Annotated in this window: 46 protein-coding genes, 3 tRNA genes and 1 pseudogene; 23 read left to right on the top strand and 27 right to left on the bottom strand. The window is 73.5% G+C overall.

Going from position 1 to position 56,511, the window contains the following annotated elements; genetic code table 11:
- Positions 1-296: 296 nt before the first annotated feature.
- The 3 genes from ACIBCA_RS27935 (at position 297) to ACIBCA_RS27925 (ending at position 3,030) form a co-directional block, all read left to right on the top strand.
- Entirely contained in the window at positions 297-776 is a 480-nt protein-coding gene (locus tag ACIBCA_RS27935; RefSeq protein ID WP_396285772.1) for a hypothetical protein, read from the top strand.
- Positions 777-1,137: 361 nt separating this feature from the next.
- Positions 1,138-2,148, top strand: coding sequence for a quinone oxidoreductase family protein (locus ACIBCA_RS27930; protein ID WP_396285771.1), 1,011 nt, complete (start codon positions 1,138-1,140; stop codon positions 2,146-2,148).
- 198 nt (positions 2,149-2,346) lie between these two features.
- Positions 2,347-3,030: a DUF6215 domain-containing protein gene (locus tag ACIBCA_RS27925; protein ID WP_396285770.1), complete on the top strand. Its 684-nt coding sequence runs from the start codon at positions 2,347-2,349 to the stop codon at positions 3,028-3,030.
- Positions 3,031-3,171: 141 nt separating this feature from the next.
- On the opposite strand, the gene ACIBCA_RS27920 is transcribed toward ACIBCA_RS27925, so the two are convergent.
- Genes ACIBCA_RS27920 through ACIBCA_RS27910 form a run of 3 tightly spaced genes read right to left on the bottom strand, consistent with a single transcriptional unit; the run spans position 3,172 to position 4,428 of the window.
- On the bottom strand, positions 3,172-3,384 hold the full coding sequence (locus tag ACIBCA_RS27920; RefSeq protein ID WP_396285769.1) for a DUF397 domain-containing protein: 213 nt from the start codon (positions 3,382-3,384) through the stop codon (positions 3,172-3,174).
- Positions 3,385-3,400: 16 nt separating this feature from the next.
- The gene (locus ACIBCA_RS27915) at positions 3,401-3,604 is read right to left on the bottom strand and encodes a DUF397 domain-containing protein (RefSeq protein WP_396285768.1); all 204 of its coding nucleotides are present in this window, start codon (positions 3,602-3,604) and stop codon (positions 3,401-3,403) included.
- Positions 3,601-4,428 carry a Scr1 family TA system antitoxin-like transcriptional regulator gene (locus ACIBCA_RS27910; RefSeq protein ID WP_396285767.1) on the bottom strand — a complete coding sequence of 276 codons (828 nt, stop codon included), beginning with the start codon at positions 4,426-4,428 and terminating at the stop codon, positions 3,601-3,603. Before ACIBCA_RS27910 ends, ACIBCA_RS27915 begins: the two co-directional genes overlap by 4 nt.
- A gap of 109 nt (positions 4,429-4,537) precedes the next feature.
- Here ACIBCA_RS27910 and ACIBCA_RS27905 point away from each other — a divergent pair, with 109 nt between their 5' ends.
- From ACIBCA_RS27905 to ACIBCA_RS27895, 3 genes are all read left to right on the top strand, one after another.
- Entirely contained in the window at positions 4,538-4,783 is a 246-nt protein-coding gene (locus tag ACIBCA_RS27905) for a hypothetical protein (protein WP_396285766.1), read from the top strand.
- A 396-nt stretch (positions 4,784-5,179) separates the two neighbouring features.
- Positions 5,180-5,386 (top strand): hypothetical protein, encoded by a 207-nt coding sequence (locus ACIBCA_RS27900; RefSeq protein ID WP_396285765.1) that lies wholly within the window; start codon positions 5,180-5,182, stop codon positions 5,384-5,386.
- Positions 5,387-5,798: 412 nt separating this feature from the next.
- Positions 5,799-6,002: a hypothetical protein gene (locus tag ACIBCA_RS27895; RefSeq protein WP_396285764.1), complete on the top strand. Its 204-nt coding sequence runs from the start codon at positions 5,799-5,801 to the stop codon at positions 6,000-6,002.
- Positions 6,003-6,017: 15 nt separating this feature from the next.
- Here the strand turns inward: ACIBCA_RS27895 and ACIBCA_RS27890 are convergent, their stop codons facing one another.
- Positions 6,018-9,227 carry a S41 family peptidase gene (locus tag ACIBCA_RS27890; protein WP_396285763.1) on the bottom strand — a complete coding sequence of 1,070 codons (3,210 nt, stop codon included), beginning with the start codon at positions 9,225-9,227 and terminating at the stop codon, positions 6,018-6,020.
- A 222-nt stretch (positions 9,228-9,449) separates the two neighbouring features.
- On the opposite strand from ACIBCA_RS27890, the gene ACIBCA_RS27885 reads away from it, so the two are divergent.
- Positions 9,450-11,153 (top strand): chitinase, encoded by a 1,704-nt coding sequence (locus ACIBCA_RS27885; RefSeq protein ID WP_396285762.1) that lies wholly within the window; start codon positions 9,450-9,452, stop codon positions 11,151-11,153.
- Positions 11,154-11,220: 67 nt separating this feature from the next.
- Here ACIBCA_RS27885 and ACIBCA_RS27880 read toward each other — a convergent pair whose 3' ends face one another.
- The 4 genes from ACIBCA_RS27880 to ACIBCA_RS27865 all read right to left on the bottom strand — a co-directional run bounded on the left by ACIBCA_RS27880 (position 11,221) and on the right by ACIBCA_RS27865 (position 14,057).
- Positions 11,221-11,856 carry a DJ-1/PfpI family protein gene (locus ACIBCA_RS27880; protein WP_396285761.1) on the bottom strand — a complete coding sequence of 212 codons (636 nt, stop codon included), beginning with the start codon at positions 11,854-11,856 and terminating at the stop codon, positions 11,221-11,223.
- Positions 11,856-12,839 carry a GlxA family transcriptional regulator gene (locus tag ACIBCA_RS27875; protein ID WP_396285760.1) on the bottom strand — a complete coding sequence of 328 codons (984 nt, stop codon included), beginning with the start codon at positions 12,837-12,839 and terminating at the stop codon, positions 11,856-11,858. Before ACIBCA_RS27875 ends, ACIBCA_RS27880 begins: the two co-directional genes overlap by 1 nt.
- Positions 12,840-12,979: 140 nt before the next feature.
- Positions 12,980-13,053: transfer RNA gene (locus tag ACIBCA_RS27870), tRNA-Lys, on the bottom strand.
- A gap of 95 nt (positions 13,054-13,148) precedes the next feature.
- Positions 13,149-14,057, bottom strand: coding sequence for an NADP-dependent oxidoreductase (locus ACIBCA_RS27865; protein ID WP_396285759.1), 909 nt, complete (start codon positions 14,055-14,057; stop codon positions 13,149-13,151).
- Between the two features lie 180 nt (positions 14,058-14,237).
- Between ACIBCA_RS27865 and ACIBCA_RS27860 the strand changes: the two genes are divergently transcribed.
- The gene (locus ACIBCA_RS27860) at positions 14,238-15,821 is read left to right on the top strand and encodes a Na+/H+ antiporter (RefSeq protein ID WP_396285758.1); all 1,584 of its coding nucleotides are present in this window, start codon (positions 14,238-14,240) and stop codon (positions 15,819-15,821) included.
- Between the two features lie 200 nt (positions 15,822-16,021).
- A complete protein-coding gene (gene pgi, locus ACIBCA_RS27855) occupies positions 16,022-17,683 on the top strand; it encodes a glucose-6-phosphate isomerase (RefSeq protein WP_396285757.1) in 1,662 nt (553 codons plus the stop codon).
- A gap of 112 nt (positions 17,684-17,795) precedes the next feature.
- On the opposite strand, the gene ACIBCA_RS27850 is transcribed toward pgi, so the two are convergent.
- From ACIBCA_RS27850 to ACIBCA_RS27840, 3 genes are all read right to left on the bottom strand, one after another.
- Positions 17,796-17,869 (bottom strand) — tRNA-Lys (locus ACIBCA_RS27850).
- Between the two features lie 68 nt (positions 17,870-17,937).
- Positions 17,938-18,519 carry a bifunctional DNA primase/polymerase gene (locus ACIBCA_RS27845; protein WP_396285940.1) on the bottom strand — a complete coding sequence of 194 codons (582 nt, stop codon included), beginning with the start codon at positions 18,517-18,519 and terminating at the stop codon, positions 17,938-17,940.
- A 132-nt stretch (positions 18,520-18,651) separates the two neighbouring features.
- On the bottom strand, positions 18,652-19,008 hold the full coding sequence (locus ACIBCA_RS27840) for a hypothetical protein (protein WP_396285756.1): 357 nt from the start codon (positions 19,006-19,008) through the stop codon (positions 18,652-18,654).
- Positions 19,009-19,244: 236 nt separating this feature from the next.
- Between ACIBCA_RS27840 and ACIBCA_RS27835 the strand changes: the two genes are divergently transcribed.
- Positions 19,245-19,550 (top strand): hypothetical protein, encoded by a 306-nt coding sequence (locus ACIBCA_RS27835; RefSeq protein ID WP_396285755.1) that lies wholly within the window; start codon positions 19,245-19,247, stop codon positions 19,548-19,550.
- 16 nt (positions 19,551-19,566) lie between these two features.
- On the opposite strand, the gene ACIBCA_RS27830 is transcribed toward ACIBCA_RS27835, so the two are convergent.
- From ACIBCA_RS27830 to ACIBCA_RS27820, 3 genes are read right to left on the bottom strand one after another with little or no spacing between them, the layout of a single operon-like run.
- Positions 19,567-20,919 carry an AAA domain-containing protein gene (locus ACIBCA_RS27830; RefSeq protein ID WP_396285754.1) on the bottom strand — a complete coding sequence of 451 codons (1,353 nt, stop codon included), beginning with the start codon at positions 20,917-20,919 and terminating at the stop codon, positions 19,567-19,569.
- Entirely contained in the window at positions 20,916-22,571 is a 1,656-nt protein-coding gene (locus ACIBCA_RS27825) for a hypothetical protein (protein ID WP_396285753.1), read from the bottom strand. The genes ACIBCA_RS27830 and ACIBCA_RS27825 overlap by 4 nt, the downstream gene beginning before the upstream one ends.
- Before the next feature lie 34 nt (positions 22,572-22,605).
- On the bottom strand, positions 22,606-23,787 hold the full coding sequence (locus ACIBCA_RS27820) for a hypothetical protein (protein ID WP_396285752.1): 1,182 nt from the start codon (positions 23,785-23,787) through the stop codon (positions 22,606-22,608).
- 196 nt (positions 23,788-23,983) lie between these two features.
- Between ACIBCA_RS27820 and ACIBCA_RS27815 the strand changes: the two genes are divergently transcribed.
- Complete coding sequence (locus tag ACIBCA_RS27815) at positions 23,984-24,640, top strand: histidine phosphatase family protein (protein WP_396285751.1); 657 nt, start codon at positions 23,984-23,986, stop codon at positions 24,638-24,640.
- 28 nt (positions 24,641-24,668) lie between these two features.
- Here ACIBCA_RS27815 and ACIBCA_RS27810 read toward each other — a convergent pair whose 3' ends face one another.
- Positions 24,669-26,360, bottom strand: a complete 1,692-nt coding sequence (locus ACIBCA_RS27810) for a tetratricopeptide repeat protein (protein WP_396285750.1) — start codon at positions 26,358-26,360, stop codon at positions 24,669-24,671.
- A 271-nt stretch (positions 26,361-26,631) separates the two neighbouring features.
- Between ACIBCA_RS27810 and ACIBCA_RS27805 the strand changes: the two genes are divergently transcribed.
- The 3 genes from ACIBCA_RS27805 (at position 26,632) to ACIBCA_RS27795 (ending at position 28,582) form a co-directional block, all read left to right on the top strand.
- Positions 26,632-27,108: a hypothetical protein gene (locus tag ACIBCA_RS27805; protein WP_396285749.1), complete on the top strand. Its 477-nt coding sequence runs from the start codon at positions 26,632-26,634 to the stop codon at positions 27,106-27,108.
- A 38-nt stretch (positions 27,109-27,146) separates the two neighbouring features.
- A complete protein-coding gene (locus ACIBCA_RS27800) occupies positions 27,147-28,052 on the top strand; it encodes a spermidine synthase (RefSeq protein WP_396285748.1) in 906 nt (301 codons plus the stop codon).
- Positions 28,053-28,123: 71 nt separating this feature from the next.
- Entirely contained in the window at positions 28,124-28,582 is a 459-nt protein-coding gene (locus ACIBCA_RS27795) for a GNAT family N-acetyltransferase (RefSeq protein WP_396285747.1), read from the top strand.
- On the opposite strand, the gene ACIBCA_RS27790 is transcribed toward ACIBCA_RS27795, so the two are convergent.
- The 5 genes and pseudogenes from ACIBCA_RS27790 to ACIBCA_RS27770 form a co-directional block, all read right to left on the bottom strand.
- Entirely contained in the window at positions 28,579-29,346 is a 768-nt protein-coding gene (locus ACIBCA_RS27790; protein ID WP_396285746.1) for a hypothetical protein, read from the bottom strand. The two genes, ACIBCA_RS27795 and ACIBCA_RS27790, sit on opposite strands and share 4 nt — an antisense overlap.
- 123 nt (positions 29,347-29,469) lie before the next feature.
- Entirely contained in the window at positions 29,470-29,916 is a 447-nt protein-coding gene (locus ACIBCA_RS27785; RefSeq protein WP_396285745.1) for a DUF4442 domain-containing protein, read from the bottom strand.
- A 162-nt stretch (positions 29,917-30,078) separates the two neighbouring features.
- Positions 30,079-30,154, bottom strand: a tRNA-His gene (locus tag ACIBCA_RS27780).
- Between the two features lie 114 nt (positions 30,155-30,268).
- Positions 30,269-30,871, bottom strand: coding sequence for an oligoribonuclease (orn, locus tag ACIBCA_RS27775; protein ID WP_031069842.1), 603 nt, complete (start codon positions 30,869-30,871; stop codon positions 30,269-30,271).
- 933 nt (positions 30,872-31,804) lie between these two features.
- Positions 31,805-32,804 (bottom strand): annotated as a pseudogene (locus ACIBCA_RS27770) (helix-turn-helix domain-containing protein); the annotation flags it as partial.
- A 973-nt stretch (positions 32,805-33,777) separates the two neighbouring features.
- Here ACIBCA_RS27770 and ACIBCA_RS27765 point away from each other — a divergent pair.
- Complete coding sequence (locus ACIBCA_RS27765; RefSeq protein ID WP_396285744.1) at positions 33,778-34,617, top strand: GNAT family N-acetyltransferase; 840 nt, start codon at positions 33,778-33,780, stop codon at positions 34,615-34,617.
- Positions 34,618-34,666: 49 nt separating this feature from the next.
- On the opposite strand, the gene ACIBCA_RS27760 is transcribed toward ACIBCA_RS27765, so the two are convergent.
- Positions 34,667-35,674: an HAD family hydrolase gene (locus tag ACIBCA_RS27760; protein WP_396285743.1), complete on the bottom strand. Its 1,008-nt coding sequence runs from the start codon at positions 35,672-35,674 to the stop codon at positions 34,667-34,669.
- 842 nt (positions 35,675-36,516) lie between these two features.
- On the opposite strand from ACIBCA_RS27760, the gene ACIBCA_RS27755 reads away from it, so the two are divergent.
- Positions 36,517-36,969, top strand: a complete 453-nt coding sequence (locus tag ACIBCA_RS27755) for a universal stress protein (RefSeq protein WP_396285939.1) — start codon at positions 36,517-36,519, stop codon at positions 36,967-36,969.
- A 33-nt stretch (positions 36,970-37,002) separates the two neighbouring features.
- On the opposite strand, the gene ACIBCA_RS27750 is transcribed toward ACIBCA_RS27755, so the two are convergent.
- The 4 genes from ACIBCA_RS27750 to ACIBCA_RS27735 all read right to left on the bottom strand — a co-directional run bounded on the left by ACIBCA_RS27750 (position 37,003) and on the right by ACIBCA_RS27735 (position 43,459).
- Positions 37,003-38,193: an acyl-CoA dehydrogenase family protein gene (locus tag ACIBCA_RS27750; protein WP_396285742.1), complete on the bottom strand. Its 1,191-nt coding sequence runs from the start codon at positions 38,191-38,193 to the stop codon at positions 37,003-37,005.
- A gap of 148 nt (positions 38,194-38,341) precedes the next feature.
- Positions 38,342-39,328: a hydroxymethylglutaryl-CoA lyase gene (locus ACIBCA_RS27745; RefSeq protein WP_396285741.1), complete on the bottom strand. Its 987-nt coding sequence runs from the start codon at positions 39,326-39,328 to the stop codon at positions 38,342-38,344.
- Positions 39,325-41,634 carry an acetyl/propionyl/methylcrotonyl-CoA carboxylase subunit alpha gene (locus ACIBCA_RS27740; protein WP_396285740.1) on the bottom strand — a complete coding sequence of 770 codons (2,310 nt, stop codon included), beginning with the start codon at positions 41,632-41,634 and terminating at the stop codon, positions 39,325-39,327. Before ACIBCA_RS27740 ends, ACIBCA_RS27745 begins: the two co-directional genes overlap by 4 nt.
- A 112-nt stretch (positions 41,635-41,746) precedes the next feature.
- A complete protein-coding gene (locus tag ACIBCA_RS27735; RefSeq protein WP_396285739.1) occupies positions 41,747-43,459 on the bottom strand; it encodes a carboxyl transferase domain-containing protein in 1,713 nt (570 codons plus the stop codon).
- Positions 43,460-43,591: 132 nt separating this feature from the next.
- On the opposite strand from ACIBCA_RS27735, the gene ACIBCA_RS27730 reads away from it, so the two are divergent.
- Both ACIBCA_RS27730 and ACIBCA_RS27725 read left to right on the top strand, forming a co-directional pair.
- Positions 43,592-44,272 carry a TetR/AcrR family transcriptional regulator gene (locus ACIBCA_RS27730; RefSeq protein WP_396285738.1) on the top strand — a complete coding sequence of 227 codons (681 nt, stop codon included), beginning with the start codon at positions 43,592-43,594 and terminating at the stop codon, positions 44,270-44,272.
- A 465-nt stretch (positions 44,273-44,737) separates the two neighbouring features.
- Positions 44,738-48,520 (top strand): ABC transporter ATP-binding protein, encoded by a 3,783-nt coding sequence (locus ACIBCA_RS27725; RefSeq protein ID WP_396285938.1) that lies wholly within the window; start codon positions 44,738-44,740, stop codon positions 48,518-48,520.
- A 73-nt stretch (positions 48,521-48,593) separates the two neighbouring features.
- Here ACIBCA_RS27725 and ACIBCA_RS27720 read toward each other — a convergent pair whose 3' ends face one another.
- Positions 48,594-49,601 carry an ATP-grasp domain-containing protein gene (locus ACIBCA_RS27720; RefSeq protein WP_396285737.1) on the bottom strand — a complete coding sequence of 336 codons (1,008 nt, stop codon included), beginning with the start codon at positions 49,599-49,601 and terminating at the stop codon, positions 48,594-48,596.
- 110 nt (positions 49,602-49,711) lie between these two features.
- Between ACIBCA_RS27720 and ACIBCA_RS27715 the strand changes: the two genes are divergently transcribed.
- A complete protein-coding gene (locus ACIBCA_RS27715) occupies positions 49,712-50,236 on the top strand; it encodes an NUDIX hydrolase (RefSeq protein WP_396285736.1) in 525 nt (174 codons plus the stop codon).
- A gap of 112 nt (positions 50,237-50,348) precedes the next feature.
- Here the strand turns inward: ACIBCA_RS27715 and ACIBCA_RS27710 are convergent, their stop codons facing one another.
- Complete coding sequence (locus ACIBCA_RS27710) at positions 50,349-51,092, bottom strand: hypothetical protein (RefSeq protein ID WP_396285735.1); 744 nt, start codon at positions 51,090-51,092, stop codon at positions 50,349-50,351.
- Between the two features lie 568 nt (positions 51,093-51,660).
- Here ACIBCA_RS27710 and ACIBCA_RS27705 point away from each other — a divergent pair.
- The 4 genes from ACIBCA_RS27705 to ACIBCA_RS27690 all read left to right on the top strand — a co-directional run bounded on the left by ACIBCA_RS27705 (position 51,661) and on the right by ACIBCA_RS27690 (position 56,163).
- Positions 51,661-53,139: an APC family permease gene (locus tag ACIBCA_RS27705; protein WP_396285937.1), complete on the top strand. Its 1,479-nt coding sequence runs from the start codon at positions 51,661-51,663 to the stop codon at positions 53,137-53,139.
- A gap of 188 nt (positions 53,140-53,327) precedes the next feature.
- Positions 53,328-54,344, top strand: a complete 1,017-nt coding sequence (gene trpS / locus ACIBCA_RS27700; RefSeq protein ID WP_396285734.1) for a tryptophan--tRNA ligase — start codon at positions 53,328-53,330, stop codon at positions 54,342-54,344.
- 169 nt (positions 54,345-54,513) lie between these two features.
- Complete coding sequence (locus ACIBCA_RS27695) at positions 54,514-55,467, top strand: LD-carboxypeptidase (protein WP_396285733.1); 954 nt, start codon at positions 54,514-54,516, stop codon at positions 55,465-55,467.
- Positions 55,468-55,488: 21 nt separating this feature from the next.
- Positions 55,489-56,163, top strand: coding sequence for a nucleoside/nucleotide kinase family protein (locus ACIBCA_RS27690; protein ID WP_396285732.1), 675 nt, complete (start codon positions 55,489-55,491; stop codon positions 56,161-56,163).
- Positions 56,164-56,511: the final 348 nt, after the last annotated feature.

The following is a 56,511-nucleotide window of genomic DNA, read 5'->3' as shown; positions in this document are numbered from 1 at the left end:
GGCTGCCAAGGGCACAGTTGCTGGACGCCACCAGGAGAGGTGTCCGTTCTGGTGCGCCGTTGACCTCGCGATGGTTGCGGGGCGAAGGTCGGAGGCGACCAACGGCCGGCTCGTCGGGCGGGCGAACCATCCTTCGACGGCGTCCCGCACACTGCTCGGCGTGTGCGGCGCGGCCATGGGGCTCTACAGTCAGCACGGAGCTCGCTCGAACGGACCATCCACCATGCGGGGGAACTGATTTGGCTGTCCCATGGGACCTTCTGATATCCACCGCAGGTGGCGTCGCGGCCACCGTCGTGGGCGTCATCGCAGGCGGGATCGTCGGGCGACGCGGCCAGAACCGTCAGTGGCTGCAAGGGACACAGACCGCCGCCTACGAGAGGTTTCTGCAGGCGTTCGGCGCTGTGGAAGCCGAGCTCCGCGGCGCGTTCCTTGAGGAGCGCCAGCCTGCCTCTGACATCTGGGGGCCGTTCAATGCCGGAGTGCAGTCGTTGAGCTTGGTGGCAACTCGTGAGGCCGCCGCCGCGGCTGTGGAGCTCTGCGAGGTCGTGGAGGACTTCACCATCCTGTTCCATGGTCGCCGGCCCACCGACCTTGAGGAGCTTCGGCCGATCCACAGCGCGCTGGAGGAGGCACACCTGAAGTTCGTCAACGCGGCCCGACGCTCGCTCGACCCGTCACAAGAGCACCTTGACCGAACGCTGGGCGGCCCATCGCCGTGGCGCGGCGTCGTCTCCTTCTACGCCCAAGGAGCTGTCCCCGACAGGGCCGAGTAGAAGCACGCTTGTCGGCATCACGCGTCACCCAGCGTGCTCTGTGCTGAGGTCGGCGCTGGTCCACCGGTGAGAGTGGTGAGCGGGATGACCGCCGTCCGTGCGCCGAGCTTGCTTGGCGTCGGGCGGGGTCAACCCCGAAGGACTTCCGGAGCCGACCACTTGGCAACGCGTCCGAGAGGGAACCTCCGAATCGGAGTTGGCCACCGACGCCCGTGTCTCGGTGGCGCCTTGTGTCTCGCAAGGGGCCGCCGGGGTGTAAGCGGGCGTCTCAGCTCTCGGCGGGGGCGGCGGGCTGGTCTGCTTGCCGGGAATCGGATCGCCATCAACGGGGTTGGCGGGGGAAACCGTTATCGGAGGGCCAGTGCGAGCGATTCAGGTGTACGAAGTGGGCGGTCCCGAGGTGCTGCGGGAGGCGGAGGTGGACCAGCCGCGGCCGGGGCCGGGCGAGGCGGTCGTGGAGGTCGCCGCGTCCGGGGTCAACTTCCTCGACGTCTACTACCGTGAAGGCCGGTACAGCCTCCCGCTGCCCTTCACCCCGGGCTCTGAGGGCGCCGGCACGGTCGTCGAGGTCGGACCCGGCGTCGCTGACGTCGCAGTCGGGGACCGGGTCGGTTGGGTGGAGACTCCCGGGTCGTATGCCGAGCGGGCCGTCGTGGACTCCTCCCGGCTGGTGCCGCTTCCCGACGACATCGACTTCGAGACGGCCGCCGCCGTGCTCCTCCAAGGCATGACCGCGCACTATCTCGTCAAGGACGCCTACCCGGTTCAGGCGGGCGACACGGTGCTCGTGCATGCGGCTGCCGGTGGCATGGGGCTGCTTCTGACCCAGCTCATCACCCATCTCGGCGGCAGGGTGATCGGCACGACGTCGACCACGGCGAAGGCCGAGCTGGCGAAGCGTGCCGGGGCCGCCGAGGTGATCCTCTCCTCCGCGGTCGACGATCTCGCAGCCGAGGTGAGGCGGCTCAACGGCGGTCAGGGACTGCCGGTTGTCTTCGACGGCGTCGGCGCGCACACCTTCGATGCGAGCCTCGCCAGCCTGCGAACCCGCGGCCATCTTGTGCTCTTCGGCGCGGCAAGTGGTGCCGTGCCTCCGTTCGATCCGATCCGGCTCGCCCAGGGCGGTTCGCTGACCCTGATCCGGCCCAGCCTCGGGGACTACATCGCCGATCGGTTCGAACTGCTCCGACGGGCCGCCGACGTGTTCGAGTGGGTGCGCTCCAAGGCGCTCGAGGTCTCCGTAACGGGCCGCTACGCATTGTCCGAGGCCGCCCGGGCCCACAGTGATCTGGAGGCTCGGCGTACCACCGGCAAGCTGCTCCTGATACCCGGTGCGGCCGCTGTCGGACGCCGCGAGGAGACGCAGAGCTGATCGCGGGTGACGAGGTCGGGGATCTTGAAGACCGAGATGTCGAGGGCATGGCCGACCGCCATCGCCAAGATCCCCGACAGCGTCAGGCACGGGCTCCCCATGGGTGCTGACCTGAGATGCGGCGGCCGAGAAACCCGCAGGCCATAGGCCCAGTACGGACGCTAGGATCAAAGTCGCGTTTCGTAGTGGGGGGCAGACGTGGAAGCCGAGAACGTCGTCGAGCAGGACAACGAGCAGGGCACCGACCCGGTCAAGGACCGAGCAGGAGTCAAGGTTGCGGTCGCAGCGGCGCTGCTCTGTGCCATCCTGGCCGGGCTGTGGGGGACGGGACAGTTCGACAGCCCGTCTGATCAGGCCGAGACGGCCAAGCCGGTTGCCTGCGAAGCGCCCCGGCCGACCGACGCCCAGGGGTACGCGGGCGTCTGCGCCGCGCTGAACCGGCCCGACCTGCCCGCGCTGCTGGGCACGCCGACCGACCATGTCGTGGTCGCGCACCCGATGCCGATGGCGATCGGGAAGGAGCCGATGGTGGAGGTGCGCCTCCAGCACGTCGCGGTCGCCCTGATGGAAAGCACCTTCTCGGTCGACGACAGGTTCGAGATGCGGCCTGGTCTCACGGCGCAGGCGACCGTCCTCGGCCACCCCGCCGCGACCTATTCGAGCAGCACGATCGCCTTCGTTCCCGCGAAGAACGGGAAGGCCGACACCAAGCCCGGGCCCGACACCCGGAACATCCTCGTCGCTCAGGACGCCAAGGCTTCCGGCGGCCGGACGTTCGAGCTCGTCGTCTCCCGCGAGGACGCTACGGACATCGACGACCCGACCCTGAACCGGCTCGCCGAAACCCTGTTGCCGACCCTCCCGGGCTGGGTCGCCTCGTAGCCCCGACTCCCGCGCGACCACCGGTGGCATGTGAGTTCGACAGTCTCATCGCCAACCTGGAGCGGATCTGGGTGGGTGTGTGTCGGTGACCATCGGGTAGGCGGCCAGGATCTGGACGTTTCGCTAGTGCGGAGCGGGGTCTCAGATTGGGCCGAACTCGCTGGCGCGGATGGCGGTGACGAAGGACTGCCAGGCGTCGGCGGGGAAGACGAGGGCCGGGCCGCTGGGGTCCTTGCTGTCTCGTACCGGGACGAGGCCGGGGAAGCCGTCGGCGACCTCGACGCACTGTCCTTCCTGGGCGCTGTAACTACTCTTGCGCCACTTGGCGTTCGTTGGGTCATGCATGGCGTACATGTCCTTTCGAGGCGCGTCAGAGGATGTCGAACTCGCCCGTGCGGACAGCGGTGACGAAGGAGTGCCAGGCGTCGACCGGGAAGGTCAGGGCTGGGCCGTCGGAGTCCTTGGAGTCCCGGACGGGGACCGTGTTGGATGCGACCAGGTTCCCCGCGACCTCGATGCAGTTGCCTCCGTTGCTGCTGTACGACGACTTGAACCACTGAGGCTGGGCGGTCACGGCAGTTCCTCTCCTAGTTGGCCGATCAGACCCACGGACACGGCTTGTGAGTGCGCGAGGGCCTGTAGCTGATAGTAGGCCGTGAGCATCGGCGGTACCGCGCCGCTGTCCCGTTCCAGCTGTCCCTGAATCGCGGATTCGGCGTAGGCCATCAAGGATCGGTCCGGAAGGGTGAGGATGTTCACCGGAAGGTCAAAGGTCCGCTCTTCTCCTATGGCGTACGGAGCCACCTGCAGAACGGTGTTGGGCATCCGGGCGAACGCTACGAGCGCATCGAGTTGCGCGGCCATGGTGGCGCTTCCGCCGACAGGTCGCCGGAGGCAGCTCTCGTCCAGGATGGCGTGTATCTGCGGCGGGTTCTCGCGGCGCAGGTTCGCCTGCCGACGTGCGAGGTAGGCGACTCGTTCCTCGGCTTGATCCTCCGTGATGCTGCCTCGGCGGACTGCTCCTGCTGCGATGGCCCGTGCGTAGGCGGGGGTTTGAAGCAAACCCGGGATGATGCCCAGATCGAACAGTCGCAGCTCCACGGCCTTGGACTCGTACGCGACATACTCCGGGAAGCCTTCGAGGATGGTCGACGACTTGAGATCGCGCGACTTGCGAACGAAGAAGTTCTCCAGTCCGAACGCCTTGTCAAGTTCGCGGGCCAGACGAGCGGTTGGAGGGCGTCGACCAGTTTCGACTGCCGAAATATGCGTGGGGGAGTAGCCAATGGCAAGTGCCAGCTCCTCCTGGGTCCAGCCCTTCGCCTCCCTTGCGCTACGAACCTGGGCGCCGAACTTGGCGACGGGGGACGAATCAGGGTCCAGCTCAACCTTGTTCATGGCTTCGACTGCCTCTCCCCGAGCACAACTGACAGGTTGAAGAGCTTCCTAGCGTAGACGAAAGTTGGCGCTCCGAGTAGTCGTCGAACTACGGAGCGGAGTCGCTTCCATGGCGCGCAAGAAGGCAACCGTCCGGACGCCCTATCGGCCTCAGGTCGGTGAGGTGGTCAAGGATCTGACGGGCAATCAATCTGTCGTTTACATGGACACGCGGGGCGGTCTCGCCTACGTGCGGCCTGTCGGCGGCGGGATCGAGTGGACGGTCGATCCCGCCGCTCTCCAGCCACTCCCGGACGGGCCGACGTTGGCCTTCGTCGTCATCCCGGCGAAGTCGCGTATTGGCGGTATCGAGTGAATCGCCGGTCTGATGTGCTGGTCGCGACGGGCGTCATCGGGGTGCTGAGCGGGGGAGCGGCGGCGGCCGCGTTCTGGGTGCTTTCCGGGCCAGCGGATCTTCCTCTGTGCCTGGTGGCGTTCGGGGCCGTCCTCAACTCCGGCATCGTCGCGTCCGAGCCGATCCTCCGGCGGCGGTTCGACCGGAGCCACCGATGAGCAGCCCTCCTGCCTGCCCCTGCGGCTCGGCGGTCGACTTCATAGGGGATGCCAACGAGGCCGGGCGAACCTGGAACTGCCCGGACTGCTGCCGGTGGGGCGTCGCCTGGTCAGCCTCCTACCTCGCGCAGCAGCCCTTCGAGGAGCCCCTGGCCGTCCTCGGGCGCCGATGCCGCCCCCGCCCCGTAGGTGACGCGTGATGTGGCTCCTCGCCTGGCTGATCCTCCGGCTCAGCCCCGAGCGGCGCCGGGTGATCGCCGAGGAGCACTACCTCCGCGAGGTGTGCCGCGAAGCCACCTGGGAGGCATTCCGCGCGGAGCTGGCACACGAGGCGGACAGGCTCGAGCGCGCCATGGTCTCCCGCCGCCGACCCCGGTCGACGCGGCCGCCGAACCGGCTGGGGTAGCTGATGCCCCGTTCGAAGCATGGGCGTTGAGCTGGTATTCTTTTCCTCGTCGCCAGGAGGAAATCTCCTGGCCAGGCGTCAGCGGTGCTACCAGAGCACGTCCTACTTTCAGTAGGAAGAGTCCGTGCAACCCGGGCCTGGCGCTCCATGTCGAAGAGGTCCGGCACTCCAGGGTGCCGGACCTCTTCGCGTTGCCTCAGCCCCGCGCGGCTCAGCCCGGGGGCGGGCACCCGCCGGCAGGCGGGTGGGGGGTGGACGGTGAGGAACGGCGGCGAACCTTTTCCCCTAACCGAATAATGCGCGGGTGTTCACCCCCGCGGCTCAAGGTGCGCCCGCCCGTACCCGGTGTGAGAGTGGGGGCAGCCCCGAAATCCGACACATCCCGTACATCCCGTCCTCAGGAGGAGGGGTCATGGGCATTTTCGACCGGTTCCGCCACAAGGCGCAGGAGACCGTCAACCCGTCCGAGCGGGCCGCGCTCGCGCACGACGAGGCCGCCGACGCGTACAGCAACGACATCGAGCGCAGCCGCGACACCGCCGAGCAGAAGGCGCAGACCGAGGCGGACCGCCGGGCCGCCGAGAACATGACCGCCGAAGGCGATCCCTGGGACTAGAGGGACTGGAAGCAGCTACCGGGCCCGCGGCGGCAGGGGAGGCCGCCGCAGGTCCGGCTTCGGCGTGTCCGCGGGCGGCGGTTCCGCGGCCGGGGTGTCCTCTAGCAGCTCGAGCGCCAGCTGTACGGCGGCGTGCAGGTCCGGGTAACGCTTCCGCGCCCAGTCGCCGGGGCCGCGCAGCACGTGGACGTCCGGCTCGACGCCCCGGTTCTCCACGGACCACCCCAGCCCGCCGCCGAACCAGGAGGCGTTCTTCGGTACGGAGATCTGCGTGCCGTCCCCGAGGGTGTGCCGCCCGGTCATGCCGACGACGCCGCCCCACGTCCGCGTGCCGATGACCGGCCCGAGCCCGAGCAGCTTGATCGCGGCGATGACCACGTCCCCGTCCGAGCTGGTGGCCTCGTCGGCGAGCGCGACCAGCGGGCCGCGCAGCGCGTGCCGGGGCCAGCGGACGGGCTGCCGGTCGCGGGTGAAGTCCCAGGCGAGCACGGACCGGGTCAGCTTCTCGAGCACCAGCTCCGAGACGTTTCCGCCCGCATTTCCCCGTACGTCCAGCACCAGAGCAGGCTTGTCGAGTTCGCGCCGCAGGTCCCGGTTGAACTGGGCCCAGCCGGAGCCGCCGAGGTCGGGGATGTGCAGGTATCCGCACCGGCCGTCGCTGAACTCCCGTACGAGGTGGCGCCGTTTGGCGACCCAGTCCTGGTAGCGGATGGGCCGCTCGTCCGTGAGCGGGGTGATGGTGACCCGCCGCAGCGCGCCGTCCGGGCCGGTGCGCAGGGCGAGTTCGACGGTGGTGCCGCCGGTGCCGGCGAGGAGCGGGCCGGGGCCGAGGCGGGGGTCGACCGGGTGGCCGCCGATCTCGACGATCTCGTCGCCGTCGTGGACGCCCTGGGTGGCGAGCGGGGCGCGGGCGCGCGGGTCGGAGGACTCGCCGGGCAGGACGCGGTCGACGAGCCAGCGGCCGTCGGGGACGCGGTGGGCGTTGGCGCCGAGCAGGCCGAGGGGGTGGCTGCCGGAGGTGGGGCCCTCGGCGCGGCGGGAGGGGGTGACGTAGGCGTGGGAGGTGCCGAGTTCGCCGAGGAGTTCGCGCAGCAGGTCGGCGAAGTCGTCGGGGGTGCAGACGCGGTCGAGGAGCGGCTCGTACTGGGCGACGAGGGCGGGCCAGTCGAGGCCGGACATCCGCTCGTCCCAGAACTGGTCGCGGACGATGCGGGCGGCCTCGTGGTACGCCTGGCGCCATTCGGCGGCGGGGTGCACGGTGTGGACGATCCGCCGCAGGTCGACGGAGGTGCCCGCACCCCCGGCCCCGACGGGGACGATCCGTAACGTTCCGGCGGAGTAGACGGCGACGGACCCGCCGTCCCCGGAGACGGCGTACCCGTCGAGCCGGTCGACGAGGGTGGTGCGGGTGCCCCGGGCGAGGTCGAAGTGTTCGAGGGAGGGGCGGCCGGAGGTGTCGTCGGGGTTGGCGAAGGTCTGGCCGAGGGTGCCGGCGATGGGCCAGCGCAGCCAGAGGAGGCCTCCGCGGACGGCGTCGGTGGCGGAGTACTTGGAGGCGATGACGGGGAAGGGCAGCAGCCGTTCGCCGATGTCCTCCGGGTCGACGTGGACGGTGCCGTCCCCGCCGCCGTCGCCGCGTGGGGCGGCTTCCTCCGGGGCGGCGGCGAACGGGGAGGGCGTGTCGGCGGCGAGGGGGACGAGGTAGGGGCGGCAGCCGACGGGGAAGGAGAGGTCCCCGGTGTGGACGTCGTGGACGGGGTCGAAGCCGCGCCAGGACAGGAAGGCCAGGTAGCGCCCGTCCCGGGTGAACACGGGCTGCTCGTCCTCGAACCGGCCGTCGGTGACCTCGGTGATCGGCCCGGTCCCGTCCACCCTGGTCAGCCGGATGCGCCGCAGGGAGCGCCCGGCGACGGGCTGGGACCAGGTGATCCAGCGCGAGTCGGGGGAGAAGCGGGCGCTGGCGACGGGCCCGTAGCCGGAGGAGGCGACCTCCCGTACGGCGCCGTCCCCGGCGGCGACGAGCAGCAGCCGCCCGTCGGAGGCGACGGCGGCGAGGTGGGCGCCGTCGGGGGAGGCGGTCAGTTCGATGACCCGGCCGAGCCGGCCGGCGGCGAGCACCCGGCGGTGGTGCGCCGCGGTCGACTCCCTCCCGGGCAGCGGCACGACCTCGATCGCGTCGGCGCCCTCCGCGTCGGTGACCCAGGCGGCCTCGCCGGTGTGCCCGAGGATCACGGGCAGCCGGGTGCGCACGCCGGGGGTGTCGGCGAGGGCGCGGGCGGGGCCGTCCTGGTGGGTGAGCCAGTACTGGCTGCCGCGCACGGTGATCACCCCGGCCCGGCCGGTCTGGTCGCAGGCGAGGTCCTTGACCTGGGAGGCGGCGCCGACCCGGTACGGGCGGCGGCCGGCCCGGGCGCCGCCGAGGGGGACGTGCAGCCGGTGCGGGGCGGGGGCGTCGAGGCCGTCGAGGAGCCAGAGGTCGCCGGCGTGCTGGTAGACGACGCGGGTGCCGTCGGTGGAGGCGTGCCGGGCGTAGTAGGAGGCGTGGTCGGTGTGGCGGCGCAGGTCGGTGCCGTCGGGGCGGCAGGAGTAGAGGTTGCCGATGCCCTCGTGGTCGGAGAGGAAGGCGATGCGGCCGGAGACGACCATGGGCGCGGCGAGGTGGCCGGGGTGGTCGGGCAGGATCCGTGAGCCGTCGACCCAGAGCCGGCCGGTGGCGCCGCCGCGGTAGCGCTTCCAGGCGGCGGGTTCGTGGGGGGCGGTGCCGGTGAGCAGCACGGTGTGGTCGCGGGCGAGTTGGGCGTCGCCGACCGGGCCCCAGGGCATCCGGTGGCCGGGGGAGCCGTCGGGCGGCAGGGAGTGCGCCCAGGTGTAGTGGGCGAAGGGCTCGTGGTAGGAGGTGACGGCCAGGACCTCGCCGTCGGGGAGCCAGCCGCGCACCCGGGTGTCCTGGCTGCCCCAGTGGCTGAGGCGGGCGGATTCGCCGCCCTCGACGGGGGCGGTCCAGACCTCGGGGGTGGGGCCGAGCCAACTGGTCCAGGCGAGGGTCGCGCCGTCGGGGGAGAAGCGGGGGTGGGCGACGCGGGTGCGGTCGCAGGTGACGCGCCAGGCCCGGCCGGTGCCCGCGCCGTCCGGGGAGAGCGGGGCGAGCCAGACGTCGTCCTCGGCGGTGAAGGCGAGCAGGCTTCCGTGCAGGTGGGGGTGGCGGAGGTAGCCGGGCGCGGTCACCCCTCCATCCTTCGACGGGGTGTCACCACCGGCAACCGGGGCGCCGCGCCGAGGGGAGGCCCGGGCGCCGTAACCGGTCTGGACCATTGACACCGTCCTGTCGCATCCACTTCAGTGGTCTAGTCCAACTTGGGTGCCAGGCCGGGCCGTTCCCCCCACTGGCGCGTGCTCCGGCGTGCCCTCGGACGTCCCCCACGACCGCGCCACCGCAGGAGCGCCCCCATGCGCAGAAACCCGTCCAAGAACATTCCCGAGATCCCGAGGAACCGCCGCGCCGCGATCGCCGCCGGCACCGCCTCCGCCGTCGCCGCCGCCACCCTGGTCGGCGTCACCCTGGGCCTGGCCCCCGCCGCCTCGGCCGGGGAGTTCCTGGTCAACGGCGGCTTCGAGTCCGGCTCGCTGGGCCCCTGGAGCTGCACCGGAAACACCGGCACCGTCGTCACCGGCCCGGTGCACGGCGGCGGCCACGCCCTGGCCGGCGCCGCGAGCGGCAGCGACACCGCCCAGTGCTCCCAGACCGTCACCGTCGCCCCCAGCACCACCTACACGCTCAGCGCGTACGTCAACGGCAGCTACGTCTACCTCGGCGTCGACGGCGGCGGCCCCAGCACCTGGACGCCCGGCACCGGCGGGGCGTACCAGAAGCTCAGCGTCAGCTTCACCACGGGCGCCAACCAGACCAGCGCCACGGTCTACACCCACGGCTGGTACGGCCAGGGCACCTACTACGCGGACGACGTCTCCCTGGACGGCCCGGGCGCGCCCAGCCCGTCCCCGACGCCGACCGTCACGGCCACCGCCACCGCCACGGCGTCCCCGACCGCGACGGCGACGGCGACGGCGACGGCCTCGCCCACCGCGACCGGCACCCCGACCGGTACGCCCACCGGAACCCCCACCGGCAACCCCGGCGGCCACTCCCTCGTCGGCTACCTGCACGCCAGCTTCGCCAACGGCGCCGGCTACACCCGGATGGCCGACGTCCCCGACTCCTGGGACATCATCGACCTCTCCTTCGGCGAGCCCACCTCCGTCACCTCCGGCGACATCCGCTTCAACCGCTGCTCGGCCACCGAGTGCCCGACCGTCGAGTCCGACGCCGACTTCAAGGCGGCCATCGCCGCCAAGCGCGCCCAGGGCAAGAAGGTGCTGATCTCGATCGGCGGCCAGAACGGCCAGGTCCAGCTCACCACCACCGCCGCCCGGGACACCTTCGTCAGCTCCGTCTCGGCGATCATCGACAAGTGGGGCCTGGACGGCCTCGACATCGACTTCGAGGGCCACTCGCTGTCCCTCAACACCGGCGACAACGACTTCAAGAACCCGACCAGCCCGGTCATCGTCAACCTGATCTCGGCGCTGAAGACCCTCAAGGCCAAGTACGGCCAGGGCTTCGTGCTGACCATGGCGCCGGAGACCTTCTTCGTCCAGCTCGGCTACCAGTACTACGGATCCGGCCCCTGGGGCGGCCAGGACCCGCGCGCCGGGGCGTACCTGCCGGTCATCCACGCGCTGCGCGACGACCTCACCCTGCTGCACGTCCAGGACTACAACTCCGGCTCCATCACGGGCCTGGACGGCCAGTACCACTCGATGGGCGGCGCCGACTTCCACGTCGCGATGACGGACATGCTGCTCAAGGGCTTCCCGGTCGCGGGGAACGTCAACAACGTGTTCCCGCCGCTGCCCGCCTCCAAGGTCGCCATCGGCATGCCGGCCACCACCAACGCGGGCAACGGCTACGTCTCCCCGGCGGAGGTGAACAAGGCGCTGGACTGCCTCACCAAGCTGACCAACTGCGGCTCGTACACCCCGCGTTCGGGCGCGCAGCCGAACCTGCGCGGGCTGATGACCTGGTCGATCAACTGGGACCGCTTCGGCGGGCAGGAGTTCTCCAAGAACTTCAACTCCTACTTCGGCCGCTGACGGCCGCTGACGACGGCAGCAGGTGCCCCGCATCCCTCCAGGGATGTGGGGCACCTGCTCAACTTCCCTACACCAGCAGCAGGTTGGTGGCCTTCAGCTCCTCCACCAGCCCGGCCGGGGCCGTCGCGACCGAGCCCGCCGAGTACGGCGGCTGCGGGTCGTACTCGATGACCAGCTGGATCGACTCCGCCACCCTCCCCCCGGCCATCAGCCCGGTGAGGGTGAGCGCCAGGTCGATGCCGGCCGAAACCCCGGCCGCTGTCGCGTACTTGCCGTCGACGACGATCCGCTCCGTCCCCGACGGCTGCGCGCCGAAGAGGGGCAGCTGGTCCAGGCAGACCCAGTGCGAGGTGGCCCGCCGCCCGCCGAGCAGCCCGGCGGCGCCCAGGATCAGCGAGCCGGAGCAGACCGAGGTCGTCCAGGTGGTCGTCGCGTCCACGGCACGCACCCACTCCAGCACGGCCTCGTCGCCGAGCTGCTCCGCCGTCCCCGGCCCGCCGGGCACCAGCAGCACGTCGGCCGAGGTCACCTCCTCCAGCGAGGCGTCGGCGGTGAGCGCCAGGCTCGCCATGTCGGTGCGCACCGGCCCGCGCCGGGCGGCGGTGAACACCACCTCGGCGCCGGGGACGCGGGACAGCACCTCGTACGGGCCGACCGCGTCCAGGGCGGTGAAGTTCTCGTACAGCAGGACGGCGATGCGCATCAGTGACCTCCAGGGGATGTCGGGACAGGGGCGGGGCGGAAGCGGCGCCGGTACTCGGCGGGCGGGGCGGCCAGGGCCCGGACGAAGGCGCGCCGCATCGCCTCCGGGGTGCCGTAGCCGCAGGAGCGCGCGATCTCCTCGACGCCCTCGTCGGTGTCCTCCAGCCGGCGGCGGGCGGCCTCCAGCCGGACCCCGTCCACGTACCGGCCCGGGGTCACGCCCACCTCGGCGGCGAAGGCCCGGGCGAAGTGCCGGGGCGACAGCGCCGCGCGGCGGGCCAGCTCCTCCACCGACAGGTCGGCCTCCGGGTGCTCGGCGATCCAGCGCTGCAGCTCGCGCAGGGGTTGCCGCGCGGCCACCTGGGCGGCCAGCTGGGTGCTGAACTGGGCCTGGTTGCCGGGCCGGCGCAGGAACATCACCAGGTGCCGGGCGACGAGCAGCGCGGCCTCCCGCCCGAGGTCCTCCTCGACCAGGGCCAGCGCCAGGTCGATCCCGGCGGTGACCCCGGCCGAGGTGGCGATGTGCCCGTCCCGGACGTGGATCGGGTCGGGGTCGACCTGGACGCGGGGGTACCGCGCGGCCAGCGCCTCGCAGTACGACCAGTGGGTGGTCGCCCGCCGCCCGTCCAGCAGCCCGGCCTCGGCGAGCAGGAAGGCCCCGGTGCACACCGACACCACCCGCTCCGCCCGCCCGGCCAGCTCCCGTACGGCGGCCACCAGCGCCCCGTCCGGGTCCTCGACGACCTCGCCGCCGGGGACCAGCAGGGTGTGCACGGGCCCGGCCTCGGCCAGGTCCGCGTCCGGCAGCATCCGCAGCCCGCTGCTGCTGCGCACGGCGGCGCCGCCGGGGGAGGCGGTGGTCACCCGGTACGCGCCGGGCCGGCGGGCGGCGGCGCCCGCACCCGTGAACACCTCCAGGGGCCCGGTGACGTCCAGGCTCTGCACGCCGTCGTACAGGACGAGGACCACGCTGCGCGCTCTCATACGGACACACTGTCAGCGGCCGGAGGTGGCAGCAATGACCTGTTTCCCACCTTTCCTGCCACGGCCTGTCATCGCCGTCGACAGGGGGCGCAAAACGCCGGAAGGCCCTTCGCTCTCGCGAAGGGCCTTCCGGCTGTCTGTGCGCCGCCAGGGACTCGAACCCCGGACCCGCTGATTAAGAGTCAGCTGCTCTAACCAACTGAGCTAGCGGCGCCTGCTGACGTGGAGAACATTACCTGGTCAGCAGCCGAAACACACAATCGGCCCGGAATCCGCCCCCTCGGCGAGGTTTAGAACGCCGGCACCGGTTCAGAACGTCAGCACCACCTTGCCCCGCACGTGCCCGGTCCCCACCAGCCGGTGCGCCTCGGCGGCCCGCTCCATCGGCAGCGTCTCGGCGACCTCCACCCGCAGTCCGCCCGCCTCCCACAGCTCGACCAGCCGGGTGAGCCGCTCGGCCGTGCGGTCGGTGCGCACCGCGTGCACCCCGTGCTTCGCGGCGCCCTCGAAGTCGACGAGGGTGCCGATCCGCGCCCGGTCGGCGACCAGCTCGAGCGAGGCCTCCAGCGCCCCGCGCCCGGCGGCGTCCAGGGCCGCGTCCACGCCCTGCGGCGCCACCGCCCGGACGCGCTCGACCAGCCCCTCCCCGTACGCGACGGGCAGTGCGCCCAGCTCGCGCAGGTAGGCGTGGTTGCGCTCGCTCGCGGTGGCGACCACCGTGGCGCCCCAGGCGCGGGCGAGCTGGACGGCGATGGTGCCCACCCCGCCGGAGGCGCCGTGGACCAGCACGGTGTCGCCGGGGCCGACCCCGAGCACCGAGAGCGCGGTGTGCGCCGTCTGGCCGGAGGCGGAGAGCGCGCCGGCCTGCTCCCAGGGCATCGCGGCGGGCTTGGCGGCCAGCTGGCCCGCGTCCACCACGACTAGCTCGGCCTGGGCGGTCAGGGTGCGGAAGCCGATCACCTCGTCGCCGGTCTTCCAGCGCTCGACGCCCGGGCCCGTCCGGTCGACCACCCCGGCGAACTCGTTGCCGAGGACGGCGGGCAGGGCGAGGACGGCCCCGGGCGGGCTGTACCCGCTCCGGACGGCCAGGTCCACCGGCTGCACCCCGGCGGCGTGGACCCGCACCCGGACCTCGCCCGGCCCGGGCTCCGGGTCGGGCAGCTCGGCGGTGCGCAGGACCTCGGGACCGCCGAACTCCGGAACGACGACAGCCTTCATGGGGTACCCCTCCCTCGTACGTGGACTCGAATCCCCGTGCGTGGACTCGAACGCTCCCGATCTTCGAACCTGAAGTCCGCTTGAGGTCAAGCTGGTGTTCGGCGTGTCGTCACTGGTGGGCACATTGTCGGATTTATCCTGGGCGGCGCTCAGCCGTCCGTCGTCGAGAGGAACCTCCCCGTGGGCCAGCTGCCCCTGTTCTTCCTGGTGCTGCTCGCCTCCGTGGTGACCATGCCGCTCGCCCGCCGGACGGGGGTGCCGCAGCCCGTCCTGATGACCCTGCTCGGCATCGTCATGGCGATCGTGCCGCAGATCCCGGACGTCACCATCGAGCCCGAGCTGATCCTGCCGCTGGTCCTGCCGCCGCTGATCTTCGCCGTCGCCCGGCGCTCCTCGGTGCGCTACTTCAAGGCCAACGCCCGCTCGATCCTGCTGCTGGCCGTCGCCCTGGTGGTGGTCACCACCGTCGCGGTGGCCGGCGCCGTCCACTGGCTGCTGCCCGCCCTGCCGCTCGCCGCCGCCATCGCCGTCGGCGCGCTCGTCTCCCCGCCCGACCCGGTGGCCGCCGTCGCCGTGGCCGGCAGCGTCGGGCTGCCCCGGCGCCTGGTCGCGATCCTGGAGAGCGAGGGCCTGTTCAACGACGTCACCGCGATCGTCATCTACTCCCTGGCCATCGAGGCCGTGGTCAGCGGCGACTTCTCGGTCGGCCACGCCGTGCTGCGCTTCGTGCTCTCCGCCGTCGTCGCCGTCGTGGTCGGCGTCGTGCTCGGCTGGGTCAACACCAAGCTCGCCGAACGGCTGGAGGACCCGACCCAGCAGGTCGCGCTCAACCTGCTGGTGCCCTTCGCCGCCTACACCATCGCCGAGGAGATCCACGGCTCCGGCGTCCTCGCCGTCGTGATCTGCGCGCTCTACCTCGCCGAACGGGCCTCCGACGCCGACGCCGTCTCCTACCGGCTCGTCGGCAACGCCTTCTGGGAGGTCGTCGAGATCCTCATCACCGGCGTCGCCTTCGGCCTGATCGGCCTGGAACTGGCCACCGTCCTCAAGGAGGCCGGCCGGGGCTGGACCGGCTTCATCGGCGACGCCGCCGTGGTCATCGCGGTGGTCGTGGTCGTCCGGCTGCTCTGGCTGCTGCCCGCCGGCTGGCTGTCCAAGAAGCTGCGCAGTGGCGACGAGGAGGACACCCCCTTCAGCTGGAAGGAGAGCGTGATCCTCTGGTGGTCCGGCATGCGCGGCGTGGCCACCGTCGCCCTGGCCCTCGCCATCCCGCTCACCCTGCACTCCGGCGAGGACTTCCCCGAGCGCGGCCGACTGGTCTTCATCGCCTTCAGCGTCGTCCTGTTCACCTTGCTGGTCCAGGGCCTGACGCTGCCCTGGCTGGCCAAGCGCTTCCAGCTGGACATCGACCAGGACGCCCACGAACAGGCCGTACGGCAGCTGTGGTGGCGCGCGGCCAAGGCCGGGCTCCAGCGACTCGGCGAACTGGAGGAGCAGGACAGGCTGCCCTCCGAGGTCGCCGACCGCCTGCGGGACCGTCAGCACGACCGCCTCGCCCGGCTCTGCCCGGAGAACTACGCGGAGGAGGAGGCGTCCGAGGCGAAGCAGCGCCTCGCCCAGTGGCGGGCCGCCCGCGACGTCGAGCAGGAGATGATCGCCGCCTCCCGCCGCGAGATGCTCGTCGCCCGCAGCGAGGCCGGCGCCGACCCGGAGATGGTCGACCACGTCCTGCGGGGGCTCGACCTGCGCTCGGAGCGGAAGTGACGGTTCGGCAGCCCGGGGCTCGACGTCTCCGGCGGTGCCCGGCCGGAATGTGCGGGAGGGCCGCCCGGGTTGCATAGGGTGAACCCGGGCAGGCCGTCAACGGAGTCGGCGCACACCCCGGACACCGCTCGACCTCGCGAACCCTCACACGCCTGGCCCTGCCGGTAGACATCCGCACCCAGATGAATCGAGGAACCCCGATGTCGGAGACCCGCGCCGACGCCCGCACCCCGCTCGACCGCACCCCCCAGTGGGCCGCGCTCGGCAAGCACCGGGCCGAGCTCGGCGACACCCACCTGCGCGACCTGTTCGCCGCCGACCCCGAGCGCGGCCGCCGCCACACGCTCCGGGTCGGCGACCTGCACGTGGACTTCTCCAAGAACCTGGTCACCGACGAGACCCTCGCCCTGCTGCGCGACCTCGCCGCCGCCACCGGAGTCGCCGAGCTGCGCGACGCCATGTTCCGCGGCGAGAAGATCAACGTCACCGAGCACCGCGCCGTCCTGCACACCGCCCTGCGCGCCCCGCGCGGCGCCGTGGTCGAGGTCGACGGCGAGAACGTGGTGCCCGAGGTGCACGCCGTCCTGGACAAGATGGCCGCCTTCTCCGAGCGGGTCCGCAGCGGCGAGTGGACGGGCTTCACCGGCAAGCCCATCCGCACCGTCGTGAACATCGGCATCGGCGGCTCCGACCTCGGCCCCGCGATGGCCTACGAGGTGCTCCGCTCGTACGCGAAGCGCGACCTCGACGTCCGCTTCGTCTCCAACGTGGACGGCGCCGACCTGCACGAGGCCGTCCGCGACCTCGACCCGGCCGAGACGCTGTTCATCGTCGCCTCGAAGACCTTCACCACCATCGAGACGATCACCAACGCCGTCTCCGCCCGCGACTGGCTGCTGACGGGCCTCGGCGCCGGCAACGAGGCGGTGGCCAAGCACTTCGTGGCGCTGTCCACCAACGCCCAGGGCGTGCAGGACTTCGGCATCGACACGGCCAACATGTTCGAGTTCTGGGACTGGGTCGGCGGCCGCTACTCCTACGACTCGGCGATCGGCCTCTCGCTGATGATCGCCATCGGCCCGGACGCCTTCCGCGAGATGCTGGACGGCTTCCACCTGGTCGACGAGCACTTCCGCACCGCCCCGGCGGAGGAGAACGTCCCGCTGCTGCTCGGCCTGCTGGGCGTCTGGTACGGCGCGTTCTTCGACGCCCAGGCGCACGCGGTGCTGCCGTACTCGCACTACCTGTCCAAGTTCACCGCCTACCTGCAGCAGCTGGACATGGAGTCCAACGGCAAGTCGGTGACGCGTGACGGCACCCCCGTCGACTGGCAGACCGGCCCGGTGGTCTGGGGCACCCCCGGCACCAACGGTCAGCACGCTTACTACCAGCTGCTGCACCAGGGCACCAAGGTGATCCCGGCCGACTTCATCGGCTTCGCCAAGCCCGTCGCGGACCTGCTGCCCGGTCTGGTCGCCCAGCACGACCTGCTGCTGGCCAACTTCTTCGCCCAGACCCAGGCGCTGGCCTTCGGCAAGACCCCGGAGGAGGTCGCCGCCGAGGGCGTGCCCACCGAGCTGGTGCCGCACAAGACCTTCCAGGGCAACCACCCGACCACCACCCTCCTGGCCGGGGAGCTGACCCCCTCGGTGCTGGGCCAGCTGGTCGCGCTGTACGAGCACAAGGTGTTCGTCCAGGGCGCGATCTGGAACATCGACTCCTTCGACCAGTGGGGCGTCGAGCTGGGCAAGGTGCTCGCCAAGCGGATCGAGCCGGTGCTGCTCACCGGCGAGGGCGCCGAGCAGCTGGACAGCTCCACCGCCGAGCTGGTCGCCCGCTACCGCGCGCTGCGCGGTCGCTGAGGCCCCCGTCCGGGCCGTCCGCTCCTCCTCGGGGCGGGCGGCCCGGTTCGCTTTCGGGTGCCGAAAACGCCGGAAGGCCCTTCGCTCTCGCGAAGGGCCTTCCGGCTGTCTGTGCGCCGCCAGGGACTCGAACCCCGGACCCGCTGATTAAGAGTCAGCTGCTCTAACCAACTGAGCTAGCGGCGCCTGCTGACAGAGAAGACTCTAGCAGCGCCCGGCGGCCGGGCCAAAATCGAATACCGGTCGCTCCCCGTTCACCTCCCGGACAGGACCACCGGGTCGGCGGCCGGCGGCGCGGCCGGCTCCCGGGCGGCCCGGACGCAGGCCCAGAGGGTGACCGAGGCGCCGGGCAGCCGGGGCTCGCGCTCCTCGGGGGCGACGATCCAGCGCCCGGAGCCCCGCCCCGGGGAGTCGGGCCCGTGCACCATCCGCTGGACGGGCGGGACGGTCACCGTGTCGCCCCTGCCGTGGCACAGCAGCGGCGGCACGTCCCGGGCCCACTCCTCCCAGGCCAGCAGCCGCCGCAGCCGGGGCGCCGCGCCGGGCTGGACGAACAGCAGCGTCCGGCCCCGGTACGTCGCCACCGGGCCGCAGCCCGGGCCGGAGGCCCACAGCTCGTCCAGCACCCGGCGGCCGAACAGGCCCGGCATGCTGATCACGTCGAAGGCCCGCCCGCAGGGCAGCACCGCGGGCGCCCAGGGGCGGGTCTCCCACAGGGCGCGCATGCTGCGCGGGTACTCGCTGGCGGAGGCGAGCCACGCCTCGCCGGCCACGGTGACGTACTCCACCGACTGATGCGTCCAGCTGTCCACGGTCTCTACGGTGTCCACGCCCAGCAGCGTGCTCGGTGCGCGGAGGCGGTGGGGCGGAAAGCGGGGTTCGCCGGACAGGGGGACGGGCGATCGCGTACCCTCCGCCAGCGGCATATGCCAGAGGCGTACGGGTCGCGCTGTGGACCGGCGCGCGGGCTAGCTCTCGTGGCGGCGCGGCTGGAGCAGTCCGCGGCCGTACTCGATCATCTTGGCGGCGTAGTCCGGGGTCCAGTCCGCGCGCTCGGCGATCTCGCCGTCCGAGAGCGCGTCGAAGCGGCGCGGGTCGGCGAGCTGGGCGGCGGCGACGGCCTGGAAGTCCGTGGCCCGCTCGGCGGCCGCCCGGAAGGCCAGGGCGAGCTCGGTGGAACGGCGCAGCAGCTCGGCCGGGTCGTCGATCGACTCCAGGTCGAAGAATCGTTCCGGCTCGGGCTCGGCGGCCTGCGGCTCGAAGAGCAGCTCCGCCGGACGCAGCCGCCTGGTGGGCTCGGTCGACTCTGCACGGGAGTCGGGCATGGGACGGACACCTCCGGGATCTGAGGGTGGAGTGGGCGGGGACGTGCTCCGGGCATGCCCGCCCGGTCGTGGCCGCCGTCCATTGTCGCGCGGGGACGGCCGGTAACGGAACGGTGCGCGTGCGGGCGCTATTCCCCGGCGCGCGCCGGGGGAGTGCTCCGAGCGCCGCGCATCTGGATCGCATGCGAACCCGTTGTCGTGGGTGCGTCCCGACACCCACACCCCCGGGAGACCTCGTGTCCGTACGGAAGATCCTGCCCCTCGGCGCCTTGCTGACCGCCGCCGCCCTCGGCCCGGCCACGGCCTCGCCGGCCTTCGCCGCCGAGACCGCCCTGGTGGTGGAGGGCCCGGTGAGCGCCCCCGGCGGTTGGTCGCAGGCCTCCTGCCCGAGCGGCAGCCACCTGACCGGCGGCGGGTACCAGCTGCCCTCCGGCACGCCCGACACCGTCGTCCACAACGCCCCGTCGCCGGACGGGCGCAGCTGGCTCGTGCGGGCCGACCGGGCCCGGATCAAGGCGTTCGCCGTCTGCGAGACCGAGTAGCTGCTTCTCCCGGCCTTCAGCGCAGGTGCACCCGGTGGCCGCTCAGGTGCTGCAGCACCTGGTGGTTGGCCTCCCAGCCGTCCGGGAAGGCCACCGGGACGCCCAACTGCACCGGCTCGGTGGCCGGGTGCTCGTCGAGCAGCTCGGCGATCCCGGCCCGGGCCACCACGATGCAGGCGTGCCGGTGCCGGGAGGCGAGCACGCACAGGCGGCCGGTCTCCAGGTGGAAGGCGGTCGCGTCGGGGCGGCCGGAGAGCGGGTGCAGCACCACGGTGACGTCGTACTCGCGGCCCTGCAGCCGGTTGGCGGTGTCCACCGTGACGGCGGGCCCGGCCTCGCCGTCCACCGGGACGCCCGCCTTGACCAGGGCCGCGCGCACGGCCGCCGCCTGGTCCCGGTGCGCGGTGCCGACGGCGATCCGGTCGGCGGTCAGCGGCGCCTCGCCCTGCTCGGAGCGGGCCGTCAGCCCGCGCTCCAGCAGCCGGCGCACGGTGGCGGCGACGGCCGCCACCGCCTGCGGGTCGGTCCGTACGGTGTGCCGGGCGGGCAGCTCCAGCAGCGACCAGCCGTGCTCGGCGGCCCGGTCGATCACCGCGTCCAGCGCCGAGCCGTCCGGGCGGACGGAGGCGGTGAGGGTGCGGTCGTCCGGGCCGGTGCCGGAGCGGAACGGGGTGTACGGGTAGAACGCCTGCGAGATCAGCGGGGCCGCGCTGGCGGGCAGGCGCCAGGAGACCGGCAGCCGGTGCGGCTCGATCTGCGGGTTGTGCGCCAGCATCGTCACCACGGCGCTGCCGGACGGGTCGTAGGACAGGCCCGCCCACTGCTCGGTGCCGACGACGGTGAACGGGTCCAGCTGGCCCGGGTCGCCGACGAACAGCGCCCGTTCGAAGAGCCGGGCCACGGCGAGGAGGGCGTCCGAGCGCATCTGGTACGCCTCGTCGACGATCGCGTGCCGCCAGGGCGCCTCGGCGCGCACCCACTGCCACTTGGCGGAGGTGGAGATCACCACGTCGTGCTCGGCCAGGTCGGTGACCTTGTCGGAGGGGGTGACGTTGGCGTGCCGCAGCACCTCGGGGCCGGGGCGGGAGTCCGTCGCGTGCAGCCGCCCGATCGTCAACTCCGGGGCCTTCTCGGCCAGTCGGCCGACCAGGTCGTCCACCTGGCCGTTGGTCTGGGCGACGATCATCAGTCGCTCCCCGGCCCCGACCAGCTCGCGGGCGGCCCGCACCACCAGGGTCGACTTGCCGGCGCCGGGCGGGGAGTCCACCACCACGCCGCGCGGGGCGCCGGGCGCCGGGTGGACGGTCGCGGCCAGGATGCGGGCCACGGCGGCGTCGGCGGCCGCGCCGGGGGACTGCTCGCTCATCATTCCCAATCCTCGGAAGCGGCGGCTGCGGACGGTCCGGCGGCGGAGGGTCCGGCGGCGGACTGTACGGCGGCGCGTACGGGCTCGGCGCCGGGCGGGCCGCCGTGCGTCCACGGGGTGTCGTCCGGCTCGGGCAGCGGCGCCGACTGGCGGACCGTCAGCTCGAACAGGGTGAAGGTGACCGTCTCGCCCGGCTCGGGCAGGCTGCCCGGCTCCGGGTCCTTCCTGCGGCCCATGCCGGAGAGCACCCGCAGGGTGATGGTGCCCTCGGCCGGGTCGACCTCGACGATCCGGGCCTTCTGCGCCGACGGACTGTGCACCCGGTGCGCCTCGCGGCCGAGGTCGGCGTGCGGGCGGTCGGCGGTGCGCAGGGTGAGCAGCGGGCGGGGCTTGGGGGAGCGTCCGGTGGTGTCCCAGTCCGGCACCACCTCCGTGACCACGCCGCTGAACGCCTCGCCGGAGAGCCGGTGTTCGGCCATCGCCAGCGGATCGTCCAGCGCTTCCTGCACGTCGAGGCGGGCCTGCTCGCGCTCGCGCTGGGCGAGCTTGCGGGCGGCGGTGACGGCGTCGTCTTGGCGGGGCTGCGGGGGCTCGCCGGCGGCGAGGCGGTCCCGGTGGCCGGTGTAGGACCAGCGGTCGCCCGTCCAGCGCTCCTCCAGGTGGGCGGCCGGCGGCAGGGCGCGCAGCAGGTCCAGGCCCTGCCAGACGTTCCGCCAGGTCGGCAGCAGGACGCCGGACAGGGCCTGCTCCAGCTGTTCGTGCGCCTCCCGGACGGCCTTGCGGGCGCGGGCGGCGGCGCGCTCGTCGGCCTGGCCGGTGTCCTGGTCGGTGGCGTGCTGGAGCGCTCCGACGGCCGCGTCGTAGCGGGTGATCGCCGGGGCGAGCACGAGCTCGTCGAAGCGCGGGTCGGTGGCCGGGCCGGCCGGGGGGTGCAGCAGCTGGTGGTGCTCGTCCCGTGCGGACTCGGCCAGCTCGGCGGCCTGCGCGCCGGTCAGCCCGGGCGGCGGGGCGTGCCAGGCGAGGTGGGCGGCCAGGTGCTGGTCCTCCAGGTGGCTCTGGCCGGTGGCCCAGTGCCGGGCGAGCAGGCCCGTCATCGGCAGCAGCAGGCTGGAGCCGGGCACCTGGGCGCGGTCGGTGAGGTGGGTGAGCCAGCGGCCGAGCAGCGGCACCCGCAGCGGCGCCGGGTACGGGCCCGGGTCGGCGTCCTCGGCGGTGCGCCGGAACCGGGTGGAGCGGCCGATCAGCGCGAGGTGCTGCACACCCGCGCCGTTGGGCACGATCACCTGCGGCGCGTCGGCGCACAGCTCGCGGAACACCTGGGTCTTCTCGCCGGTCTCCGGGTCCTTCTCGGAGCCCTCGATCTGCTCGACGTCCTCGCCGAAGGACTCCAGGTAGGGCAGCAGGTCGGCGGCGAGCGCGGCCAGGAAGTCGAAGCGCAGGGTGCGGTTGAGCGGCTGCGGCACCAGGTGCAGCCGGGGCGCGTCCCGGTCGGTGCCCAGCATCACGGCCAGCGGCGCGCCGGACTCACCGGCGGCGGTCAGCGGGACGAGCACCATCGGGCGCTCGGACAGGTGCCGGTGCCGGACGGTGGCCAGCGGCTCGGCCCGCCCGCTGCGGACGGCCTCCAGCCGGGCGAGGGTGGTCAGCAGACTCATACGCACCTTCTGATGATTCGCTCGCCGCTCTCGCTCATGTGCCCAGCGCTTCCGCGCGCAGCGCCGCCGCGTAGGCGAGGCGCTCGGCGGCGTCGTCCTCCCGGTCGGTGCCGGAGGCGGCGGCCAGGGCGTCCGTCACCGTGCGGATGCTGCCCAGCTCGCCGCGCACGCCCCGGCCGAGCTGCTCGACGCGGTCGCCGCAGCGGGCCCGGGCGCGGCAGTGGAAGCCGAGTTCGCAGGTGGAGAGGCAGTCCGGGCTGTACGCGGCGGGCATCGACTCGACGGCGTCGGCCAGCTGTTCGTCCGTCCGTACGGGCGTGCCGTCCTCGGTGGCGGACAGGTCGAGGTCGGTGCCGTCCGGGAGCTCGGCGAGCAGCGCGCCGATGCCGGTCATCCGGCTCAACTGGCGCCGGGTGGTGGCCAGTTCGCGGCGAACGTCGACGGCCACGGCGGTCGGCCGGTTGCCGAAGTCCTTCGGGCAGACCAGCAGTACGCCGGTGTGGGGGCTGCCCGGCAGCCGCTGCTCGGCGTACGGGCTCTCGGCGAGGGGCTGCCCGGCCGCCGCGGCGGCGGCGCGCTGGAGCGCCAGCACGTACACCGCGGCCTGGCGGGCGGCGGCGCCGACCTTGGCCGGGTCCGCCGTGCCGTCCAGTACGGGGAAGGACTTGATCTCCACCACCGTGCAGCGGCCGCCGTGCACCACGACGGCGTCCGGCTCCAGGTAGGCGGTGCTGCCGGCCACCTCCAGGCGCAGCATCGGGTGGTCGAGCAGCGTCCAGGTGTCCGGTTCGGCGGCGGCCCTGGCCAGCGCCTCGGCCGTACGGTCGGCGCGCACCGCCGGGCCGGAGCGCGGCAGCAGGTCCGGCACCTCCAGCGGGGTGCGCTCGTCCGCCGGGACGCCGAGGTGGGCGCGCAGCGGCTCGAGCAGCGCTGCGTAGCCGTCGGCCTTGAGGCGTGACTCGAAGATCACGCCACGGGCGATCGCGAAGGGGGACTGCCCGAAGGGGGCGGGGCGGCCGAGCCGGGAGGCCAGGGCGGACTTGTCGACCCCGGCCGCGTCGAGCACGGCGCGGCGGTGACAGCCCGGATTGGCGGCGAGCGCGGCGAGGGAGCGGGCGTTCAGACTGCGCTGGGGAGCCGGTCCTCGCAGCTCGGCGAGCCGCCGGGCGAGCGGCTCAGCGGGCCCGCGGGGCGGGACGTTCGTCGAGACGTTCATGGTGCGGCCCAGTGTCGCATCCGGGTCCGACAACGCGGTGCGCGCACGGGCCCGCTCGCGTCCGCTCTCGTCCGCTCGCGTCCGCTCGCGTCCGTGAGGGCCCTGGATCGTGGGCGCCCGGCGGGTGCGGGATCATGGGGACCGGTGCTCAAGGGTGAGACCGTACCGTTGACCGCCCCGTTTGCGAGGAGCCTCCATGCCCGCCCGAATCGTGCTGGTCCGCCACGGCGAGACCGCGTGGTCCGCCACCGGCCGCCACACCGGCCGCACCGACATCCCCCTCACCGAGGACGGCCGCGCCATGGCCAGGGCGCTCGGCGCGCGCCTCGCCAAAGCCCCCTGGAACGGGCTGCCGGACGCGCTCGTCTACACCAGCCCCCTCGGCCGGGCCAGGGAGACCTGCGAACTCGCCGGTTTCGGCGACCGCGCGGTGGACCGCCCCGAGCTCCTGGAGTGGGACTACGGCCAGTACGAGGGCCGCACCGGCGCCGACATCCGCGCCACCGACCACCCCGGCTGGCTGATCTGGCGCGACGGCGTGCCCGGCGGCGAGAAGCTCTCCGAGGTCGCCGCCCGGGTGGACGGCTTCCTCGCCGAGCTCAACTCCGAGCACGGCGTCCCCGAGTCGGACACCACCGTGATGCACTGCGCCGACCGGGACGTGGTCCTGTTCGCGCACGGGCACCTGCTGCGCATCCTGACCGCGCGCTGGCTGGGCCTGCCGCCCGAGTTCGCCCAGCGGTTCAAGCTCGGCACGGCGGCGCTGTGCGTGCTGTCCTGGGAGTACGGCGCCCCGGCCGTCGAGGTGTGGAACGACCTCTCGCACCTGGAGGGGCTGAACTCCGGGCACTGAGCGGTGATCTGACGGTGCGTCGGACCTCTCAGGCGGCGGCGAACCCGTCGTAGCCCGTCAGGAAGTCGCCCACCTCGGGCACCGCGGCGTGCGGGCGCAACCGCTCGGCCGTGTCCGCCAGCATGCTGCGGACACGGGCCGAGCGGACCTCGCCGAACAGCGCGACGGCCGCCGACCCGTGGTGCGCCGCCCCCGCCAAGTCCCCCCGGCCGAGGCGGTCATGGGCCAGCTCGGCGGTGTACAGCGCCTGGTTGCGGACGAAGTGCGGCCGCTGCAGCGCCATCGCCAGCCCGGCCTGCTCGCTGGCGCGATCCCACTCGCCGAGCGCCGACCAGCACTGCGACTGCAGCCCGGCGATCTCCGCCTCCCCGAAGAAGGACATCCACTCCGGGTCGAGTTCCGAGGGGCCGCGCTCGAACAGGGTGTACGCCCGGGCGAGCGCCCGTTCGCAGCCCGGGCGGTCGCGCAGCACCGCCCAGCCGCCGGCCTCGCGCATGGCCAGCAGGGCGAGCAGCCGGTCCGAGCCCAGGTGCCGGGCGGCCGCCTGTCCGGCCTGGGCGGCGCGCAGTGCCTCGCGGGGGCGGCCGGCGTCCCGGGCCAGGAAGGCGCTGTTGCAGAAGACGTGCGCCTCCAGCGCGGAGTCCCCGGCCATCCGGGCGGTGGCCAGCGCCTCGGAGTAGAAGGAGCGGGCGTCCGCGAGCCGGTTCGAGTCGTGGGCCAACCATCCGACCGAGATGGCGAGTTCACCCGCCCCCGCCTGGAGACGGCGCTCCGTCTCGGCGCTGTACTCGCCCTCGTTGAGCAGCACGTACGCATGGCGCAGCGACTGCCCGGCCCGCTCGTACAGGGCGTCCGCGCCGTGCGCGTCGTCGGCCACGCGGATCTCCCGGACGGCCCGCTCCACGCCGAGCACCTCGGCGTGGCCGACCCGGCGCAGCGGTGGCACCTGCCCCGGTCTGCCGGGGACGACACCGGCCCGGCCGGATCCGAACAGGGCGTGGGCGGCCGGGGGGCCGAGCTCGGGGGCGGGCGTCCGGGTGATCGTTTCGGCGATGGGCGCCCGGGCCTGGCCGGGAAGGTGGACGGCGGGGCCCGGCGCGGCCGAAGCCGTCCGGTCCAGGCCGATCGTGGTGGCCAGCGCGGTGGTGCCGCCGGCCAGGAACGTACGGCGACGCACGTCGTCGTTCTCCTCGTCGAGATGGGGCGGCCCGCCGGGGCCCCGGGGCGCCGTGCCGACACCCGGCCACGACGGCCCGTCCGGAGCGGCGGAATCCGCGTACGGCGAGGCAGCGTACGGGAGTTGGGTGGACGGTGCTGAGCGCGGGGCGGGCAGGGGCAGAAACGCTTCCGTTCTTCCGGGGGCGTCGGGTCTTCCGGGGGTGTCGGGTCTTCCGGGGGTGTCGGGTCTTCCAGGGACGTCGGGGCCCGCGTCCGCCGGGCGGCGGCGGACGGAGGTCCGGGGGGCGAAGCCGAGGTCGGCGAGCGTGCGGTCCGGCCACATGTGCCGGAACACCCGCTCGTAGGCGTAGTTGGGGCAGCGGATCTCACCGGCCTCGACCCGCCCGACGTACCGGGCGTCGCAGGACACGTGCTCGCCGATCTCGCGGGCGGCCCGGCGCACCGCCGTCGCGAACTCCCCGGGGGAGCGGTCCCCGCGCAGGGCGCGCATCGCGGTGTTGGGGGACGGGCGGTTCGGCTCGGCCGGTGGGGTGGCTGCCATGGCGCCGACAGTACTCGGAGTCACCGGACGAGCACAGTCGGTTCGCGGGCGATGTGCGGGCAATCCGGGAGGAAACGGGCGAAGTTACGGGTAATCCGCCATGAAATGCCATGCCTTGCTGTAAGGCGCCCCGTGGCCTTCGGGCGCACTGCCGCGTTGTCCTGATACGTGGAACGCCCCGCCCACCCCCCGCCGTCCCCGGCGGCCCCCACCCCGCGGCGGTGCTTCCGATCCGACGAGGTACCCGGACGAGGTACATGGAGGAGGGCCGATGATGGCCACCGGACTGCCGTACCGTCCCGGGCGCGTGCACGCCGCCGCAGCCCCCGCCCTGCTCCCCGACCCCGCCGAGGACCGGATCCCCGGCCGGGGGCCGGTCGACGGCGGCCGAGCCTCCCACGAGCAGGGCGGCCCGGTCACCGGCTGCGACACCGTGACCGTCGCCCTGCGGCACGGCCTCGAAGCCGTCGACATCCTGCGCCTGCGCCGCGCCTGCGGCACCGTCCTCCAGAGCCGCAACGGCAGTACCGTCGCCTTCCTCGTTCCCGGCGGCACCGCCGAGACCTGGCACCTGCCCGGCAGCTCCTGTACGGCCGGCGCCCTCCTGCCCCCCGCCACCGACCCGCGCTGGGTCGTCCCCCCGACCGGCGCCGCCCTCACCGTCCGGCCCACCGACGCCTGGGTCCTGCGCTCCGCCCTCTGCGAGGCCGCCTGCACGCTCACCGCGGGCGGCCTCGGGCCCTTCTGACCTGCGGGGTCCCCTGCGTCTGCGGAGATAATCGTCCTATGGGACGAAGTAGCAGGGCCGCACGCGGCGGCGAGAGCGCCGACACCACCGGGCCGGGCGGCCGCACCCACGCCCAGGGGCCCCTCACCCGCACGGTCGGCTCCGGCCAGGCCGAACTGCGCCCCGACCGGGACCGCCCCGCCGCCTGGACCCTCCTGATCGACGGCGCCCCGCAGTCCCTCGTCGACCTCGCCGACCCCACCCACCTCGGCTTCGAGTACCAGCGCCGCCTCGGCCACCTCATCGATCTCGCGGCCCCGCCCGGCCGCCCCCTCACCGTCCTGCACCTCGGCGGCGGCGCCCTCACCCTGGCCCGCTACGTCGCCGCCACCCGGCCGCGCTCGCGCCAGCAGGTCGCCGAGATCGACACCGGGCTCACCGAACTCGTCCGCACCGAACTGCCCCTGGACCGCGGCTGGCAGATCAAGGTGCGCGGAGCCGACGCCCGCGGCGTCCTGGAACGCACCCCCGAAGCCAGTGTCGACCTCGTCATCACCGACGTCTTCTCCGGCGCCCGCACCCCCGCCCACTGCACCACCGTCGAGTTCACCACCCTCGCCGCCCGCGCCCTCGCCCCCGGCGGCTGGTACACCGCCAACATCGCCGACGGCGCCGCCCTGCCCTTCGCCCGCTCCCAGGTCGCCACCCTCGCCGCGGTCTTCCCCGAGCTCTGCCTCATCGCCGACCCCGCCGTCCTGCGCGGCAAACGCTTCGGCAACCTCGTCCTCGCCGCCGCCCACACCCCCCTCCCCATCCCCGACCTCACCCGCCGCGCCGCCTCCGACTCCGCCCACGCCCGCGTCGAGCACGGCCCCGCCCTCCTCTCCTTCGCTGCCGGAGCCACCCCGGCCACCGACGCGACCGCCGCCCCGTCACCCGCCCCACCCCCGGGCGTCTTCCGCTGACGCGGGCCCGCGGCCATGCTCGGTGTGCGACCTTGGTTCCCCAAGGCCGTCGGCTGTCCGAGGGGAGTGTCATGGTGATTCGACCGGCCCGGCCGGAGGAGGCCGGCCTGCTCACCGGGCTCGCGCTGCGGTCCAAGGCGCACTGGGGTTACGACGAGGCGTTCATGGCCGCCTGCCGTGAGGAACTCGCCCTGGACGAGGCCGCGTTGGGCCGGCTCGACGCGGCCGTGGCCGAGGAGGACGGCCGCCTCCTGGGGTTCGTCGCGCTGGCGGCGGAGCCTCCGGGCGGCAGCCTCGACATGCTGTTCGTCGAGCCCGAGGAGATCGGCCGGGGCGTCGGCCGTGCGCTGTTCGACCATGTGCGGGCCCGGGCGGTGGCGCTCGGTCTGCGCCGTTTCACCATCGACGCGGACCCGAACGCCGAGCCCTTCTACCGGGCGATGGGCGCCACCCGCATCGGGAGCATCCCGTCCGGATCGATCCCGGGCCGCGAACTGCCCCTGATGGAACTGGTGTTGCCCAGTTCTTAATGCCCTCGGGGCAGCCCGCGGTGCTTGCACATGGCCGCGCCGGTGAGCAGCAGTCCGGCGCCGATGGGGGCGAGGACGGCGGTCGCGGTGGTGGAGTCGTCCCCGACCTCGCCGACCGTCGCGGTGTCCGCGAACGCGATCGCCTCCGGCGACCCGCCTCCGCTCGCGGCGCCGCCGGCCGGCGCCTGCCCGGCGGCGGGCCCGGGCGCCGCGGTGGCCGCCCCGTTCGCGCCGGCCGTCGGCGCCGCCTCCGTACGGGCTTCGGAGGGCTGCCGCGCCTCGCGCGGCCGCTCGGCGGCGCCGCGCTGGCGGGGGACGGTGGGCCGCTCGGTCGGTTCGCCGTTGCGGGAGGCGCGGGTCTCGGCGGGCCGGGCCTGGGCGGGGACGGCGGGGAGCAGGCCCGAGGCGAGGGCGAACGCGTCGGGGAGCGCGGCCTGTTGGCCGGGCAGGGGGAGCCCGCCGGAGCGGATGCGCTCCCGCAGGACGCCGCCGACCGTACCGACGGCGTCCTCGCCCAGCGCTTCGACGCCGCTCTGCGGTGCCCGGCGGACGGCCGGGTGGTTCCGGTCCCGTGGCGGTTCGGCGTTGGCGGCGTACGCGACGGCCCCGCCGAAGCCCCACAGCTGTGCGATCAGCGCCCCGCCGGCGGCGACGGCGCGGGGGCGGGGCAGCCACCGGCCGATCCCGTACCGCAGGCCCGTTCCGGCGGGGGTGCCGCTGACGGTCGGCGTGGTTTCGGGCTGCTCCGCGTGATTGGCTCGCACGTGAGTCGAGAACGATCCGTGGGCGTCCCAGGTCACGGACGGCCGCCGCACCGGTGGCCCGGGAGCGCCGCTCGCGGGGCCACCGGCCGTGCTCCGGTCATGGGTTGGGGCTGTGGGTTGGGGTCAGGAGTTGGGGCGCAGCGTCCAGGTGACCGTCATCACGCCGGTGACGGCGCCGTCGGCGCGGGTGATCTCGACGGTGACGGGGAACTCGGGGCGGCCGCCCTCGTCCAGCTCGGCGACGACCTCGGCGGCCGGGCGGCCGAGGACGGCGGTGGCGGTGACCTCACCCATGGCGAGCTTCTTGTATGCGATCTCGGCGTTCACGGCCAGCGGCACGGCGCGGGAGAGCTGGGCGCCGAAGGCGGCGAGCACGATGCAGCCGCTGGCGGACTCGGCGAGGGTGAACATCGCGCCGGCGTGCGGGCCGCCGAGGTGGTTGTGGTACTCGGCCTGGTCCGGGAGCCGGAGCACGGCGCGCTCGGGGGAGGTCTCCAGGTACTCGAGCTTGAGGGTGTGCGCCATCGGCACGGTGGAGTCGAGCATCTGGCCGATCGTAGGTGTGGTCATGGCGACGATGTTACTAGTCGGTAGCATCCGGCGGCAGGGGTGACCTCGAGCAATCGCAACGGCATGGGCCTGTCGAGAGCCGGACTTGAGACCGCGCGGACCGGCGGGAACGCGAAAACGCCTGAGGGGCCGATCTCTTGAAGAGATCGGCCCCTCAGGCTCTGGGGTGAGTAACGGGACTCGAACCCGCGGCCACCTGGACCACAACCAGGTGCTCTACCAACTGAGCTATACCCACCATCTGTCCGACCCGTTCCCGCTCTCGCGTTCCCGTGCCGACAGAGAGAACTCTACAGGATCCGGGAGGGTGCTCGCGCCAGGATTTCCCCGCCGTTCACGCGAGCACCCCGGTTCAGTCCGCGGTGACCTGGTGCTTCTCCGCGATGGCGCGCGCGGTGTCGGCGTCGGGCCCGGGCTGGGGGACGAACACCGCCTCGCGGTAGTACCGCAGTTCGGCGATGCTCTCGCGGATGTCGGCGAGGGCCCGGTGGTTGCCGCCCTTCGGCGGGCTGTTGTAGTACGCCTTCGGGTACCAGCGGCGGGCCAGCTCCTTGATCGAGGAGACGTCCACGATCCGGTAGTGCAGGTGCTTCTCCAGCGCGCGCATGTCCCGGGCCAGGAAGCCGCGGTCGGTGGCCACCGAGTTGCCGCACAGCGGCGTCTTCCCGGCCTCCGGCGCGTGCTCGCGCACGTAGGCGAGCACCAGTTCCTCGGCCTCGGCCAGGGTCACGCCCTGGTCCAGCTCGTCCAGCAGGCCGGAGGCGGTGTGCATCTCGCGCACCACGTCGGGCATGCCGGCCAGCGCCTCCGCCGGCGGGCGGATGACGACGTCCACGCCCTCGCCGAGGACGTTCAGCTCGGAGTCCGTCACCAGCACCGCGACCTCGACCAGGGCGTCCCGGTCGAGGTCGAGGCCAGTCATTTCACAGTCGATCCATACCAAGCGGTCATTCACGCACTCACCCTACGGCGCGATCACGCGCCGCGGGGACCGGTGGAGCCGAGCGGGGTGCCGGGGCGCCGGCCTCGGCACGGTGCTCCTGCCCGTCCGGGTGCTCGGCCTGGCGGCCGTCGCGCACCGGGTGGGCGTCCCGTTCCTCCGCCTCGGACCGGGGGGCCCGGGTGTCGTGCGGGTCGCGGAAGCCCTGGGCGCCCGGTTCCGGACGTGCTTCGCGCGCCGCCGCGGCCCGTACGCCCGCCGCACCGGCGGTGCCGGGGGCGGCCGCCTGGGCGCGGATCTGCGGCGCCCGGACGGCCCGGCCGCCGGGCGCTCCGCCCGCCGTGCCCGCTCCGCTCGGTCCACCCGCTCCGCCGGCCGGGATCCGACCGCCGGGCGCGCCATGGGCGCGGGCGCCGGAGCCCGCCCCGGGTGCGCCGGCCTCGTCCGAGGCCCGGTCGACCGCGCTGCGGTGCCCCTGGCCCTGGCCGCGGGCGCCCGGCTGCGGGTGGCCGTCCTCGGCCGCCGCGTGCTCGGCGGTGCGGGACGGACGCCCGGTGCCGGGGCCGGACTGCGGCGGTACCAGCGGCGGCCGCGCCGGACCGCGCCCCGCACCCTGCTGCCCGGGGTGCGGTTGCTGCGCGGCCTGCTGGTGCGGGTACGGCTGACCGGCCCGCGGGGGGAAGGCCGACTGGGCGGCGGCCGGCGTCCCGGCCTGCCCCGGTGTGAAGGAGGCGCCCTGACCCGGGACGGCCTGCCCGGCCGTTCCCGGGCCGCCCGCCCCGGTGCCGCCCGCCCCCGCCGTGGCGGGGAACGGGTACGCGGCCGCGGCGCCGTGCCCGGCACCGCCGAACAGCGGTCCGCCCGCGGCCGTGCCCGAGGGGTGGGGCAGCGCTCCGGGCAGCCGAAGCTCGCCGAGGTGCTGCGCCCCGCCCGGCGCGGGCGACGGCTGCCCGGGCCGACGGGCCCGGTAGGTCGTCCGGTACGCGGCCGGGGAGACCCCGAGCTGTCGGCGGAAGTGCCCGCGCAGCGCCACCGGCGACCGGAAGCCGCAGCGGCGCGCGACGTCGTCCACCGACAGCTCCGAGGTCTCCAGCAGCCGCTGCGCCTGCAGCACCCGCTGGGTGATCAGCCACTGCAGCGGCGCGCTGCCGGTGAGCGTGCGGAAGCGCCGGTCGAAGGTGCGCCGGCTCATGTAGGCGCGGGCCGCCAGCACCTCGACGTCGAACTGCTGGTTGAGGTTCTCCAGCGCCCAGGTGACCACCTCGGCCAGCGGGTCGTTGCCGATCTCCTCCGGTAAAGACTGATCGATGTACTGGGCCTGGCCTCCGCCGCCGCGGCGGCTCGGCACCACCAGCCGGCGGGCCAGGGCATTGGCGGCCTCGGCGCCGTGGTCGGTGCGCACCACGTGCAGGCACAGGTCGATGCCGGCGGCGGTGCCGGCCGAGGTGAGCACGTCGCCGTCGTCCACGAAGAGCTCGCGCGGGTCGACGTGCACCCGGGGGTAGCGCTTGGCCAGGGTCGGCGCGTACATCCAGTGGGTCGTCGCCGGGCGGCCGTCGAGCAGGCCTGCGGCGGCGAGGACGAAGGCGCCCGTGCAGAGCCCGATGATCCGGGCACCCTCGTGGTGGGCCTTGCGCAGGGCGGTGATCGCCTCGACCGGCGGAGGCTGGGAGATCGAGCGCCAGGCCGGTACGACGATCGTGCCGGCCCGGGCGAGGGCCTCCAGGCCGTACGGGGCGGAGAGGGTCAGGCCGCCGGTGGTGGCGAGCGGGCCGTCCTCCCCGGCGCAGACGAGCAGCCGGTAGCGGGGCACCCCGGCGTCCTGGCGGTCGACGCCGAAGACGGAGAGCGGGATGGAGCTCTCGAAGATCGGGGCGCCGCCGAAGATCAGCACGGCGACGGTCTCCCGGCGCCGCCGGCCGGACAGCTTGCGGGGCGCCACGGCCAGCGCGGTGGGGGAGCCGTTGGCCCCGCCGCCGGTGTGGCCGTTCGCGTAGGCACCGGGGTGGCTGCCGGGGTGGCTTCCCGCGTGGGTGCCTGCCGGGCTGTGGCCGAGGCCGCCGAGCGCACCGCCCGTGACGCCGCTCTGGCCGGGGGCGGCGGCGGTGGCGGGGTGGCCCGGGTAGGTGGAGGCGTGTGCGCCGCCGCCGAAGTGGCCGGAATGGTTCGGGTGGTCGCCGAGATGGGCCTGGGCCGGGTTGACGAACCCCCGGCTGACGGGTTGTCCGACGAAGCCCGACTGGCCGCCCCCCGGGGCCTGCTGCGAACCGTACGGAACCGGACCGCCGGTCTCGGCCGCGGACCCTCCGGCGGTGGCCTGCGAGGCCGGATGCGGGAGGTGCGGTGACCCTCCCGTGTGACCGGTGGGACCAGAGGTGCCGGAGGTGCGGGTGGTGGCGCCGATCGCGGTGGTGCCGGTGCTTCTCGCGGTCCGACCCGCGATGCCGGCCGTCGCCTGGCCGCTGTCAGGACCCGCGTCGCTCCTGCTCACCCTGCTCAAGGCGCTCAAGCCCCCTCGGTGGTGTGGTGTGGGTGGTGCGGCACTGCTCGCCAAGATCGAAATCTATCGGGTGGACCATCACCGTTGTGACAAGTTCACCATCCGACGCTATGTCGACATGGCAATTTGGCGTGATGCATTCGATCACGAAGCGTGGCACCCGTCGACCCTTCTGGGAAGAGGGCCGGGGCAAGGGTGGCTGGTTGTCGCAGGACCGTTCCCGGGGCTCCCGGGCTTCGTGCACCCGGCCGGCGGGTCTGGGCTGCGGATATGTCCAAGCGGGAGGCGCCCGTAAGAAATTGACCGAAAATCGGCGGTGCACAGGAGGGCGCACAGGTGCGGACCATGCGCCTCCCAGGCTTCATCCGGCCAGGGCCGGGGCGGCCGAACCCGGGCGCGACGGCCGGGTTACGGTCCTGCCGTGAACATCGACAGCCGGCTCGAACAGGCCAACGACAACGCCGCCGCCTTCTGGCTCGCCCAGGCGCGCGCGCACGACTGGCGGACCGTCACCGGCCCGGGCTGGACGGCGGCCCGCTGCGCCCGCACCCCGGAGGACGCCCAGCGCGTCGTCATCACCCGCCCCTACGCCGAACCCCGCGCGGTGGAGCAGGAGTTGGCCGACCTCCTGGCCGAGTGGGAGGCCGTCCGCTTCACCGTCGAGGACCCGTACGGCGGGCTCGACCTGAGCCGGCTCGGCGCCTCCCGGATGCCGATCATGCCGGTGATGGTCCGCGAACCCGGCCCGCTCGACCTCGCCGAAGCCGAAGCCGAAGCCGAGGTCGAGGTCGAGGCCAGGGTCGAGGCCGAGCGGCGGGCGAAGGAGAAGGGCCACGAGCGCGGCTCCCTGACGGTGCATGAGGCGCTGGCCGCCGACGAGTTCGCGCTGGTCGAGCGGGTGGTGGTCGACGGCTTCCCGCTGCCCGCCCGACAGCCCTGGGCCCGGGGTGTCGCCCTCCCCGAGGCGCTGCTGCACCAGCCCGGACTCCGGGGCTGGCTGGGCCGCATCGACGGCGCCCCGGCCGGAGCCTGCCTCACCTACGACGACGGCAAGGCCACCGGGGTGTACTGGGTCGCCACCCTGCCCGAGCGGCGCGGCCGGGGCGTGGCCCGGGCCGTGGTGGAGGCCGCACTGGCCCACGCCCACCCCGACCGCCCGGCCACCCTGGTCGCCACCTCGCTCGGCGAGCCCCTCTACCGCAAGCTCGGCTTCTCCACCCGGGCCGACACCTGCTGGTGGACGGGCAGCACGGGGCGCTGACGGCTGACGGCCGATGGCTGACGGACGCCCGCCCCGGTGGTGCTGCGTGCTACTGCGCCGCGGCCTCCATCGCTCCCGTCGCCGCTGCGGCACCCGGTGATCCGGCCGCCACGGTTGCCGCAGCCGCCACGGCTGCCACGGCTGTCCGTTGGGTGCCGTCAACGAGCAGGGCAAACCCGCCGGAGCGGTTTCGGACACCCGGCCCCGCTTCCGGGGTGGGGGCGCCGGCCGCTCCGGCGGCCACGGCAACGGGCGCATCCGGACCGCTCGGGGCGGCCGCCTTCGAACGCGCGCCGGTCCGCGCGCCGACGAGCGCCGCCGCCCGTACCGGTGCGGCGACGGCCCGCCGCCGCACCGGCCCGCCGGCCCGGACGCCCGGACGCGGTGAGGGTGCGGACCGTGCGGAGAGCACCTGGCCGACGGCCTCCGGCAGACCGGCCGCCTTCAGCGTCGGCCGGTAGCCGACCTCCGACCAGGGCCGCCCGTGGTGCAGCCAGACGCTGCGCAGCCCGGTCAGTTCGGCACCGGCGATGTCGGCGGGCGCGTGGTCCCCGACCATCCACGTGTGCGCGGCCCAGTCCCCCGTGGGCGCGACACCGCACCGCTGGGCGGCTATCTCGAAGATCAGAGGGTCCGGCTTGACGCAGTCGGCCTCCTCGGAGATGACCCAGCCGTCGACCATCGGCCCCAGCCCGGTCCGCCGGATCTTCTCCAACTGCGCCCGGGTGCCGCCGTTGCTGACGATCCCCAAGGTCCAGCCAGCCGCCCGCGCCGTCCGCAGCGCCTCCAGATTCCGGGGCGGACAGTGGATATGGGCGTTGATGCCACGTCGGAAGTGCGCGTGCAGGAAATCGACGGAGGCGTCCAGACCGTAGCGGCGCCTGACGGCGGACAGTACGGTGCTGCGCGGCACGTAGCCGCCGCCGTCGAGGGTGACGAACCAGTCGAGGTCGCCCGGCGGGAGGCGGTGTTCGGACAGGAAGTCCTGCGCCCACGCCCGGTATGCGGCGTCCCGGGGGAGCAGCGTGTTGTCGAGGTCGAACAGCAGCAGGGGCATGCCGAGCATGGTGCCAGCGCCCGCGCCTATGCATCTGGCAAATGCCAGAGTGCGTCCCGAAGGCGTACGGAGTGGCTGGAACGGGTCCGCGCCGGTCGGGAGACCGGTCGGGAGACCGGTCGGGAGGCCGGTCGGGAGGCCGACCGGGAGGCCGGGGGCGCGCCGGTGCGCCCGGGGTGGGTGGGGCGCGTGTGACGTCACGGTTCGCGACCGGTCGCAACGGATCGTCGCCGATCCATGACAGTCCGGTCACGGTGTCCCGTGGGCCTGTTGCGCCTCTCCGCTCGCTCCGTCAAGCTCCAGGGAACCTCCTTTCCGGAGGGGGCGCGATCGCCTGCGGGCAGGGCGCACCGGCAGGGCGGTTACATCCCCCTTTCGCGGGAACAACCTCGCTTCGGGGCTCGGCCGCTGGGCCGGGCCCGGCGCCCGTCGTACTCTGAAAGGAACAGGTCACATACGGTGCTGCGCGGTGCGGACCGACGTCATCCCGTGGGTGGGCCTGTTGCCCGGGCAGCGTTGTCCTCTCCTGTCGGCCCCTCTCCATCGAAGAGCCGTGAGCCATGGCTGGTATTGAGCCCTCCCGACCGGTCGAGCCGGAAGCGCCCCGCAGCGTGTCCGCAGCGACCGGGGCGAGCGGAGGCGACGGCGGAGCCGAAGCGGGCCGCGCGCAGGCCGGAGTCTCGGCGCTGGTCCGCGCGTTGCGCAGCCTGGCCCGCCGTGACCGCCCCGGCCCCCGCCAGCGGCGTGGCGAGCACCCGGCAAGCCCTGTGGAGCCCCCGGTGACGGGCGGCCGCCTGGGCCCGGGAGCCGAGCGCCCGGAGGCGGAGCGCTCGACGGACTCGGTGGAGGAGCCATCGACGGCCGTACCCGACCCGATGTTCCAGCACGGTGTGGTGGTCGGTTTCGACGGCTCGCTGTCGAGCGAGCGCGCCCTCGCCTACGCGGTCGGCATGGCGCGTCGTTCGCAGTGCGGCCTGGTGATCGTGCACGTCGCCAATCGCCTGCCCGCCACGGTGTGGGCCGGCTGTGAACCTCCTGTCTTCGTGGACCTCCCCGACCACCGGACCGAGGTCCTGGGTCTGGAGCTCGCCTGTGCGGACTTCCTCGCCGGGGTGCCCTGGATCCTGGTGGAGCGCGGAGGGGACATCTGCCACGAGATCGAGGAGGTTGGCCGTGAGTACGCCGCCGACGCGATCGTCGTCGGCACGACCCACGGCCTGCTCGGCAAGCTCTTCGGATCGGTCTCCGGGCGGCTGGCGCGGCGGGCCAACCGCCCGGTGATCGTGATCCCCTGACCGTCGGTCAGATCATGGTTGCCGTTCGGGTCCTCAGTACTTGATGCCCAACTCCCGGGCGATGAGCATGCGCTGCACCTCGGACGTACCCTCCCCGATCTCCAGGATCTTGCAGTCGCGCCAGAACCGGGCGACCGGGAACTCGTTCATGAAGCCGTACCCGCCGTGGATCTGGGTCGCCTCGCGGGCGTTGTCGACGGCGGCCTCGGACGAGTACAGCTTCGCGATCGCGGCCTCCTTCTTGAACGGTTCGCTGTGCAGCAGCCGGGAAGCGGCGTCCCGCCAGGCCAGGCGGGACATGTGGGCGCGCAGCTCCATGTCGGCGAGCTTGAACTGGATGGCCTGGTTGGCACCGATCGGGCGGCCGAAGGCCCGCCGCGTGCCGGCGTACTTGACGGACTCGTCCACGCATCCCTGGGCCAGGCCGGTGGCCAGGGCCGCGATCGCGATGCGCCCCTCGTCGAGGATGCGCAGGAACTGGGCGTAGCCACGGCCACGCTCGCCCAGCAGGTTGGCCGCGGGGACGCGGCAGTCGACAAAGGACAGTTCGCGGGTGTCGGAGGCGTTCCACCCGACCTTGGAGTACTTCTTCGAGACCGTGAAGCCAGGGGTCCCGCTGGGCACGATGATGGAGGAGATCTCCCGCACAGGCGAGCGGAATTCGCCCTCTTCACTCGAACGAGCGATCGGTTCGGTGAGCGCGGTGACGGTGACCAGTCCGGTGATGTCCGTGCCGGAGTTGGTGATGAAGCACTTGGTGCCGTTGATGACCCACTCGTCGGTGGCCTCGTCGTACCGCGCCGTGGTGCGGGTGGCGCCGGCGTCGGAGCCGCCCTCGGGCTCGGTCAGGCCGAAGGCGCCCAGGAGTTCGCCCGAGGTGAGCCGGGGCAGCCACTCGCGCTTCTGCTCCTCGGTGCCGAAGCGGTGGATCGGCATCGCGCCGAGGGAGACGGCGGCCTCGAGGGTGATCGCCACCGAGGAGTCCACACGGGCGAGTTCCTCCAGCGCCAGGCCGAGCGCGAAGTAGTCGCCGCCCATGCCGCCGTACTCCTCCGAGAAGGGCAGGCCGAACAGGCCCATGCGCCCCATCTCCTGGACGATCTCGTACGGGAACTCCTCCCGCTCGTAGAACTCCCCGATCTTGGGCGCCACCACGTCCTGGGCGAACTCGGCGACGGTGCGCCGCAGTTCCTCGTACTCGCTGCTGAGCCGGTGGTCGAGCATCTGATCCTCCTGGTGCCCGGCCGGTCGGGCCGTGGGCTTGGGTGGGAAGACCGCCGTCCGTCTGACGGTGTGACGGTCGCACGGTCTGATCTGAGGGTTGGGCGGGGGAGTTGAGCGGTGGATTTGGGCCGGGCGGTCGGGCCGGTGGTCAGCCCCGGGCCGCGCCGAGCAGGGCCTGGACGGTGCGGGACGGGCTCGGGCGGCCGAGGCGCTCGGCCATCCAGCCGCTGGTCGCGACCAGCGCGCGCAGGTCGACTCCGGTGCGGATGCCGAGCCCGTGCAGCATCCAGACCAGGTCCTCGGTGGCCAGGTTGCCGGTCGCGCTCTTCGCGTACGGGCAGCCGCCCAGGCCCCCGGCCGAGGCGTCCACCGTGGTGACGCCCTCGCGCAGCGCCGCCAGGGTGTTGCTGAGCGCCTGGCCGTAGGTGTCGTGGAAGTGCACGGCGAGCCGCTCGACCGGCACGCCGGCCCGGGCGAAGCCCGCGAGCAGGGCGGTGACCTGGCCGGGCGTGGCCACGCCGATGGTGTCGCCGAGGCTCAGCTCCGCGCAGCCCAGCTCCAGCAGCCGCACGCCGTAGCGGACCACCTGGTCGACCGGGACGGGGCCCTCCCACGGGTCGCCGAAGCACATCGAGAGGTAGCCGCGCACGGCCACCCCGGCCTCGGTGGCCCGGGCGACGACCGGGCGGAACATCTCCATGGCCTCGTCCGCCGAGCGGTTGAGGTTGCGCCGGGCGAAGGTCTCGGTGGCGCTGGCGAACACCGCGATGTCCGCGGTGTGATGGGCGAGCGCCCGGTCGAGCCCGCGCTCGTTGGGCACCAGCACCGGCAGCCGCAGCCCGGGGTGGCGCTCCGGCAGCCCGGCCAGCTTCGGGACCAGCTCCTCGGCGTCGGCCAGCTGGGGCACCCACTTCGGGTGGACGAAGCTGGTGGCCTCGACGGTGCGCAGCCCGACGGCCGCGAGCCGGGCGATGAACTCCGCCTTGACCTCGACCGGCACCAGGGACTTCTCGTTCTGCAGTCCGTCGCGCGGCCCCACCTCGTGGATGCGGACCTCCTCCGGCAGGCCGGGGGCGCGGACGGGGTCCGGCAGGCCCAGGTCGAGGGCGTCCGGCTCGCGGGCCCCGGCGGTCACGACCGCACCTCCGCGGCCTCGGGGGCGTCCTCGGCCGGGGTGACCACGACCAGCAGGTCCTCCATCGCGACGGTTGCACCGGCGGTGGCGCGCAGTTCGGAGACCACGCCGTCGTGCGGCGCGGCGATCACGTGTTCCATCTTCATGGCCTCCAGCACGAGCAGGGGCTGCCCCTTGCGGACGGCCTCGCCCGCGGTGGTCTTGACGACGGTGACGGTGCCGGGCATCGGGGCGGTGAGGGCGCCGTGGTGGGCGGCGGCGGAGGCGGCGCCCTCGCCGACGGGGTCGAAGGGGTGCAGCGGCCAGGCGTCCCCGTCGACGGAGATCCAGGTCACGGGGCCGGCGGCGAGGCCGGGGTCGGTGTCGACGGCCAGCGCGAAGGTGGTCTGCAGGCCGTCGACGGTCAGGTGCAGCCGGTCGCCGTCGCGGGCCGCTCGGGCGCGGTGGACGGGGCCGGCGTCGAGGCGGAGCTCCACCTCAGTGGCCGGGCTGGCCGGATTGTCAGTGGCATGAGCTAGCTTGCCGACAGTGATCGAACGGACGCCCACGGCGACCGGGTCCTGGCCGGGGGCCCGGAGGCGGTGGGTGGTCCAGGCGGGGGTGCCGCCCAGGCGCCAGCCGGAGGGAAGGGAGAAGGGGTCGGTCCAGCCGCCGGGGTCGGCGGCCGGGGTCAGGTCGAGGTGCCGTGCCAGCGCGGCCGCGTAGTAGAGGAGGTGGGCGGGTGACGGCGGTTCGGTCGTGGCGGCGGGAGCCGGCTGTGCGGAGTTCGCGGGGTCCGTCGTGCTCGTGGCGTCGGTCGCGTCAGGCGCGTCCGTGGTGTGCGTCGCCTGCGTCGTGCCCGCCGCGTTCGCCGGGGAGTACGGCGAGGCGAGCAGGTCCGGCTGCTGCCGGGCCGTCTGTTCCACCAGGCCGGTGTCCAGTCGGCCGGCGACGACGTCGGGGTGGGCGAGCAGTCGGCGCAGGAAGCCCGTGTTGGTCGTGACGCCCGGGAGGCGGGTGTCGGCCAGCGCGGCGCGGAGGCGGCGCAGCGCGGTCGGGCGGTCGGGCCCGTACGCGATGACCTTGGCGAGCATGGGGTCGTAGGCGCTGGTGACGACGGTTCCGGGGGCGACGCCGGAGTCGACGCGGATGCCCTCGCCCCGGGGCTCGTCCAGGGTGAGGATGCGGCCGCCGGTGGGCAGGAAGTCCCGTTCCGGGTCCTCGGCACAGATGCGGGCCTCGATGGCGTGGCCCAGGAAGGAGACGTCTGACTGGTCGAAGGTGAGCGGTTCGCCGGCGGCGATGCGCAGCTGCCACTCGACGAGGTCCAGCCGGGCCGAGTCGGGGCCGATGGCGACGGCGAGTTCGGTGACGGGGTGTTCCACCTGGAGGCGGGTGTTCATCTCCATGAAGAAGAAGTCCCGCACCCCCTCCTCGGAGGCGGAGGTGGAGGCGGGGGAGTCCGGGTCGATGCCGGGGACGATGAACTCCACGGTGCCGGCCCCGGTGTAGCCGCAGGACTCCGCGGCGCGGACGGCCGCGGCGCCCATCGCGGCGCGGGTCTCGGCATTGAGGAGAACGGAGGGAGCCTCTTCGATCAGTTTCTGATGGCGGCGCTGGAGGCTGCATTCGCGCTCGCCGAGGTGGACGGTGGTGCCGTGGGCGTCGGCGAGCACCTGCACCTCGATGTGGCGCGGGCGGTCCACCCAGCGCTCCAGGAGCAACGTGTCGTCGCCGAAGGCGGTGCGGGCGACGCGGCGGGCGGCGGCGATCTCGGTGGGCAGGTCGGCGCGGTCCCGCACCAGGCGCATGCCCTTGCCGCCTCCGCCGGCGGAGGGCTTGAGGAGGACGGGGTAGCCGATCTCGTCGGCGGCGGCGACGAGTTGCTCGTCGGTGGGCGCGGTGGCCTGGCTGCCGGGCACCACCGGGACGCCGGCGGCCCGGACGGCCTCCTTGGCGTTGATCTTGTCACCCATCAACTCGACGGCACCGGGAGGTGGTCCGATGAAGACGAGGCCCGCGTCGGCGCAGGCGCGGGCGAAGCCGGGGTTCTCGGCGAGGAAGCCGTAGCCGGGGTGGACGGCCTGGGCGCCGGTGCGGCGGGCGGCGGCGAGGATCTGGTCGGTCCGCAGGTAGGTCTCGGCCGCCGAGCTGTCGCTGCGGTCGGCCGGGCCGAGCCGGACCGCGACGTCCGCCTCGCGCACGTGCGGGGCGTCGGCGTCCGCGTCGCTGAACACGGCGACCGAGCGGACTCCGAGCCGCCGCAGGGTGCGGATGACCCGCAGGGCGATCTCGCCGCGGTTGGCGACCAGAACTGTGTCGAACATGGGAGGCGTTCCTCCGGGTCGAGGGGGCCGTACGAAGGAGGTGGGTGATGGGACGTGGCTGAGGGGGGAGGTGCCGGGGCGCCGGCGAACGCGGTCGCCGGCGCCCGGGGCCTCACATCCGGAAGACGCCGTACGGAGCCGGCGGCGCCAGCGGGGCGTTGGCGCAGGCGGTGAGGGCGAGGCCGACCGCGGTGCGGGTGTCCATCGGGTCGATCACGCCGTCGTCCCAGAGGCGGGCGGTCGCGTAGTAGGCGTTGCCCTGGCGCTCGTACTGCTCGCGGACGGGGCGCTTGAACTCCTCCTCCGCCTCGGCCGGCCACTGCTCGCCGCGCCCCTCCAACTGGTCGCGGCGGACGGTGGCGAGGACGGAGGCCGCCTGCTCGCCGCCCATCACGGAGATCTTGGCTCCCGGCCACATCCACAGGAAGCGAGGTGAGTAGGCCCGGCCGCACATCGAGTAGTTGCCGGCTCCGTACGAGCCGCCGATCACCACCGTCAGCTTCGGGACACGGGTGCAGGCGACGGCGTTGACCATCTTGGCGCCGTGCTTGGCGATGCCGCCCGCCTCGTACTGCCGGCCGACCATGAACCCGGTGATGTTCTGCAGAAAGAGGAGGGGGATGCCGCGCTGGTCGCACAACTCGATGAAGTGGGCGCCCTTGACGGCGGACTCGGAGAACAGCACCCCGTTGTTGGCGACGATGCCGACCGGGTGGCCGTGGATCCGGGCGAAGCCGGTGACCAGGGTCGCGCCGTACTCGGCCTTGAACTCGGCGAACCGGCTGCCGTCGACCAGCCGGGCGATGACCTCGCGCACGTCGTAGGGCGTGCGCGGGTCGACCGGGACGGCCCCGTACAGGCCGGCCGGGTCCACCGCCGGGGGCTCGGCCGGGGCGAGGGGCCAAGGCCGGGCCGCGCGCGGGCCGAGCCCGGCCACGATGGTGCGCACGATGGACAGGGCGTGGGCGTCGTCCTCGGCCAGGTGGTCCGTCACGCCGGAGGTGCGGGAGTGCAGCTCGCCACCGCCCAGCTCCTCGGCGGTGACCACCTCGCCGGTGGCGGCCTTCACCAGCGGCGGCCCGCCCAGGAAGATCGTGCCCTGGTTGCGGACGATCACCGCCTGGTCGCTCATCGCCGGGACGTACGCGCCGCCGGCCGTGCAGGAGCCGAGCACGGCGGCGATCTGCGGGATGCCCGCGGCGGAGAGCCGGGCCTGGTTGTAGAAGATCCGGCCGAAGTGGTCGCGGTCGGGGAACACCTCGTCCTGCATGGGGAGGAAGGCGCCGCCGGAGTCCACCAGGTAGACGCAGGGGAGGCGGTTCTCCAGCGCGACCTCCTGGGCGCGCAGGTGCTTCTTCACCGTCATCGGGTAGTAGGTGCCGCCCTTGACGGTGGCGTCGTTGGCGACCACCACCACCTCGCGCCCGGCGACCCGGCCGATGCCGGCGATCACCCCGGCCGCGGGCGCCGCGCCGTCGTACATGCCGTCGGCGGCCAGCGGAGCCAGCTCCAGGAAGGGCGAGGCCGGGTCGAGCAGGGTGTCCACCCGGTCGCGGGGGAGGAGCTTGCCGCGCGCCGTGTGCCGGGCGCGGGCCTTGGCGCCGCCGCCGAGGGCCGCCGCGTCGAGCTTCGCCCGCAGCTCGGCGACCAGCGCGCGGTGCGCCTCGGCGTTGGCCTGGAAGGCGGCGGAGCCCGGGTCGGCGGAGGTGCCGAGCCCGGGTGCCGGGGCGGCGGCACCCGGGGCCGGGGATCCCGGCGCCGCGGTGGTCCCGGTCGTCGGGCCGAACTGGAGGCCGGTAGGTGCGCCTGCGGTGGAGATGACCATTCCCAAGAGCTCCCTTGCCCTCGGCACCAGGTGAGCGGCCGGGTTGCGGTCCGCCCGTGATCCCTACGTTAATGAACGTTAACTTACGCGCCCAGGTTAACGGCCGATAACCCCACTGTCTACGATGGTCGGATGCCGAACGTCCCAGCAGCCTCCTCGCTCCCGCGCCGTGACCAGATCCGCCGTGAGGCCGCGCGACTGTTCGCGGCCCGGGGGTTCCTGGGCGTGGGCGTGGACGAGATCGGCAAGGCGGTCGGCATCAGCGGCCCCGGGCTCTACCGCCACTTCGCCGGCAAGGACGCGATGCTCGCCGACCTCCTGGTCGGCATCAGCGAGCGCCTGCTCGAGGAGGGGCGCCGCCGGGCGGCCGGCGGGGACGGTCCGGCGGCGGCCCTGGACGCGCTCATCGGCGGGCACGTCGAGTTCGCCCTCGACGACCGCGACCTGATCACCCTCCACGACCGCGAGCTGCTGAACCTCAAGGACGAGGACCGCCGCACCGTCCGCCGGCTCCAGCGCGGCTACCTGGAGCTGTGGGTGGACGTGGTCCGCCAGGCGTACCCGTCGCTGGCCGCCCCCGCCGCCGAACCGGTGGCCCGGGCGACCGTCCACGCCGTCTTCGGCCTGATCAACTCCACCCCGCACAGCCTCGGCTCGAACCCGGGCCACGGCGAGCGCTCCGGCCTCCAGCGCGACGGCATGGCCGCCCTGCTGCGCACCCTCGCCCTCGGCGCCTTCGCCGCCGCCGCCGGCTCGGCCACCGACCCCGCCGCCGGCTCGACCCCCGAAGCGGAAGCGATCGCCGGGTCCTGAGCATCCGCCCGCCCGAGCCCGTACCCCCACCCTCGGCAGGGCAGGGCAGGGCAGGGCAGGGCAGGGCAGGGCAGGACAGGGCAGGACAGGGCAGGGCAGGGCGCACGGCCTAGGTCCAAAGGCGGTTCCCCGCCCGCCCCTGGTCGCTGGGCGGCGCGGCGGACCCTCGGCGAGGCTGGAGGGAGTGTGGCGGACGGGCCGGTCGAACCGGGATTCGAACGGGAATCACGGCAGGCCGCAGGCTGTTGGCCACACCGCCAGGGCCGAAAACGTCATGGCGGCCACTCGACGAAATGGTTAGCATCCCTAAATATGCCCGAGACTCACGGATCTACGGTGGAGCAACCCCAGCAAGCCCCGAGCGGCCCCCCGACCCCGGGCGAGACCGCTGAAGCGGCGCCCGCCGACGCCCCGCAGACCGCCGACGCCCCGCAGGCTCCCGACGCCCCGCAGGCGTCCGGCTGGCTGCGCCGCCTGATCGGCTACAGCTGGCGGTCGCGCCGCAGCCTGCTGCTGGCCTTCGGCGCCTCGCTGCTCGGCATGGCCGTCACCTCGCTGGTGCCGCTGGTCACCAAGCTGATCATCGACGACGTCATCACCAGCCACTCCCGCCCCCTGGCCCCCTGGGCGGTGGTGCTGCTGCTCGCGGCCGCCGTGGTCTTCGGCTGCACCCAGGTACGCCGCTACTACGGCGGCCAGCTCGCCCTGGACGTCCAGCACGACATGCGCGCCGACCTGTTCCGGTCGATAGGCCGGCTGGACGGCCACCGCCAGGACCGCCTGGACACCGGCCAGGTCGTCGGCCGGGCCACCTCGGACCTCCAGCTGATCAACGGCCTGCTGTCGATGGTGCCGATGATGACCGGCTACCTGCTGATGTTCGTCATGTCGCTGGCCGTCATGCTCTGGCTCTCCCCGCCGCTGACCCTGGTCGCCCTGGTGATGGGCCCCGCGCTCTGGTGGGTCTCCGTCCTCAGCCGCAAGCGCCTCTTCCCCGCGACCTGGGCCGCCCAGCAGGAGGCGGCCGCCGTCGCGGGCGTGGTGGACGGCGCGATCGGCGGCGTCCGCGTGGTGAAGGGCTTCGGCCAGGAGGCGCAGGAGCTGGACAAGTTGGAGGAGGCGTCCCGCCACCTCTTCGCCGCGCGGCTCCGCTCAATCCGGCTCAACGCCCGCTACAACCCCGCGATGCAGGCGATACCCGCCCTGGCCCAGGTCGCGGTGCTGTTCTTCGGCGGCTGGCTGGCCGTGGACGGCCAGGTCTCGCTCGGCACCTTCGTCGCCTTCTCCACCTACGTCGCGGCGATGACCGGCCCGGTGCGGATGCTGACGATGGTCATCACCGTCGGCCAGCAGGCCCGGGCGGGCGTCGAGCGCGTCCTGGAGCTGATCGACGAGCGCCCGCTGGTCCAGGAACGCCCCGACGCGCTGACCCTCGACCTCACCACCTCCGCGAACACCGACGGTGACCGCACCGGCGTCGGCCCCCGTACCCCCGGCGTCGCCCTGGAGTTCGACCAGGTCGAGTTCCGCTACGACCCCGAGCACCCCGACCCCGTCCTGCACGGCCTCGACCTCACCCTGGCCCCCGGCGAGACCCTCGCCCTGGTCGGCGCCTCCGGCTCCGGCAAGTCGACGGTGGCCCACCTGGTGCCCCGCTTCTACGACCCGGCGGCCGGCACCGTCCGGCTCTACGGCCACGACCTGCGCGACCTCACCCTGGACTCCGTCCGCGCGGCGGTCGGCATCGTCCCCGAGGAGAGCTTCCTCTTCTCCGAGTCGGTGAGCACCAACATCGCGTACGGCCGCCCGGACGCCACCGAGGAGCAGATCCTCGCCGCCGCCCGCGCCGCCCAGGCCGACGAGTTCATCCGCGCACTGCCGGACGGCTACGACACCAAGGTCGGCGAACAGGGCCTGACCCTCTCCGGAGGCCAGCGCCAGCGCATCGCCCTGGCCCGCGCGATCCTCACCGACCCGCGCATCCTGCTGCTGGACGACGCCACCTCGGCCGTCGACCCGCAGATCGAGGCGGAGATCCACGACGCCCTGCGCTCGGTGATGGCCGGCCGCACCACCCTGCTGATCGCCCACCGCCGCTCGACCCTCCAGCTCGCCGACCGCATCGCCGTCCTGGACCACGGCCGACTGCTGGACCTCGGCACGCACGAGGAACTCCAGGCCCGATGTCCCCAGTACCGTGCCCTGATCACCGACCCCGAAGCCGGCCGCACCCCGGCACAGGACCCCGCGACGGCCCTCGGCCTGACCGAACAGACCGGACAAGCCGAACAGACCGGACAGGCCGAGCAGACCGAGCAGCCCGCCGAGAACACCCCTGCGAAGGCCACCCAGAACCCCCCGCAGCTCCCCACCCCCGCCCTCACCAAGGCCGCCCGCACCGCCGACGCCGAGCTGCTGGCCAAGGTCGCCGCCCTCCCGCCCGCCGCCGACGCCCCCGAGGTCCCGCGCGCCCAGGCCGAGGCCGGAGACGCCGACTTCACCCTCCGCCGCCTGCTGCGCCCCTTCCGCGCCCCGCTGGCCCTGGCCTTCCTCCTCGTCGCCCTGGACGCGGCCGCCGCCCTGGTCCTCCCGGTGCTGATCCGCAGCGGTATCGACGAGGGCGTCAGCAAGACCCTGATGTCCGGCGTCGTGGTGGCCTCCCTCATCGCGCTCGCCGTCGTCCTGGTGGACTGGGTGGTGCAGGGCGCCGAGAACCGGGTCAGCGGCCGCACCGGCGAACGCGTGCTCTACACGCTCCGGCTCAAGATCTTCGCCCACCTCAACCGCCTCGGACTGGACTACTACGAGCGCGAGCTGACCGGCCGGATCATGACCCGGATGACCACCGACCTGGACTCGCTGACCTCCTTCCTCCAGACGGGCCTGGTCACCTTCGTCGTCAGCCTGCTGACCTTCGCCGGCATCTTCGCCGCCCTGCTGATCATCGACGCGGGCCTGGCCCTGGTGGTCTTCGCGGTGCTGCCGTTGCTGGTGATCGCCACGCTGGTGTTCCGCCGCAAGTCCAAGGCGCAGTACGAACTCTCGCGCGACCTGATCAGCACGGTCAACGCCGACCTGCAGGAGAACGTGGCCGGCATGCGGATCGTCCAGGCGTTCCGCCGCCTGGACACCAACACCGACCGCTTCGTGGCCCGCGGCATCGCCTACCGCGACGCCCGCGTCCGCGCGCAGCTCTACATCTCCCTCTACTTCCCGTTCGTGCAGTTCCTCTCCAGCGTGGCCGCCGCCCTGGTGCTGATCGTGGGCGCGGCCCGGGTGGACGACGGGACGCTGACGGTCGGCGCGCTGGTCGCGTACCTGCTGTACATCGACCTGTTCTTCGCCCCCGTCAACCAGCTCTCCCAGGTGTTCGACGGCTACCAGCAGGCGTCGGTCGGCCTCGGCCGGATCAGGGAACTGCTGCGCACCCCGACCACCACCGCCGAGGCGGCCGAGCCGGTGCCGGTCACCGGGCGGCTGCGCGGCGAGATCACCTTCGAGGGCGTCGGCTTCGCCTACAACGGCGGCGCGGACGGCGCCCCGGACGTGCTGACGGACGTGAACCTGCACGTCCCGGCCGGTCAGACGGTGGCGCTGGTCGGCGAGACCGGCGCGGGCAAGTCGACGCTGGTCAAGCTCGTCGCCCGGTTCTACGACGCGACGGCCGGCACCGTGCGGGTCGACGGCGTCGACCTCACCCGCTACGACCTCGCCCAGTACCGCCACCGCCTCGGCGTGGTGCCGCAGGAGGCGTACCTGTTCGCGGGCACCGTCCGCGAGGCGATCGCGTACGGGCGGCCCTCCGCCACTCCCGCCGAGGTGGAGGCGGCGGCCCGGGCGGTCGGCGCGCACGACATGATCGTCCGGTTGTCGGACGGCTACGACCACGAGGTCGCGGGCCGTGGGCGGAACCTCTCGGCGGGTCAGCGCCAGCTGATCGCCCTGGCCCGGGCCGAACTGGTCGACCCGGACGTCCTGCTGCTCGACGAGGCCACCGCGGCGCTCGACCTGGCCACCGAGGCGGCGGTCAACCGCGCCGCCGACCGGCTCAGCGGCGGGCGCACCACCCTGGTCATCGCCCACCGCCTGACCACCGCCGAGCGCGCCGACCGGGTGGTCGTGCTGGACCACGGCCGGGTGGTCGAGGACGGCACCCACACCGAACTGCTCACCCGGGGCGGGGCGTACGCCAAGCTCTGGCAGGCGTTCATCGCGGAGGGCCACCCGGAGCCCGAGCCGGTCGGGTAGCGGCAATCTCCGACGGCCGACCGGGATCGCGTCCCGGTCGGCCGTCGGGCGTTGCAGGCATCCTCCGGCCGCCTCAGGCGGCGATCAGCGAGGTCAGCAGCCCGGAGGCGTCGACCCCGCGCGGCAGGTCGCTCACCTGCCCGTCCCCGACCTCGACCACCCGCCAGCCGGAGCCGTCCGCCAGACGGGCCAGGTCGGTGGTGACGAACCGGCAGCCGAGCGTGCGCACCAGCGAGGAGACGCCCGCGAGTTGCGGATCGACGACCTGGTGCGGCGTGTCCGGGTGCGGGCCGACCAGGATGGGCCGCCCGTCCAGCCACCACACCCGCGCCTCCACGGCTCTCCCACCGCCCGAACCGCTACCGCCCGAACCGCTACCGCCCGAGCCGCTACCGTCTGAACCACGGCCGCCCGAAGCGCCGCCGCCCGAGCCGTTGGCGACCACCGCCACCGCCACCGCCCCCGCCCGCTCGAACTCCTCGAACCGCCGCAGCACCACCCCGCCGGCCAGGAACTCGCCCTGCAGTTCGACGAACCGCCCCACCACCCGGCCGACTGCCGCCAGGTCCGCCAACTCCGGGACGTAGCAAGCCTCGTGCCACTCGTGCTTGCGCGACTTCACGTAGTCCTTGACGATCGCCGGCCCGCTCCCGCCGAGCCGCGCCACCGCCGCCGCCAGCTCCTGAGTCCCGGGAGCCGCCCCGTCCCCGTACGGAATCCACGCACTCGGCGGCGTCGCCCCCTCGAACACCCCGTACCAGCCGGGCAGTTCATGGGCCGTCCGGTACCCCGCCGGGCTGGTCAGCAGATGGCAGCCACGGGCGGCGAGCGCGGCGGCGAAGCCCGCGTAACGGGCGGAGGGCAGCATCCAACCCCGGTACCAGAGCGGGCCGGTGCCCTCCGGCACCCGCCGGACGGCCTCCTCGGCGTCGGCGGCGTCCCCGGTGAGCAGCGCGTCGTGGTCGACCAGATGGTGCACCCCGCCCAGGTCACGCAGCAGCCGGGCCTCCCAGGCGAAGTGCGGGTCGGGCCGACGCGGGTTGAGCGGATCGGCCGGGAAGAGGATCGCAGGAGAAGGCATGGCGGTCAGGGTACGGCTCCGGGCCGGTCCTGACGCCGTGCGCGCGCAAGCGGCCGCCGCCGCACACGAATTCACTCGACCACCCCGGCCCCCGGTGCCACAGTGGCCCGATGCGAAATCTGCTGCGTCCACGCCGACGCGTCTCCCGGCAGGCCGCCCGCACGGTGGTGCTGGACGCGAGCGGCTCGGTCTTCCTCTTCCGCTCGGACAACCGCGAGGTGGGTGTCCACTGGACGATGCCGGGCGGCGGCCTGGAGGCGGGGGAGACCCCGTGGGAGGGCGCCCGGCGCGAGCTCTGGGAGGAGACCGGCTGGACGGACCTCGAACCCGGCCCGCTGCTCTGCACCTGGGAGCACGACTTCACCTGGCACGGCACGCCCGTGCGCCAGCACGAGCACATCTACCTCGCCACCGGCCCGCACCGGGGCCCGGTCGGCGACGTCAGCGCGGTGCACGCCACCGACCGCATCCTCGACTGGCGCTGGTGGACGGCGGCCGACCTCGCCGACGGGAACGCGGACGCGCTCTGGCCGCCCCGGCTGCCGGAACTGCTGGAGCCCGTCCGCACCGGATGGGCCGTCGACGGGCGCGCACCGGCGCCCGTCGACCTCGGCTACATCCCGAACAAGCGCTGAACCAAGCGCTGAACCAGGCGCGCGACCAAGAGCTGAACCAAGCACTGAACCAGGCGCGAAACCAAGCGCTGAACCAAGCGCCGAACCCCGGCCCGTACGAGCCGGGCGGTCGTCAGGGCCGTCCGCCCCGCCGCCCCCGTACGGCCGGAACGCACTCCCAGCCGTGCAGTTCCAGCTCCCGGTCGTGCAGCGCGGCCGGGTTCATCAGCACCGTCAGCCGGGCGCCCGCCAGCTGCTCCGGGCCGAGCCCGGTGGCGGACATCAGGTGGTCGGTCGGCACCGACACGGCGATCGCCGGCCGCCAGGAGGGCAGGACGACGAGGCTGGTGCCGCGCCCGATCCGCAGCGGCCGTGCCGCCACCCGGATCGGCGCCCGCTCCTCCGGTCGCCCCACGGCCTCGGCCGGACCGGGTCCGCCGCCGATCAGGACGCCCAGCTGCGGTACGGCGGGCCCGGGCGGCGCCTCGGCCATGGAGGCCGTCACGGGGAAGGCGTCCGCGGCCGGGCGCACCCGAGCGGTCACCTCGCCCTGACCGGGGAAGCCGGTCGACCCGTTCGGGTCGGACACGGCCGTCTCCCGTTCGGCCGCCCCCTGCCCGGTCGGTGTCGTCGGCGGGTGCATCCGCCGCAGCCGCCGCGAGGGCGAGGGCCGCAGCGGGACGAATCCGCGGGGCTGTTCGCCCCCCGGTCGCGGCGAGGGCACCCGCGCCGCGCGCTCGGCCTCCGAGGCCGCCTGTCCGAAGCGGACGGGCTCAACCGGGGCGCCGCCGGACGGATGTGAGCCGTCGTCGGAGCCGGGCACCGCCTCCGAGTCGCGCGGACCGCGCGGCTGCGGCACGGAGTCGTACCGGGTCACCCCGTCGGCGGTCGTCGCGATCGAACAGCGTGCGGCTTGTGAAGCAGAAGAGGAGGGGGGCGGCGGGGGTTGAGGCGCGGAGGCGCTTCCGGCACCCGGAGCGCCGGGTAGGGACGGGTCGGTCGTGGAACGGAACGAGGTCATCGGCGGGCCCTTCACGGAACGGTCCGACGATCCTCCCGCACCGCGCCACCAGGGCCAAGCCTCGAACCCGGCCGCTTACCCGACTCTTGCCCGACTCCTGCCCCGCCCCTACGGCACGTGTCGGCCCGACTGCCGGGCGCGACGGTCCCGCCTCCCCCGGGGCCCGTCACCCCTGCCCTTCCCCAAGGGGAGGCCAACAGCAGGCAATGACAAACCTTCCCCAAGTGCAAAAAATCACCAAGAGTTGGTCTATTCAACCTTCAGTCCACGCACTTAGAGTGCGTTGGTGGTCGATCAGCAGCTCTCAGAGCACGCAAGCAGCGGCCGGGCAACGGCGCCCGCCGCTCCGCAGGGTGCCCCGGTCAGTGGTGCCAGTGGTGGAGTCCCCGACGCGGGGACGGCTGGGGGAGCGGGGGACAAGGGCCTGCGGGGCGACTCGGTGGGCCTGCTGGGCAGCGTGGTGCTGGGCGTCTCGACGGTCGCCCCGGTCTACTGCCTGACCGCGACGCTCGGGCCGACCGTCACCGCGGTCGGGCTGCAGATGCCCGCCGTCTTCCTGGCGGGATTCCTGCCCATGCTGCTCGTGGCGTTCGCCTACAAGGAGCTGAACAAGGACTTCCCGGACTGCGGGACCTCCTTCACCTGGGCGGTGCGGGCGTTCGGTCCGCGGGTCGGCTGGATGGCCGGCTGGGGGCTCACCGTCGCGACCATCATCGTGCTGTCCAACCTGGCCGGAGTGGCGACGGACTTCCTCTACCTGATGCTCGGTGAGATGACCGGCAGCGGCTGGGTCACCGAGCTCGACCGGAACAAGGCCGTCCACCTGCTCACCGTCGTCCTGCTGATCGCCGGCGCCACCGCCATGAGCTACCGGGGGATGACGGCCACGAAGTGGTTCCAGTACGGCCTGGTCGGCCTCCAACTGGCCGTGCTGCTGCTGTTCTCCGGCGTCGCCGTCGGCAAGGCGCTCTCCGGGGGCCTGCCGGACTCGGTCGGCTTCTCCCTTTCCTGGCTCAACCCGTTCGAGGTCGGCTCGTTCAGCGCCTTCACCGCCGGCCTCTCGCTGTCGATCTTCATGTACTGGGGCTGGGATACCTGCCTCACCATGAACGAGGAGACCCTCGGCAGCGCCAGGACCCCCGGCCGCGCCGCGCTGATCTCCATGGTCACCCTGGTCGGCTCCTACCTGCTGGTCGCGATCGCCTCCCAGATGTTCGCGGGCGTCGGCACCACCGGTACGGGCCTGGGCAACCCGGCCACCGCCGACAACGTCTTCGCCGCGCTCGCCCGCCCGGTGCTCGGCTCGCCGTGGAGCATCCTGCTCTTCCTCGCCGTGGTCGCCAGCGCCGCCGCCAGCCTGCAGACCACCTTCATCCCGGTGGCCCGCACCCTGCTCGCGATGAGCGCCTACCGCGCCGTGCCGCCGCGCTTCGGCGCCGTCCACCAGCGCTTCCGCACTCCCGGCCACGCCACCGTGGCGGCCGGCGTCGCGACCGCCGTCTTCTACGTCGGGATGAGCCTGATCAGCGAGAACGTCGTCCAGGACACCATCCTGGCGCTCGGCCTGATGATCTGCTTCTACTACGCGCTGACCGCCTTCGCCTGCGCCTGGTACTTCCGCCGCACCCTGCGCACCAGCCCGCGCGACCTCCTCCTCAAGGGCCTCGCCCCGCTCACCGGCGGCCTGCTGCTGAGCGCCGTCTTCCTCCAGACCCTCACCGACGCCTGGTCGCCCGACTACGGCAGCGGCTCCCTCCTCGGCATCGGCTCGGTGTTCGTCATCGGCGTCGGCATCCTGCTGCTCGGCGCCGCGCTGATGACCGGGTACGGCCTGGTCCGGCCGGAGTTCTTCCGCGGCGAGACGCTGCGCCAGGACACCCCCGCCCTGGTCGTCGAGGACTGACGGCCGGTACCCTCGACCGCATGAAGCGCTTCGCAGACCTGTGCTGGTGGCCGTCCTAGGACGGCCACCCCACTCGCCTGACCAGGGCCGTCCGGGATGGACGGCCCTGTCGCGTTTCCACCGCAGGACGGGCCCCTCGCCCCGGACGGCCGCGCACCGACGCAGCCACCCGTACGAGGAGAAACCCGATGACCACCACCCCCGCCCCCACCCCGACCGAGCGCGTCCTCACCGGGGACCGCCCCACCGGGCCGCTCCACCTCGGGCACTACTTCGGCACCCTGCAGAACCGGGTCCGCCTCCAGAACCAGGGCGTCGAGATGTTCGTCCTGGTCGCCGACTACCAGGTGATCACCGACCGGGACGTCGCCGACCGGCTCGCCGAACACACCGAGAACCTCGTCCTCGACTACCTCGCGGCGGGCCTCGACCCCGAGCGCACCACGATCTTCGCCCACAGCGCGGTCCCCGCCCTCAACCAGCTGATGCTGCCCTTCCTCAGCCTGGTCAGCGTCGCCGAACTCAGCCGCAACCCCACCGTCAAGGACGAGATCGCCCACTCCCGCCAGTCGGGCGTCAGCGGACTGATGTTCACCTACCCCGTCCACCAGGCCGCCGACCTGCTCTCCTGCAAGGCCACCCTCGTCCCCGTCGGCCAGGACCAGGTGCCCCACCTCGAAGTCGCCCGCACCGTCGCCCGCCGCTTCAACGAGCGCTACCCCCACGCCGACGGCACCGGCGTCTTCCCCGCCCCGCAACCCCTGCTCTCCGAAGCCCCCATGCTGCTCGGCACGGACGGCGGCAAGATGAGCAAGAGCCGGGGCAACGCCATCTCCCTCGGCGCCACCGAGGACGAGACCGCCCGCCTGATCCGCGGCGCGAAGACCGACGCCGACCGCCGCATCACCTACGACCCCGCCACCCGACCCGAGGTCTCCAGCCTCGTCCTGCTCACCGCGCTCTGCCAGGAACGCGACCCCGAGACCGTGGCCGAGGAACTCGGCGACGGCGGCGCCGCCGCGCTCAAGCGCACCACCACCGAGGCCGTCAACGAGCACCTGCGCCCGCTGCGCACCCGCCGCGCCGAACTCGCCGCCGACCGCACCCACCTCCGGCAGGTCCTGCGCGACGGCGCCCAGCGGGCCGGGGCCGTCGCCGAGGCCACCCTCGCCGAGGTGCGGGAGGTGATGGGGGCCGTGATCTGAAGAGGTCTCAACCCGCCGCCGCCACCGCCGCACATCGCCCCGACCGGACCTGGGCATATCGTCACCGGGCGGCCTCGGTCCCTCCGAGGCCGCCCGCACACCTGCGCACCTCCCTCTGCGCGCTCCCTCGTACGCCCGTGCGTTCCCTCCCGAAAGGCGGACCGGCCCCATGGACCAGCACCCGACCACACCCGGCCAGGGGCTGACCCGGCCGCCGCACCTGCGCCCCGGCGACCACATCGTCGTCGTCGCCCCCAGCGGCCCGATCGACCCCGAGCGCCTCACCGCGGGCTGCGCCGTCCTGCGCTCCTGGGGCCTGCGCGTCACCGTCGCCCCGCACGTCCTCGACACCCACCCCGACCTCGGCTACCTCGCCGGCACCGACGCCCACCGCGCCGCCGACCTCCAGTCCGCCTGGCTCGACCCCGACGTCGACGCCGTCATCTGCGCCCGCGGCGGCTACGGCGTCCACCGCATGGTCGACCTGCTCGACTGGACGGCCATGGCCACCGCCGCCCCGAAGGCGTTCATCGGCTTCAGCGACGTCTCCTCCCTCCACGAAGCCTTCGCCCGCCGCCTCGGCCTCGCCACCCTGTACGGGCCCATGGCCGCCGCCGGCTCCTTCGTCAACGACGGCCCCACCGCCGAGCACCTGCGCCGCACCCTCTTCGACCCGGCCGCCACCACCGTCCTCACCTCGCCCACCGCCACCCCGCTCGTCGGCGGCCGGGCCCACGGCGTCACCGCCGGCGGCTGCGTCCACGTCCTCGCCGCCGAACGCGGGACCCCAGCCGCCCGGCCCTCGTACGCCGGCGCCATCCTCCTCCTCGAGGACGTCAACGAGCACCCGTACCAGCTCGACCGCCTGCTCACCCAGTTCCTGCGCTCCGGCGCCCTGGACGGCCTCGCCGGTATCGCCCTCGGCTCCTGGGAGGGCTGCGGACGACCCGAACGCGTCCGCGCGGTGATGCTCGACCGCCTCGGACCACTCGGCATACCTGTCCTCTGGGAACTGGGCTTCGGCCACTGCCCGTCCAGCCTCACCGTCCCGCTCGGCGTCCCCGCCGTGCTCGACGCCGACGCCGGAACGCTCACCTTCGAGGTCCCGGCCCTCCGCGCGTAAGAGAGGGCCTAGGGTGCGGCCATGAACGAGGCCACCCCGACCGCCCTCGCCCTCGGACTCCTCCGCGGCCCGGGCAGCACCGCCCGCACGATCCTCGGACTTGCCGGCCCGCCCGGCGCCGGCAAGTCCACCCTCGCCCGCCACCTGGTCACCGAGATCAACCGCGCCGAAGGCCCCGGCACCGCCGCCTACGTCCCGCTCGACGGCTTCCACCTCTCCGCCGCCCAGCTCGACCGCCTCGGCCTCACCCACCGCAAGGGCGCCCCCGCCACCTTCGACGCCCACGGCTACCTCGCCCTGCTGCAGCGCATCGCCGCCGACCGCTTCCAGGACATCTACGTCCCCGACTTCGACCGCACCCTCGACGAACCGGTCGCCGCCCGCCACGTCGTCCACCCGCAGACCCGCCTCGTCGTCACCGAAGGCAACTACCTCGCCTCCACCGACACCCCCTGGCCGGACGCCCGCCGCCTGCTGCGAGAACTCTGGTACGTCCACGCCGACGACACCGTCCGCGAGGACCGCCTGCTGCGCCGCCACCGCGACGGCGGCCGCGACGAGGCCACCGCCCGCCACTGGGTCACGGGCAACGACCATCCCAACGGCGAGTACGTGAAGGCCGGCCGCCCGCTCTGCACCCGGACCGTCTCCGGAACCGATTTGCCCCTGGCGCCGGAAAGCCGTACTGTTCTCTAGTCGCTCGGCAGGGAGCACCGGACACGCATCGGCGCGGACGGTCCCGGGGCGGCCAATCCTTCGAAACACCACTTCCCAGTTCGGGCTGGGTCGCGTCTTCGCTTTTTCGGGTCGCGGCTTGGGCCTTATTCGGCGTGCTCGTTTTATCGGATTGCGGCCGGATTCGCTTTTCGGAGCGGGGATCGGCTAGAGTTTGAAACGTCGGACGGGGCGTCAAACCCCGGAAGACACCAGCGAGTTGGATGAAGAAGCCCCGGAAAACGGAGCGGAAAACATCTGATAAGCTGGAAACACGAAAGAACGAAGCGCCCAGAGGGCCCGCTGGAAGGCGGCTCGAAGGAAGCGTCC

Source organism: Kitasatospora sp. NPDC051170, from assembly GCF_044455705.1.
Lineage (GTDB): Bacteria > Actinomycetota > Actinomycetes > Streptomycetales > Streptomycetaceae > Kitasatospora.
The sequence above is the reverse complement of the archived record's forward strand: the minus strand, read 5'-3'. Positions and strand labels throughout refer to the sequence as shown.

What these genes read in the sequence shown, in the direction of transcription:
- ACIBCA_RS27920 (WP_396285769.1), bottom strand. Translation starts at nt 3,384, where the DNA reads ATGTACGCCATGCATGACCCAACGAACGCCAAGTGGCGCAAGAGTAGT.
- ACIBCA_RS27910 (WP_396285767.1), bottom strand. Translation starts at nt 4,428, where the DNA reads ATGAACAAGGTTGAGCTGGACCCTGATTCGTCCCCCGTCGCCAAGTTC.
- ACIBCA_RS27905 (WP_396285766.1), top strand. Translation starts at nt 4,538, where the DNA reads ATGGCGCGCAAGAAGGCAACCGTCCGGACGCCCTATCGGCCTCAGGTC.
- ACIBCA_RS27900 (WP_396285765.1), top strand. Translation starts at nt 5,180, where the DNA reads ATGTGGCTCCTCGCCTGGCTGATCCTCCGGCTCAGCCCCGAGCGGCGC.
- ACIBCA_RS27895 (WP_396285764.1), top strand. Translation starts at nt 5,799, where the DNA reads ATGGGCATTTTCGACCGGTTCCGCCACAAGGCGCAGGAGACCGTCAAC.
- ACIBCA_RS27885 (WP_396285762.1), top strand. Translation starts at nt 9,450, where the DNA reads ATGCGCAGAAACCCGTCCAAGAACATTCCCGAGATCCCGAGGAACCGC.
- ACIBCA_RS27880 (WP_396285761.1), bottom strand. Translation starts at nt 11,856, where the DNA reads ATGCGCATCGCCGTCCTGCTGTACGAGAACTTCACCGCCCTGGACGCG.
- ACIBCA_RS27875 (WP_396285760.1), bottom strand. Translation starts at nt 12,839, where the DNA reads ATGAGAGCGCGCAGCGTGGTCCTCGTCCTGTACGACGGCGTGCAGAGC.
- ACIBCA_RS27865 (WP_396285759.1), bottom strand. Translation starts at nt 14,057, where the DNA reads ATGAAGGCTGTCGTCGTTCCGGAGTTCGGCGGTCCCGAGGTCCTGCGC.
- pgi (WP_396285757.1), top strand. Translation starts at nt 16,022, where the DNA reads ATGTCGGAGACCCGCGCCGACGCCCGCACCCCGCTCGACCGCACCCCC.
- ACIBCA_RS27840 (WP_396285756.1), bottom strand. Translation starts at nt 19,008, where the DNA reads ATGCCCGACTCCCGTGCAGAGTCGACCGAGCCCACCAGGCGGCTGCGT.
- ACIBCA_RS27830 (WP_396285754.1), bottom strand. Translation starts at nt 20,919, where the DNA reads ATGATGAGCGAGCAGTCCCCCGGCGCGGCCGCCGACGCCGCCGTGGCC.
- ACIBCA_RS27825 (WP_396285753.1), bottom strand. Translation starts at nt 22,571, where the DNA reads ATGAGTCTGCTGACCACCCTCGCCCGGCTGGAGGCCGTCCGCAGCGGG.
- ACIBCA_RS27820 (WP_396285752.1), bottom strand. Translation starts at nt 23,787, where the DNA reads ATGAACGTCTCGACGAACGTCCCGCCCCGCGGGCCCGCTGAGCCGCTC.
- ACIBCA_RS27815 (WP_396285751.1), top strand. Translation starts at nt 23,984, where the DNA reads ATGCCCGCCCGAATCGTGCTGGTCCGCCACGGCGAGACCGCGTGGTCC.
- ACIBCA_RS27810 (WP_396285750.1), bottom strand. Translation starts at nt 26,360, where the DNA reads ATGGCAGCCACCCCACCGGCCGAGCCGAACCGCCCGTCCCCCAACACC.
- ACIBCA_RS27805 (WP_396285749.1), top strand. Translation starts at nt 26,632, where the DNA reads ATGATGGCCACCGGACTGCCGTACCGTCCCGGGCGCGTGCACGCCGCC.
- ACIBCA_RS27800 (WP_396285748.1), top strand. Translation starts at nt 27,147, where the DNA reads ATGGGACGAAGTAGCAGGGCCGCACGCGGCGGCGAGAGCGCCGACACC.
- ACIBCA_RS27795 (WP_396285747.1), top strand. Translation starts at nt 28,124, where the DNA reads ATGGTGATTCGACCGGCCCGGCCGGAGGAGGCCGGCCTGCTCACCGGG.
- ACIBCA_RS27785 (WP_396285745.1), bottom strand. Translation starts at nt 29,916, where the DNA reads ATGACCACACCTACGATCGGCCAGATGCTCGACTCCACCGTGCCGATG.
- ACIBCA_RS27760 (WP_396285743.1), bottom strand. Translation starts at nt 35,674, where the DNA reads ATGCCCCTGCTGCTGTTCGACCTCGACAACACGCTGCTCCCCCGGGAC.
- ACIBCA_RS27750 (WP_396285742.1), bottom strand. Translation starts at nt 38,193, where the DNA reads ATGCTCGACCACCGGCTCAGCAGCGAGTACGAGGAACTGCGGCGCACC.
- ACIBCA_RS27740 (WP_396285740.1), bottom strand. Translation starts at nt 41,634, where the DNA reads ATGTTCGACACAGTTCTGGTCGCCAACCGCGGCGAGATCGCCCTGCGG.
- ACIBCA_RS27735 (WP_396285739.1), bottom strand. Translation starts at nt 43,459, where the DNA reads ATGGTCATCTCCACCGCAGGCGCACCTACCGGCCTCCAGTTCGGCCCG.
- ACIBCA_RS27730 (WP_396285738.1), top strand. Translation starts at nt 43,592, where the DNA reads ATGCCGAACGTCCCAGCAGCCTCCTCGCTCCCGCGCCGTGACCAGATC.
- ACIBCA_RS27720 (WP_396285737.1), bottom strand. Translation starts at nt 49,601, where the DNA reads ATGCCTTCTCCTGCGATCCTCTTCCCGGCCGATCCGCTCAACCCGCGT.
- ACIBCA_RS27715 (WP_396285736.1), top strand. Translation starts at nt 49,712, where the DNA reads ATGCGAAATCTGCTGCGTCCACGCCGACGCGTCTCCCGGCAGGCCGCC.
- trpS (WP_396285734.1), top strand. Translation starts at nt 53,328, where the DNA reads ATGACCACCACCCCCGCCCCCACCCCGACCGAGCGCGTCCTCACCGGG.
- ACIBCA_RS27695 (WP_396285733.1), top strand. Translation starts at nt 54,514, where the DNA reads ATGGACCAGCACCCGACCACACCCGGCCAGGGGCTGACCCGGCCGCCG.
- ACIBCA_RS27690 (WP_396285732.1), top strand. Translation starts at nt 55,489, where the DNA reads ATGAACGAGGCCACCCCGACCGCCCTCGCCCTCGGACTCCTCCGCGGC.